The 57,671-nt window shown below is 71.7% G+C and carries 49 protein-coding genes and 1 pseudogene (2 of these 50 only partly in view); 29 read left to right on the top strand and 21 right to left on the bottom strand.

Annotated elements, in window-relative coordinates; genetic code table 11:
* The 3 genes in view from OG294_RS13505 to OG294_RS13495 are tightly spaced (at most 14 nt apart) and all read right to left on the bottom strand, a layout consistent with a single transcriptional unit that may run on beyond the window.
* Positions 1–325 carry the 5' portion of an FAD:protein FMN transferase gene (locus tag OG294_RS13505; protein WP_327066730.1) on the bottom strand. The gene continues 458 nt to the left of window position 1, outside the view, so only the first 325 of its 783 coding nucleotides appear in the window; it begins with the start codon at positions 323–325; the stop codon falls past the left edge of the window.
* A complete protein-coding gene (locus tag OG294_RS13500; protein WP_327066729.1) occupies positions 325–876 on the bottom strand; it encodes an FMN-binding protein in 552 nt (183 codons plus the stop codon). The genes OG294_RS13505 and OG294_RS13500 overlap by 1 nt, the downstream gene beginning before the upstream one ends.
* A 14-nt stretch (positions 877–890) precedes the next feature.
* Positions 891–2,273 (bottom strand): ferredoxin reductase family protein, encoded by a 1,383-nt coding sequence (locus tag OG294_RS13495; protein ID WP_442789154.1) that lies wholly within the window; start codon positions 2,271–2,273, stop codon positions 891–893.
* Positions 2,274–2,455: 182 nt separating this feature from the next.
* On the opposite strand from OG294_RS13495, the gene OG294_RS13490 reads away from it, so the two are divergent.
* The gene (locus OG294_RS13490) at positions 2,456–3,217 is read left to right on the top strand and encodes a response regulator transcription factor (RefSeq protein ID WP_442789153.1); all 762 of its coding nucleotides are present in this window, start codon (positions 2,456–2,458) and stop codon (positions 3,215–3,217) included.
* On the top strand, positions 3,214–4,707 hold the full coding sequence (locus tag OG294_RS13485; RefSeq protein ID WP_327066727.1) for a sensor histidine kinase: 1,494 nt from the start codon (positions 3,214–3,216) through the stop codon (positions 4,705–4,707). Before OG294_RS13490 ends, OG294_RS13485 begins: the two co-directional genes overlap by 4 nt.
* Positions 4,708–4,786: 79 nt before the next feature.
* Here the strand turns inward: OG294_RS13485 and pepN are convergent, their stop codons facing one another.
* Positions 4,787–7,360, bottom strand: a complete 2,574-nt coding sequence (pepN, locus tag OG294_RS13480; RefSeq protein ID WP_327066726.1) for an aminopeptidase N — start codon at positions 7,358–7,360, stop codon at positions 4,787–4,789.
* Between the two features lie 138 nt (positions 7,361–7,498).
* The gene (locus OG294_RS13475; protein WP_327066725.1) at positions 7,499–9,292 is read right to left on the bottom strand and encodes an outer membrane protein assembly factor BamB family protein; all 1,794 of its coding nucleotides are present in this window, start codon (positions 9,290–9,292) and stop codon (positions 7,499–7,501) included.
* Positions 9,293–9,731: 439 nt separating this feature from the next.
* Between OG294_RS13475 and OG294_RS13470 the strand changes: the two genes are divergently transcribed.
* From OG294_RS13470 to OG294_RS13445, 6 genes and pseudogenes are all read left to right on the top strand, one after another.
* Positions 9,732–10,928 (top strand): ROK family transcriptional regulator, encoded by a 1,197-nt coding sequence (locus tag OG294_RS13470; protein ID WP_327071538.1) that lies wholly within the window; start codon positions 9,732–9,734, stop codon positions 10,926–10,928.
* Positions 10,929–11,137: 209 nt separating this feature from the next.
* Entirely contained in the window at positions 11,138–12,232 is a 1,095-nt protein-coding gene (locus OG294_RS13465; protein WP_327066724.1) for a sugar ABC transporter substrate-binding protein, read from the top strand.
* Positions 12,233–12,349: 117 nt separating this feature from the next.
* Positions 12,350–13,126, top strand: a pseudogene (locus OG294_RS13460) (ATP-binding cassette domain-containing protein); the annotation flags it as partial.
* A 113-nt stretch (positions 13,127–13,239) separates the two neighbouring features.
* Positions 13,240–14,490, top strand: coding sequence for a sugar ABC transporter permease (locus OG294_RS13455; RefSeq protein ID WP_327066723.1), 1,251 nt, complete (start codon positions 13,240–13,242; stop codon positions 14,488–14,490).
* 219 nt (positions 14,491–14,709) lie between these two features.
* Positions 14,710–16,641: a 1-deoxy-D-xylulose-5-phosphate synthase gene (gene dxs, locus OG294_RS13450; protein WP_327066722.1), complete on the top strand. Its 1,932-nt coding sequence runs from the start codon at positions 14,710–14,712 to the stop codon at positions 16,639–16,641.
* A 115-nt stretch (positions 16,642–16,756) separates the two neighbouring features.
* Positions 16,757–18,268, top strand: coding sequence for an ArnT family glycosyltransferase (locus OG294_RS13445; protein ID WP_327066721.1), 1,512 nt, complete (start codon positions 16,757–16,759; stop codon positions 18,266–18,268).
* A gap of 24 nt (positions 18,269–18,292) precedes the next feature.
* Here OG294_RS13445 and OG294_RS13440 read toward each other — a convergent pair whose 3' ends face one another.
* The 6 genes from OG294_RS13440 to OG294_RS13415 form a co-directional block, all read right to left on the bottom strand.
* Positions 18,293–18,742, bottom strand: a complete 450-nt coding sequence (locus tag OG294_RS13440; protein WP_327066720.1) for an SPW repeat protein — start codon at positions 18,740–18,742, stop codon at positions 18,293–18,295.
* Positions 18,743–18,926: 184 nt separating this feature from the next.
* The gene (locus OG294_RS13435) at positions 18,927–21,074 is read right to left on the bottom strand and encodes a 3-hydroxyacyl-CoA dehydrogenase NAD-binding domain-containing protein (RefSeq protein ID WP_327066719.1); all 2,148 of its coding nucleotides are present in this window, start codon (positions 21,072–21,074) and stop codon (positions 18,927–18,929) included.
* Positions 21,075–21,076: 2 nt separating this feature from the next.
* The gene (locus OG294_RS13430) at positions 21,077–22,294 is read right to left on the bottom strand and encodes a thiolase family protein (protein WP_327066718.1); all 1,218 of its coding nucleotides are present in this window, start codon (positions 22,292–22,294) and stop codon (positions 21,077–21,079) included.
* Between the two features lie 190 nt (positions 22,295–22,484).
* Entirely contained in the window at positions 22,485–23,729 is a 1,245-nt protein-coding gene (locus OG294_RS13425) for an HRDC domain-containing protein (RefSeq protein ID WP_327066717.1), read from the bottom strand.
* Between the two features lie 115 nt (positions 23,730–23,844).
* Complete coding sequence (locus OG294_RS13420) at positions 23,845–24,561, bottom strand: response regulator transcription factor (protein WP_327066716.1); 717 nt, start codon at positions 24,559–24,561, stop codon at positions 23,845–23,847.
* 344 nt (positions 24,562–24,905) lie between these two features.
* Positions 24,906–25,556: a DUF3000 domain-containing protein gene (locus OG294_RS13415; RefSeq protein WP_327066715.1), complete on the bottom strand. Its 651-nt coding sequence runs from the start codon at positions 25,554–25,556 to the stop codon at positions 24,906–24,908.
* Between the two features lie 180 nt (positions 25,557–25,736).
* On the opposite strand from OG294_RS13415, the gene hemE reads away from it, so the two are divergent.
* The 3 genes from hemE to hemQ are packed head-to-tail and all read left to right on the top strand — an operon-like array spanning position 25,737 to position 29,002.
* On the top strand, positions 25,737–26,807 hold the full coding sequence (gene hemE / locus OG294_RS13410) for a uroporphyrinogen decarboxylase (protein ID WP_327071537.1): 1,071 nt from the start codon (positions 25,737–25,739) through the stop codon (positions 26,805–26,807).
* Positions 26,808–26,861: 54 nt separating this feature from the next.
* On the top strand, positions 26,862–28,292 hold the full coding sequence (gene hemG, locus OG294_RS13405) for a protoporphyrinogen oxidase (protein ID WP_327066714.1): 1,431 nt from the start codon (positions 26,862–26,864) through the stop codon (positions 28,290–28,292).
* Entirely contained in the window at positions 28,289–29,002 is a 714-nt protein-coding gene (hemQ, locus tag OG294_RS13400; RefSeq protein ID WP_327066713.1) for a hydrogen peroxide-dependent heme synthase, read from the top strand. Before hemG ends, hemQ begins: the two co-directional genes overlap by 4 nt.
* 2 nt (positions 29,003–29,004) lie before the next feature.
* Here the strand turns inward: hemQ and OG294_RS13395 are convergent, their stop codons facing one another.
* The 7 genes from OG294_RS13395 to OG294_RS13365 form a co-directional block, all read right to left on the bottom strand.
* Positions 29,005–29,784 carry a TIGR04222 domain-containing membrane protein gene (locus OG294_RS13395; RefSeq protein WP_327066712.1) on the bottom strand — a complete coding sequence of 260 codons (780 nt, stop codon included), beginning with the start codon at positions 29,782–29,784 and terminating at the stop codon, positions 29,005–29,007.
* A gap of 81 nt (positions 29,785–29,865) precedes the next feature.
* Positions 29,866–30,363 carry a SigE family RNA polymerase sigma factor gene (locus OG294_RS13390; RefSeq protein ID WP_327066711.1) on the bottom strand — a complete coding sequence of 166 codons (498 nt, stop codon included), beginning with the start codon at positions 30,361–30,363 and terminating at the stop codon, positions 29,866–29,868.
* 91 nt (positions 30,364–30,454) lie between these two features.
* Positions 30,455–31,240: a hypothetical protein gene (locus tag OG294_RS13385; RefSeq protein WP_327066710.1), complete on the bottom strand. Its 786-nt coding sequence runs from the start codon at positions 31,238–31,240 to the stop codon at positions 30,455–30,457.
* 132 nt (positions 31,241–31,372) lie between these two features.
* A complete protein-coding gene (gene msrB, locus OG294_RS13380) occupies positions 31,373–31,780 on the bottom strand; it encodes a peptide-methionine (R)-S-oxide reductase MsrB (protein ID WP_327066709.1) in 408 nt (135 codons plus the stop codon).
* Positions 31,781–31,831: 51 nt separating this feature from the next.
* Positions 31,832–33,229 carry a UDP-N-acetylmuramate--L-alanine ligase gene (gene murC, locus OG294_RS13375; protein WP_327066708.1) on the bottom strand — a complete coding sequence of 466 codons (1,398 nt, stop codon included), beginning with the start codon at positions 33,227–33,229 and terminating at the stop codon, positions 31,832–31,834.
* 127 nt (positions 33,230–33,356) lie between these two features.
* Positions 33,357–33,815, bottom strand: coding sequence for an indole-3-glycerol phosphate synthase (locus OG294_RS13370; protein WP_327066707.1), 459 nt, complete (start codon positions 33,813–33,815; stop codon positions 33,357–33,359).
* A gap of 173 nt (positions 33,816–33,988) precedes the next feature.
* Positions 33,989–34,783, bottom strand: a complete 795-nt coding sequence (locus OG294_RS13365; protein WP_327066706.1) for a pyrimidine reductase family protein — start codon at positions 34,781–34,783, stop codon at positions 33,989–33,991.
* Between the two features lie 37 nt (positions 34,784–34,820).
* Between OG294_RS13365 and zapE the strand changes: the two genes are divergently transcribed.
* The 4 genes from zapE (at position 34,821) to OG294_RS13345 (ending at position 39,947) form a co-directional block, all read left to right on the top strand.
* A complete protein-coding gene (gene zapE, locus OG294_RS13360) occupies positions 34,821–35,891 on the top strand; it encodes a cell division protein ZapE (protein ID WP_327066705.1) in 1,071 nt (356 codons plus the stop codon).
* Between the two features lie 61 nt (positions 35,892–35,952).
* Positions 35,953–38,043, top strand: coding sequence for an excinuclease ABC subunit UvrB (gene uvrB / locus OG294_RS13355; RefSeq protein WP_327066704.1), 2,091 nt, complete (start codon positions 35,953–35,955; stop codon positions 38,041–38,043).
* Between the two features lie 204 nt (positions 38,044–38,247).
* Positions 38,248–38,829, top strand: coding sequence for a TerD family protein (locus OG294_RS13350; RefSeq protein ID WP_327066703.1), 582 nt, complete (start codon positions 38,248–38,250; stop codon positions 38,827–38,829).
* A gap of 218 nt (positions 38,830–39,047) precedes the next feature.
* On the top strand, positions 39,048–39,947 hold the full coding sequence (locus OG294_RS13345) for a TerC family protein (protein ID WP_327066702.1): 900 nt from the start codon (positions 39,048–39,050) through the stop codon (positions 39,945–39,947).
* A gap of 48 nt (positions 39,948–39,995) precedes the next feature.
* Here OG294_RS13345 and OG294_RS13340 read toward each other — a convergent pair whose 3' ends face one another.
* The 3 genes from OG294_RS13340 to OG294_RS13330 all read right to left on the bottom strand — a co-directional run bounded on the left by OG294_RS13340 (position 39,996) and on the right by OG294_RS13330 (position 42,723).
* Positions 39,996–40,898: a GDSL-type esterase/lipase family protein gene (locus OG294_RS13340; RefSeq protein WP_327066701.1), complete on the bottom strand. Its 903-nt coding sequence runs from the start codon at positions 40,896–40,898 to the stop codon at positions 39,996–39,998.
* A gap of 355 nt (positions 40,899–41,253) precedes the next feature.
* A complete protein-coding gene (locus tag OG294_RS13335) occupies positions 41,254–41,907 on the bottom strand; it encodes an MBL fold metallo-hydrolase (RefSeq protein ID WP_327066700.1) in 654 nt (217 codons plus the stop codon).
* 54 nt (positions 41,908–41,961) lie between these two features.
* On the bottom strand, positions 41,962–42,723 hold the full coding sequence (locus OG294_RS13330) for a maleylpyruvate isomerase family mycothiol-dependent enzyme (protein WP_327066699.1): 762 nt from the start codon (positions 42,721–42,723) through the stop codon (positions 41,962–41,964).
* A 247-nt stretch (positions 42,724–42,970) separates the two neighbouring features.
* Between OG294_RS13330 and uvrA the strand changes: the two genes are divergently transcribed.
* The 14 genes from uvrA to OG294_RS13260 all read left to right on the top strand — a co-directional run.
* On the top strand, positions 42,971–45,874 hold the full coding sequence (uvrA, locus tag OG294_RS13325; protein WP_327066698.1) for an excinuclease ABC subunit UvrA: 2,904 nt from the start codon (positions 42,971–42,973) through the stop codon (positions 45,872–45,874).
* A 118-nt stretch (positions 45,875–45,992) separates the two neighbouring features.
* Complete coding sequence (locus OG294_RS13320) at positions 45,993–46,433, top strand: Rieske (2Fe-2S) protein (RefSeq protein WP_327066697.1); 441 nt, start codon at positions 45,993–45,995, stop codon at positions 46,431–46,433.
* Positions 46,434–46,511: 78 nt separating this feature from the next.
* On the top strand, positions 46,512–48,566 hold the full coding sequence (uvrC, locus tag OG294_RS13315) for an excinuclease ABC subunit UvrC (protein ID WP_327066696.1): 2,055 nt from the start codon (positions 46,512–46,514) through the stop codon (positions 48,564–48,566).
* Positions 48,567–48,623: 57 nt separating this feature from the next.
* Entirely contained in the window at positions 48,624–49,508 is an 885-nt protein-coding gene (rapZ, locus tag OG294_RS13310; RefSeq protein WP_442789152.1) for an RNase adapter RapZ, read from the top strand.
* Between the two features lie 46 nt (positions 49,509–49,554).
* Positions 49,555–50,634, top strand: a complete 1,080-nt coding sequence (locus OG294_RS13305) for a gluconeogenesis factor YvcK family protein (protein ID WP_442789151.1) — start codon at positions 49,555–49,557, stop codon at positions 50,632–50,634.
* Positions 50,625–51,605: a DNA-binding protein WhiA gene (gene whiA, locus OG294_RS13300; protein WP_035841998.1), complete on the top strand. Its 981-nt coding sequence runs from the start codon at positions 50,625–50,627 to the stop codon at positions 51,603–51,605. The genes OG294_RS13305 and whiA overlap by 10 nt, the downstream gene beginning before the upstream one ends.
* A gap of 203 nt (positions 51,606–51,808) precedes the next feature.
* The gene (gap, locus tag OG294_RS13295) at positions 51,809–52,813 is read left to right on the top strand and encodes a type I glyceraldehyde-3-phosphate dehydrogenase (RefSeq protein WP_327066695.1); all 1,005 of its coding nucleotides are present in this window, start codon (positions 51,809–51,811) and stop codon (positions 52,811–52,813) included.
* 177 nt (positions 52,814–52,990) lie between these two features.
* Positions 52,991–54,202 carry a phosphoglycerate kinase gene (locus OG294_RS13290; RefSeq protein ID WP_327066694.1) on the top strand — a complete coding sequence of 404 codons (1,212 nt, stop codon included), beginning with the start codon at positions 52,991–52,993 and terminating at the stop codon, positions 54,200–54,202.
* Positions 54,203–54,205: 3 nt separating this feature from the next.
* A complete protein-coding gene (tpiA, locus tag OG294_RS13285; RefSeq protein ID WP_327066693.1) occupies positions 54,206–54,991 on the top strand; it encodes a triose-phosphate isomerase in 786 nt (261 codons plus the stop codon).
* Between the two features lie 93 nt (positions 54,992–55,084).
* Positions 55,085–55,321 carry a preprotein translocase subunit SecG gene (gene secG, locus OG294_RS13280; RefSeq protein ID WP_327066692.1) on the top strand — a complete coding sequence of 79 codons (237 nt, stop codon included), beginning with the start codon at positions 55,085–55,087 and terminating at the stop codon, positions 55,319–55,321.
* A 141-nt stretch (positions 55,322–55,462) separates the two neighbouring features.
* Positions 55,463–55,798, top strand: coding sequence for an RNA polymerase-binding protein RbpA (locus OG294_RS13275; protein ID WP_184938344.1), 336 nt, complete (start codon positions 55,463–55,465; stop codon positions 55,796–55,798).
* Between the two features lie 85 nt (positions 55,799–55,883).
* Positions 55,884–56,399 carry a GNAT family N-acetyltransferase gene (locus OG294_RS13270; protein ID WP_327066691.1) on the top strand — a complete coding sequence of 172 codons (516 nt, stop codon included), beginning with the start codon at positions 55,884–55,886 and terminating at the stop codon, positions 56,397–56,399.
* A gap of 124 nt (positions 56,400–56,523) precedes the next feature.
* Entirely contained in the window at positions 56,524–56,946 is a 423-nt protein-coding gene (locus tag OG294_RS13265; RefSeq protein WP_327071534.1) for a GntR family transcriptional regulator, read from the top strand.
* Positions 56,943–57,671: the 5' portion of an ABC transporter ATP-binding protein gene (locus tag OG294_RS13260; RefSeq protein WP_327066690.1), read on the top strand. Its footprint extends 204 nt past the window's final position; only the first 729 of its 933 coding nucleotides appear in the window; it begins with the start codon at positions 56,943–56,945; its stop codon lies beyond the right edge, outside the window. The genes OG294_RS13265 and OG294_RS13260 overlap by 4 nt, the downstream gene beginning before the upstream one ends.

The raw sequence follows: 57,671 nt of genomic DNA, 5'->3' as shown, positions 1-57,671 counted from the left end.
AGGCCCGTTCGACGGCCCAGCCCTTCACCCAGCCGGAGGGGTCGAGCCGCCCGCCGGGTCGTGCGGTGAACCAGCCGCCGGTCTCGGCCGCGACCGCCGCGCAGTGCTCCAGCGCCTCGCCGACCAGCGGGTCGCACTGGGCGAGGGTCAGCTCGCCGCGGGCCAGCCGGCTGAGCTGGCTGTGCGGCAGGTAGGGGGAGAAGAGCGCGTCCAGGCGGTGCAGCTCGGCGAGCGCGGGGCCCAGGATGCCGGGCCGCCCCGGTTCCGCGTCGCGCACCGCGAAGGAGAAGACCGTGCCCATCGCCGCCTCGGCGTGCCGCAGCATCAGTGCGTGCCGGCCTGGTCGAGTGCGCTCTGCAGGGAGCGGGTGTAGCCCTGGCTGGTGTAGGTGGCGCCGGAGACCGCGTCGATCCGGGCGCTGCCGGCGGCGATCGCCTCCTGGTTCAGCTGGGGCAGCGCGTAGCTGTTGATCTCCTCGTCGCGGTTGGTGTCCGAGGGGTACTGCAGGACGTCGACCTTGCTGAGCTTGCCGCCGGTGAGGGTGATCCTGACCTGGACCGGGCCGTAGCGGGTGTCGATGGCGCTGCCGGTGACGGTCCTGGTGGCGGCGCCCGCGCTCGCGTTGGGGGCCGCGCTTGCACTGGAAGTCGGTCCGGTCGACGTTCCGTTCGACGGCTGGTCGGGGGCGACCGTCGCTCCGGTGTCGGAGGAGATCACCGGCGTGCTCTGCGCCGACGTACTCCCGTGCGGCTTGAGGGAGAGCAGCAGCACGACCCCGGCCGCCGTGGCCGCGGTGGTGACGATGGTTCGGCGCATCAGCCGGTGCTCCTTCAGCAGACTCAGGTTCAGCAGGTTCAGCAGGTTCAGCAGGCTCAATGGGTTCAGCAGACTCAGAAGACGAAGGACTCGTGGTGGATCCGGTGGCGCGGCACCCCCGCCGCCCGCAGCTCCCGGATCGTCGCCGCGGTGAACCCGTCCGGCCCGCACACGTAGACCTCGTGCCCGGTCAGCCGCGGTACCGTCCGGGTCAGCCGGGCCGCCGTGAACGGATCGTCCAGCTCCGCCCGGCTGCCGACCAGGAAGGCCAGCCGGGCCCGTCGCCGCGCCGCCACCTCCTCCAGCTCCTCGCGGAAGATCAGGTCCTCGGCCCGTCGGGCCCGGTAGAGCAGGGTCAGCTCGCCGGGGCGGGCCGGGACCGTCTCGAAGAGCGCCCGGATCGGGGTGATCCCGACGCCCGCCGCGATCAGCAGCACCGGCCGCGCGCCGCCCCGGCGCGCCGTGAACGCGCCGTACGGGCCCTCGGTGCGCACCCGTACGCCCGGTTGCAGCGCGGCCACCGCCGCACTGTGCCCGCCGAGGTCCTTCACCGTGAACCGCAGGAAGCGCGGGTGCGGCGGCGCGGAGAGCGAGTACGGGTTGGCCGCCCAGCGCAGGCCCGGCGCCAGGAACTGGAGCCGGAAGAACTGGCCGGGGCGGCACCGCAGTTCGTCCAGCCGCTCGCCGGTCAGGAAGACCGACACCACGCCGGGCGCCTCCGGCCGCACCTCGGCGACCCGCAGCCGGTGCCGCCGGTCGCGCAGGAACGGCACCGCCAGCCGGTACCAGCCGAGCAGGGCGAAGGACCCCAGGTAGAGCCCCCACCAGCCGAGCAGCCCCACGCCCTCGGCCAGGTCGGCGCCGTTGGCCAACTGGTGGGCGAAGGCCAGCGCGATCGCCAGGTAGGTCGCCAGGTGCAGGTAGTACCAGGCCTCGTAACTCAGCCGGCGGCGCGCCGCCCGCGCCGAGACGGCGCCGGTGCCCAGCATCAGCAGGGTGCCGATGGTCGCCTTGAGCATCTCCGGGTAGTGGAAGACCAGTTGGACGCCCTCCGGGAGCACCCCGCGGTGCGCCGTCAGCGCGTAGCCCCAGGTCACCGTCAGCACGTGCGCGGTGACCAGGCCCACCAGGTAGCGGCCGCCCAGCGCGTGCCAGCGGGCCAGCCGGTCGGCGCCCACCTCGCGCTCCAGCACCGGGATCCGGGCCATCAGCAGGAGCAGCACCGGCGCCGCGTACCCCGCCAGCAGTCCGGTGATCCGTGCCGCGCCGGTCAGCCACTGGTCGGCCCCGGTCACGGCGTAGGTGTCCCGCCACCAGAGCGCCAGGATGCCCAGCGCGCCCGCCGCGATCAGGGCCGGCACCAGGGCTGCCAGGATCAGGCCCACTCCCGGCAGCTCGCGGGGCTGGTCCTCCGTGGGCGCGGCCTGCCGGGTGCGGCGGTGGGTGGCGGTGCTCACAAGCTGTTCTCCTCGTGCTACGGGCTTGGCCACAGTGCCAGGAAAAGCTCTCAATTCCCTCTGATCCCGAACCGTCCACACCCGGGCTCCAGGGCATTTGTGCAGGTCAGGGCGGTTCACCTGACTGAGACATCTCACCGTCTTCTCATCGGGACCCCGCAGACTGGACCCGTTCCCCGACAATGGGGAGGCCCGTCCCCCCGTCGCCCCCGAACGGACCCCACGACCTCATGACCCCACGCCGCATCCTGGTTGTCGACGACGAACCCGATCTGATCGAGGTCCTGTGCGGCGCGCTGCGTTACGAGGGCTGGCAGGCACGCGGCGCCGCGACCGGCGAGCAGGCCGTCGCCGCCGCGCTCGACTGGGCCCCCGACGCGGTCGTGCTCGACATGATGCTGCCCGACCTGGACGGCCTGGCGGTGCTCGCCCGGATCCACGCCGAGCGCCCCGAGGTCCGGGTGCTCTTCCTCACCGCCCGGGATGCCGTCGAGGACCGGATCGCCGGCATCACGGCCGGCGGCGACGACTACGTGACCAAGCCGTTCAGCCTGGCCGAGGTGGTGGTCCGGCTGCGCGGCCTGCTGCGCCGGGCCGAGCCCGCCCCCGTCGCGCCGCCGCCGGACGCGCTGGTGGTGGGGGACCTGGTGCTGGTCGAGTCGGCCCGCGAGGTGACCCGGGCCGGCGACCCGGTCGAGCTCAGCCCCACCGAGTACGCGCTGCTGCGCTACCTGATGAGCCACCCGCGCCAGGTGCTGAGCAAGGCCCAGCTGCTGGAGGCCGTCTGGTCCTACGACTTCGGCGGCCGGGCGCACGTGGTGGAGCTGTACATCAGCTACCTGCGCAAGAAGATCGACGCCGGGCGGCCGCCGATGATCCACACCGTCCGCGGGGTCGGTTACCTGCTCAAGCCCGCCGCCACCGCCGCCACCGCCGCGCCGTGAGCCGCCCCGCCCAGCGGCTGCGCCCGTCCGCGCTGCGCCCGCGCACCCTGCGGGCGCGGCTGATCACGGGCCTGGTCGCGCTGCTGCTGGTGATCTTCGCCGGGGTCGGCCTGGCGGTCACCACCGCGCTCCAGCACTACCTGCTGGTCCGCCTCGACCAGCAGCTCTCCGACACCGGCGGCCGCTACGCAGCCAGCCTCGAACACGGCGCCGTCGTCCCCGGCCAGCTCATGGACCCGCGCGACACCCGCGCCCAGGCCCCCGGCACCTTCGGCGCCCGGCTGCTGCACGGCAGCGTCACCGCCGCCGGCGTGGTGGACGGCGACGCGGACGACGCGGGTGTGGAGGCCGGCACCATCCCCGCCGACACCGACGACCTGGTCAAGCTCGGCCCCGCCGGCCAGCGCACCCTGGCCGCCCTGCCGGTCGCCGGGCCCGCCCGCACCGTCGAGCTGGCCAACCTCGGTTCCTACCGGGTCCGCGCGGTGGCCGGCCAGGACGGCGACGTGCTCGTCACCGGCCTGCCGCTGCGCCCGCTGACCGACACCGTGCACCAGGCGATCCTGGTCGAGGCCACCGTCTTCGCCGCCGCGCTCGGCGTCGCCGGCCTGGCCGGCGTGCTCTGGCTGCGCCTGGCGCTGCGCCCGCTGGACCGGATCGCGGTGACCGCCGAGCGGGTGAGCGCGCTCCCGCTGGCCCGCGGCGAGGTGGTGCTCTCCGAACGCGTGCCGGGCACCGCCGCCGATCCGGCCACCGAGACCGGCCGGGTGGGCCTGGCCCTCAACCGGATGCTCGGCCACGTCGAGGACGCCCTCGCCCAGCGCCACGCCGTCGAGGACCGCCTGCGCTCCTTCGCCGCCGACGCCGGCCACGAACTGCGCACCCCCGTCGCCACCGTGCGCGGCCACGCCGAACTGGCCCTGCGCCACCCCGAGCCGATCGCCCCGCCCGTGCGGCACGCCCTCGAACGCGTCGAGGCCGAGGCCCGCCGGATGGGCGCCATCGTCGACGACCTGCTCCTGCTCGCCCGCCTGGACGCCGGCCGCCCGCTCGCCGCCGCCGAGGTCGACCTCACCCGCCTCGCCCTGGACTGCACCGACGACGCCCGCGCCGCCGCCACCACCCACCACTGGCGCCTGGACCTGCCCGCCGAACCCGTCCTGGTCACCGGCGACGAGGACCGCCTGCGCCAGGTCCTCGCCAACCTCCTCGCCAACGCCCACCGCCACACCCCGCCCGGCACCACCGTCACCCTCCAACTCGCCGGCCACCGCCTCACCGTCACCGACGACGGCCCCGGCATCCCCCCGGACCTGGCCCCCCACGTCTTCGACCGCTTCGTCCGCGGCGACCACACCCGCTCCCGCACCACCGGCACCACCGGCCTCGGCCTCGCCATCGCCCACGCCATCGCCGCCGCCCACGGCGGCTCGCTGACGCTACGTCAGATCGACGGTCCGGGAGCGGTGTTCGTGCTGGAGCTGCCGTAGCGGCCCGGGAAAGACCGAGGGGCTGCCCTTCCGGAAGGAAGGGCAGCCCCTCGGCTGTGGCAAGGCCGGGCGTCAGGCGTCAGCCCGCCGCGCGGTCCGCCTCGCGGGCCTTGAGGGCGCGCTCCACGCCGGCGCGGGACTCGATGACCAGGCGGGCCAGGGCCGGGGCCGGGTCGGCGGTGGCGAGCCAGGTGTCGGTGGCTTCCAGGGTGGCGGGAGAGACCTGGTAGCTGGGGTAGAGGCCCACGATGATCTGCTGCGCGATCTCGTGGCTGCGGGTCTCCCAGACGCCGATGAGCGCGTCGAAGTACCGTGCCGTGTACGGCGCCAGCAGCTCGCGGTGGTCGGCGATGTTGAAGCCGGTGATGACCGCGTCCTGGACGTAGTTGGTCAGGGTGTCGGAGTCGACGACCGAGGCCCAGGCGGCTGCCTTGGCGTCCGCGGTGGGGCGGGCGGCGCGGCAGGTGGCGGCCTTCTCCTGGCCCGCGGCGGTGTTGTCGCGGGCGAGTTCCGCCTCGATGGCGGCCTCGTCGGCGCGGCCGACCGCGACCAGGCGGATGAGCAGCTCCCAGCGCAGGTCGGTGTCGACGGCCAGGCCCTGCAGCTCGACCGAACCGTCCAGCAGGCCCGCCAGCAGGTCGAGTTGACCGTCGGTGCGGGCGACGGCGGCCAGCGCCCTGGCCCAGGCGAGCTGGTGGTCGCTGCCGGGGGCGGCGGCACGCAGCTGCTCCTCGGTGGCGGCGGCCCAGACGAGCAGGCCCTCCTCGCGCCAGGCGGGGTCGGCGTAGAGCTCGAGGGCGAGCTTGGCCTGGCGGTGCACCGACTGGACCACGCCGATGTCGGACTCCTCCGGCAGGCCGGCGACGGCGAGCGCGAGGTAGTCGCGGGTGGGCAGTTCGCCGTCCCGGGTCATGTCCCAGGCGGCGGCCCAGACCAGCGCGCGCGGCAGCGGCTCGGCGAAGGCACCCAGGTGCTCGGTGACCACGGCGAGCGAGTCGGCGTCCAGGCGCAGCTTGGCGTAGGACAGGTCGTCGTCGTTGAGCAGGACGACGGACGGACGCGCGCGCCCGGTCAGCTGCGGCACCGCGGTCAGCTCGCCGTCCACGTCGAGTTCGACGCGGTCGGTGCGGACCAGCTTGCCCTCGGTGAGCTCGTAGCAGCCGATGGCGATCCGGTGCGGGCGCAGGGCGGCCGAGCCCTTGGCGCCGGCCGGCAGCGCGGGCGCCTCCTGGCGGACCGCGAAGGAGGTGATGACGCCGTCGGCGTCGGTCTCGATCTCGGGGCGCAGGATGTTGATCCCGGCGGTCTCCAGCCAGGCCTTGGACCAGGCCCGCAGGTCGCGCCCGCTGGCCTTCTCCAGTGCGCCGAGCAGGTCGGCGAGGGTGGTGTTGCCCCAGGCGTGCTGCTTGAAGTAGGCGCGCACGCCCTCGAAGAAGGCGTCCTGGCCGACGTAGGCCACCAGCTGCTTGAGGACGGAGGCGCCCTTGGCGTAGGTGATGCCGTCGAAGTTGACCTGGACGTCCTCCAGGTCGTTGATCTCGGCCATGATCGGATGGGTGGAGGGCAGCTGGTCCTGCCGGTAGGCCCAGGTCTTCATCTGGTTGGCGAAGGTGGTCCAGCCGTTGGGCCACTTGGTGCCGGTCGGCTCGACCAGCGAGACCATCTCCGCGTAGGTGGCGAACGACTCGTTGAGCCAGAGGTCGTTCCACCACTCCATGGTGACCAGGTTGCCGAACCACATGTGGGCCAGCTCGTGCAGGATCGTGGTGGCACGGGCCTCGTAGGAGGCGTCCGTGACCTTCGAGCGGAAGACGTACTGGTCGCGGAAGGTGACCGCGCCCGCGTTCTCCATCGCGCCGGCGTTGAACTCCGGGACGAAGAGCTGGTCGTACTTCTCGAACGGGTAGGCGAAGTCGAACTTCTCCTGGAAGTACGTGAAGCCCTGCCGGGTGACGTCGAAGATCGCCTCGGCGTCCAGGAACTCCCGCAGCGAGGGGCGGCAGTAGATGCCCAGCGGGACGACCTGGTCGCCGTCGGTGAACGAGTCGAAGACGCCGACGTAGGGGCCCGCGATGATGGCGGTGATGTAGCTGGAGATCCGGCCGGTCGGGGAGAACGACCAGACCTGGGTGTCGCCGTCGCCACTCGGCCGGGGGGTGGGCGAGTTGGAGACGACCACCCAGCCGCGCGGAGCGGTCACGGTGAAGGTGAAGCTCGCCTTGAGGTCGGGCTGCTCGAAGGAGGCGAACACCCGCCGGGCGTCCGGCACCTCGAACTGGCTGTACAGGTAGGTCTCGCCGTCCACCGGGTCGACGAACCGGTGCAGGCCCTCACCGGTGTTGGTGTACGCGCAGTCGGCGACCACCCGCAGCTCGTTCTCGGCGGCCAGGCCGGTCAGCGCGATCCGGCTGTCGGCGAAGGCGGACAGTGCCACCTGCTCGCCGTTCAGCACGATCTCGCGCACCTCGGGGGCGACCAGGTCGATGAAGGTGGTGGCGCCGGGCTCCTCGGCCGTGAACCGGACCACGGTGGTGGACCGGAACGTAGCACTGTCACGGGCCGAGCTCAGGTCGAGCTCGATGTCGTACGCATCCACATGGAGGAGAGCCGCTCGGGTGCGGGCCTCCTCACGGGTCAAGTTGGTGCCAGGCACTCGCAGGACTCCTTCGTCAGGCTTCTTGGGCGCATCCTCCCACGCCGCCCGAGCGGAGCCCGAGTGCTTTGTCCGGGAGGGCAATCCGGTTGCCCTCCCGGAACGGACCGACCGTGATGTCCGGTCAGCTCTTCGTGCTCAGCCCTTGCTGTACATGGTGGCGGTGTTCTCCATCGGCAGCTGCGGGATGTTGAGCACCCGGCCGTCGCTGAGGTAGAAGACCTCCGCGCCCTGGAACGGCATGAAGCTGCTGGCGTTCGCCTTGCTGCTGAAGGCGGCGAGCTGGGTCACGCTGCCGTCGACCGGGCTCAGCGAGACCACCCGGCCGCTCTTGCCGAAGCCGTCCATGGTGACCGCGGTCGGCGTGGACGGGTTGTCCACCAGGCGCAGGCCGTTCTCGGCGCCGCCGTCGACGGTCCACAGGGTCTTGCCGCCGACCAGGTCGATGGCCCGGATCGCGGTCTTGCCGCTCTGGTCGACCTCGACGTAGAGGTTGTTGCCGATCACCAGGCTCTTGGTCATCGGGTCCGAGGCGGCGGAGAGCTGCAGCCGGTCCTGCCCGGTGACCTTCAGCGGGATCTTGGCCTCCGGGTTGCCCGAGGAGTCCACGCCGACGAAGTAGTCGTTGTCGTAGCCCGAGGAGATCTGCACCACCAGCGGCGAGGCCGAGACGATGTTGGTGAGCCGCTCGCCGCTGCCGAGGTTGAAGGTTTCGGTGGTCTTGCCGGTGTTGGCGTCCAGGAGCGTCAGCTGCTGCTCCGGGGAGGCCTCGGCGCAGTCGTCGCTGACCGCGATCACGGCGCCGGCCGCGTCGGCGTTGTCCGAGCAGTACTTGGCGCGGTCGTTGTAGTGCCAGACGGAGCTGCCGTCGGTCAGGTTGAAGCCGGCCAGCAGCGAGCCGCTGGCGGCGGCGAGCGTGGTGTCGGTGACGGTGACCTGGGTCTGGAAGCTCTTGCTGCTGAGCGGCGAGCCGACCTTGTAGATCAGCCGCCCGGTGGTGGCGTCGATGGCGCCGACCGCCGCGCAGTCGTCGTCGCCGAGGTTGAAGCTGACGCCGCCGATGTTGTTCTTGTTGACGCTCTTGGACATGCTGCAGAACGACTTGGTGCCGTCCGGCACCTTCAGCGTCCAGGCGACCTTGCCGTCGCTCAGGTTGTAGCCGGTCAGGCCGGTGGCGTCGCCGCGGACCAGCAGCTTGTCGGTGGTCCACAGGCCGATGGTGCGCTGGTCGCTGGCGCTGCCGTCGACCTTGGGGACGGTCCAGGAGACGGCGAGCTTGCCGGCGTCACCCCCACCGCCCCCGCCGCCGGTGGTCCCGCCGCTGGTGTTGTGCGTCGGCTTGTTGCCGCCGAACAGCACCACCAGGCCGATCACGATGGCGATCGACAGCACGGTGCCGGCGATCGCGCCGAAGACCATCACGGGGTTGCGCTGCTTGGTCGGCGCGGGGCCGACCTGGACGGCGGGCCCGGGGAAGCCGTAGCCCGTGGCGCCCTGCTGGCCGTAGCCGCCCTGCTGCGCGCCGAAGACGGGCTGGACGGGCGGCGCGGGCTGGGCGTAACCGCCCTGCTGCGCACCGAAGACGGGCGGCGCGGGCGGCTGCTGCGGAGCGGTCTGCGGGTAGCCGTAGGACGAACCGCCCCGCGGGTCGTACGGGCCCACCGGCGCACCCGGGGGCGGCGTGGCGCCCGGCTGCGCGGGGAAGGCGGCGGCGGTCGGCTGGTAGCTGAGGTTGGCCGCCGCACCAGGCGCACCGCCCGGAGCACCGCCGGGCGCCGCCCCCGGCGCACCACCCGGAGCGCCCGCCGGCTGCGGCGGTACGGCAGGCGCGCCCGGTGGCGCCTGGGCCGGTACCGGCGCTCCGCCGAGCTGCGTCATCTGGTCCGCGACCGCCGCCGGGTCGACTCCCGCGCCGCGCTGATCCCCTGCCATGTGATGCCCCGTCATTATGCGTCTGGAAGGCCGTCCGCCCCGCCCGCTGTGGCTCGGGGGGCTGGATGGACGGTCGAGAATTACAGGACATCGTAAGGGCGCGGGGTTTTCGGACACTCCCAGGTCCTGCCCGGCACGCCCGCTTCCCGGGCCGGTGCGTCCCGCGGGCCCGTCCCGCCTCCCGGCCCGGCGGGCCGCGCCGCCGTCGGCACTGACCGCGCGGTTGAGCCGCCGCTGAGCTTTCCCGCCCACCGGGTGGCAGCCTTGACGAAGCCGTGCGCGGGTCACTCGGCATAGAGTTCAGAAGTTGAAGGTGACCTTGTCGGGCACCGGTGCCGACGGCAGCGGCGGCCGACGGCGGCGCGGAACCGACCGCAACGGCGCGGTGAGGGGCGGGAACCGTCGGGTTCCCGCGCCCGAAGGAGGGTATTTCATGTCCATGGACACGCCGGGTTCGCAGTCCTCGCTGCACCGCGCCAACCTCGAACGGGTGCTGCGCGCGGTGCGGATGGCGGGTTCGCTGACCCAGGCCGAGATCGCCCGGGCCACCGGACTCTCGGCGGCGACGGTCTCCAACATCGTCCGCGAGCTCAAGGAGGGCGGCACGGTGGTGGTGGCCGACACCTCCTCCGGCGGCCGCCGGGCCCGCAGCGTCTCGCTCAGCGGGGATGCCGGGATCGTGGTCGGGGTCGACTTCGGCCACTCGCACCTGCGGGTGGCGGTGGGCAACCTGGCGCACCGGGTGCTCGCCGAGGAGAGCGAGCCGATGAACGTGGACGTCTCCGCCGAGCAGGGCTTCGCCCGGGCCGAGGCGCTGGTGGAGCGGTTGCTGGCGCAGGCCGGTTTCCGCCCGGACAAGGTGATCGGGGTGGGCCTGGGCGTGCCGGGCCCGATCGACGTGGAGACCGGGGCGCTGGGCTCGACGGCGATCCTGCCCGGCTGGACGGGCATCGCGCCGGGCCGGGAGCTGTCCAAGCGCCTGGGCATGGAGGTCTACGTCGACAACGACGCCAACCTCGGCGCGCTCGGCGAGCTGGTCTGGGGCGCGGGCCGGGGGGTGAGCGACCTGGCCTACATCAAGGTGGCCAGCGGCGTCGGCTCCGGCCTGGTGATCAACGGCCAGATCTACCGGGGCCAGGGCGGCACGGCCGGCGAGATCGGGCACATCACGCTGGACGAGTCGGGCCCGGTCTGCCGCTGCGGCAATCGCGGCTGCCTGGAGACCTTCGTCGGCTCGCGCTACCTGCTCAACCTCTTGAACGCGAGCCATGAGCGCGAGTTGACGCTCTCCTCGATGGTGCAGCTGGCGCAGCAGGGCGATCTGGGCTGCCGACGGGTGATCGCGGACGCGGGCCGGCAGATCGGCACCGGTGTCGCGACGCTGTGCAACCTGCTGAACCCGCGTCGGGTGATCCTGGGCGGGGACCTGGCCGAGGCCGGTGAGCTGGTGCTTTCCCCGATCCGGGACTCCGTGGCGCGGTATGCGATCCCGTCCGCGGCACGGCAGTTGTCGATCGTCCCGGGCACGCTGGGTGGCCGGGCCGAGGTGCTCGGCTCGCTCGCGCTGGTGATGAGCGAGATGGGCGAAACCGGTGCAATCGGGCACAACTCGCAGGCGGTCGGCGCGCGCGGCTGAGTCGCGAAGTCCCATGACACAAAGGGGCGAAAAGGACATTCGCTGAGTGGGGGCCGAGTATTTGGTCTCGGCTTAGGATTCACGAAGATAACGAAAGGGTCTGAATCCGCAGAGGGCTGGGTTTACTTGTTGACGGCAAGCGGGGTGGCGGGTTTGACTCCCTCCACCTCGCCGCGACGTTGCGGCTCTGTCAGGGAGGCACCCCCACCATGAACGCAATGATGCGTCGCGTCGTCATCGGCACTGCCGCGGTCTCGATGGCCCTCACCATGGCCGCCTGTGGCAAGGCCGGTGGCAGCAGCTCGAACTCCGCGAGCTCGGGTGGCAACAAGACCATCGGCCTGCTCCTGCCGGAGAACTCCTCGTCCATCCGCTACGAGTCCTTCGACAAGCCGCTCATCGAGGCCAAGGTCAAGGCCCTGTGCAGCGAGTGCTCCGTTCAGTACAACAACGCCAACAACGACGCGTCGACGCAGAAGCAGCAGTTCGACACGATGGTCTCGCAGGGCATCAAGGTGATCCTGCTGGACGCGGTGAACGCCCCCGGCACCGCCTCCTGGATCACCGACGCGGCGAAGAAGGGCGTCAAGGTCATCGCGTACGACCGGCTGGCCACCGGCCCGGTCTCCGCCTACGTCTCGTTCGACAACGAGAAGGTCGGCGAGCTGCAGGGCCAGGCGCTGGTGGACGCGCTGGGCGCGAACGCCAAGTCCGCCAACGTCGTCATGATCAACGGCTCCGAGACCGACCCGAACGCGGGTCAGTTCAAGGCCGGTGCGCACAAGGTGCTGGACACCGGCGTGGGCAAGATCGTCTACGAGCAGTCCGGTGAGTGGCAGCCCACCGTGGCCAGCCAGAAGATCGGTGCCGCGATCACCGCGCTGGGCAAGAACGGCTTCCAGGCCGTCTACTCCGCCAACGACGGCATGGCCGCCGCCATCATCACCGCCCTCAAGGCGAACGGCATCAACAACATCCCGGTCGGCGGCCAGGACGCCGCCCCCGACGCGATCCAGCGGATCCTGACGGGCGACCAGGCCTACACCATCTACAAGGCCTACAAGCCGGAGGCCGAGGGCGCCGCCACCATCGCGGTCGACCTGATCAACAACGTGAGCGTCACCGGCACCGCGACCGCCACCACCAACAGCGGCGGCACCAGCGTCCCCTCGCTGCTGCTGACCCCGGTCGTGGTGACCAAGAACAACATCAAGGACACCGTGATCGCCGACGGCCTGTACAAGGTCTCGGACATCTGCACCGCCCAGTACGCCGACGCCTGCAAGGCCGCGGGTATCCAGTAACAGACGCGCCTTCAGCAAGAGGCGGGCCGGCCGGGCCAGTTGGCCCGGCCGCCCCGCCGGCATCTCGGCGTGCGGGCTAGAGCCACGTGCGCCCCTTGACTCCCGAAGGAGCCATCGATGGTTCAGTCAGACATACCCGTCCTCGCCCTGCGGGGCGTCTCCAAGCGCTTCGGTGCGGTCCAGGTGCTCACCGGGGTGGACCTGGAGGTGCACGCGGGTCAGGTGGTCGCGCTGGTCGGCGACAACGGCGCCGGCAAGTCCACCCTGGTCAAGACGATCGCCGGGGTGCACCCGATCGACGAGGGCACCATCGAGTGGGCCGGCAAGCAGGTCCACCTGACGCGCCCGCAGGACGCCCAGGCGCTCGGCGTCGCGACGGTCTACCAGGACCTCGCGCTCTGCGACAACCTCGACGTGGTCGCCAACCTCTTCCTGGGCCGGGAGCTGATCCGCGGCGGCCGGCTGGACGAGGTGGCGATGGAGAAGCGCGCCAAGGAGCTGCTCGACACCCTCTCCATCCGGATCCCCAGCGTGCGGATCCCGGTGGCCGCGCTCTCCGGCGGCCAGCGCCAGGTGGTGGCCATCGCCCGCGCGCTGATCGGCGAGCCGAAGATCGTGATCCTGGACGAGCCGACCGCGGCGCTGGGCGTCGAGCAGACCGCCCAGGTGCTCGACCTGGTCGAGCGGCTCCGTGACCGGGGCCTGGGCGTGATCCTGATCAGCCACAACATGGCGGACGTGCGCGCGGTGGCCGACCAGGTCGCCGTGCTGCGGCTGGGCCGCAACAACGGCGTCTTCCCGGTGGCCGACACCAGCCACGAGACGATCATCTCGGCCATCACCGGCGCCACCGACAACGCGGTGACCCGGCGCCAGGCCCGCGTCGCGGACGCGACCAATCAGGCGAGCGCGGACGCGACCCATCAGGCGAGCGCGGACGCACCCGCCCAGGCGAGCGCGGAGGCGACCAAGTGAGCAAGAACGCCACGACCCCGAAGGCTGAGACGGTGACCGAGATATCCGACAGTGCGGCGCCCATCCCCGCCGTCGACCCCCGGCTGCTGGTGCGCGAGCAGGGCCTGGCCGGCTACCTGGAGGAGTTCAAGCGCAAGCTGCGCTCCGGCGACCTCGGCTCGGTGCCGGTGGTGCTCGGACTGATCCTGATCGCGGCCGTCTTCCAGGGGATCACCGGCAAGTTCCTCACCGCCGGCAACCTGTCCAACATCACCCTCTACATCGCGGGGCCCGGCCTGATCTCGGTCGGCATCGTCTTCGTGCTGCTGCTCGGTGAGATCGACCTCTCGCTCGGCTCGGTGGCCGGTGTCTCGGCCGCCGTCTCCGCGGTGCTCTCGATCCAGCACGGCCTCAACGAGTACCTGGCCGCGGGCATCGCGGTGCTCTGCGCGCTGGCGATCGGCGCGCTGCACGGCTTCTTCTTCGCCAAGATCGGCGTGCCCGCCTTCGTCGTGACGCTGGCCGGCCTGCTCGGCTGGAGCGGCCTGCAGGGCTACGTGATGGGCAACACCGGCACGCTCAACAACCTCCCCAACGGCTTCATCGCCAACCTGGACAACTACTTCTTCGACGATGTCGCCGCCGCCTACGGCCTGGCCGCCGTCGGCGTGGCCGGCTACCTGGTGGCCGCGCTGCTCGGCGCCCGCAGCCGCCGCGAGGCCGGGCTGCCGGCCCGCCCGGTGAGCGAGATCGCGCTGCGCACCGTGCTGCTCGCGGTCCTCGCCTTCGGTGCCGCCTACACCCTCAACCAGGACCGCGGCCTGCCGCTGGCGCTGGTGGTCTTCCTCGGTGTGGTCATCGTCACGGACTTCGTGCTGCGCCGCACCTCCTACGGCCGCAAGGTGTTCGCGGTCGGCGGCGGCGTGGAGGCGGCCCGCCGGGCCGGCATCAACGTGGCCTGGGTGCGGATCTCGGTCTTCATGATCTCGGCCGGGCTGGCCGCGGTCGGCGGTCTGTTCATCGCCTCGCAGTCCGGCTTCGCGGACAAGTCGCTGGGCGGCGGCAACGTGCTGATGAACTCGATCGCGGCGGCCGTGATCGGCGGCACCAGCCTGTTCGGCGGCCGTGGCAAGACCTGGTCGGCGCTGCTGGGCATGCTGGTGATCCAGTCCATCGTCACCGGTCTCGACCTGCAGGGCATCAGCCAGTCGATCCAGTACATGATCACCGGCGCGGTGCTGCTGGGCGCGGTGGTGCTGGACTCGGTCTCCCGCCGGACCCAGAAGTCCGCCGGCCGCGGCTGAACCGGCGGGGACGTCGGCCGCTGTGGTGAGCCGAGCCCGGGACGCGCCCGACCCAAGGGGCGCGTCCCGGGCCTTCGCACGCCTGGTCAAAGCCCACCGAATGCCCCGCGCCGCGAACCGTCGCACGGGCGGAGATTAGACTCGACCGCCGGGTACGGGCACAGATGCGCCCGCGAACGTCCCGACGAGCCGGACACGTAACTGACTGAGGAGGACCGGGTGCCGTTGCTGACCCGCATTCGGGGACCGCGCGATCTCGACCGGCTCACCCCGGGGCAGCTGACTGCCCTGGCCGAGGAGATCCGCGGCTTCCTGATCGAAGAGGTCGCCAAGACCGGCGGACACCTGGGCCCGAACCTCGGTGTGGTGGAGCTGACCATCGCGCTGCACCGGGTCTTCGACTCGCCTCGCGAGCGGATCCTCTTCGACACCGGGCACCAGTCCTACGTGCACAAGATGCTGACGGGGCGTCAGGACTTCAGCCGGCTCAAGATGAAGGGCGGCCTGTCCGGCTACCCCTCGCGCGCCGAGTCCGAGCACGACGTGATCGAGAACTCGCACGCCTCCACCGTGCTCGGCTACGCCGACGGCATCGCCAAGGCCAACCAGCTGCTCGGTCACACCGACCGCCCGGTGGTCGCGGTCACCGGTGACGGCGCGCTCACCGGCGGCATGGCCTGGGAGGCGCTGAACAACATCGCCGACGGCAAGGACCGCCCGGTGGTGATCGTGGTCAACGACAACGAGCGCTCCTACTCGCCGACCATCGGCGGCCTGGCCAACCACCTCTCCACGCTGCGCACCACCCAGGGCTACGAGCGCTTCCTCAGCTGGGGCCGCGACACCCTGCAGCGCACCCCGGTGGTCGGCCAGCCGCTGGCCGACGCGCTGCACGGCGCGAAGAAGGGCCTGAAGGACTTCATCGCCCCGCAGGGCATGTTCGAGGACCTGGGCCTGAAGTACCTCGGCCCGATCGACGGCCACGACATCGCCGCGGTGGAGTCCGCGCTGCGCAAGGCGCGCGGCTTCGGCGGCCCGGTGATCGTGCACGTCATCACCGAGAAGGGCCGCGGCTACCACGCGGCGCTGCAGAACGAGGAGGACCGCTTCCACGCGGTCGGCGTCATCCACCCCGACACCGGCCTGCCGGTGAAGACCTCCGGCAAGGACTGGACCTCGGTCTTCAGCGAGGAGATGGTCCAGCTCGGCCGCGAGCGCGAGGACCTGGTGGCGATCACCGCCGCGATGCTGCACCCGGTGGGCCTGGCCGACTTCGCCAAGGCCTTCCCGGAGCGCACCTTCGACGTCGGCATCGCCGAGCAGCACGCGGCCGTCTCGGCGGCGGGCCTGGCCACCGCGGGCCTGCACCCGGTGGTCGCGGTCTACGCGACCTTCCTCAACCGGGCCTTCGACCAGGTCCTGATGGACGTCGCGCTGCACAAGCTGGGTGTCACCTTCGTGCTGGACCGGGCCGGGGTCACCGGTACCGACGGCGCCTCGCACAACGGCATGTGGGACATGTCGATCCTCCAGGTGGTGCCCGGGCTGCGGCTGGCCGCCCCGCGCGACGCCGAGCAGGTCAAGGCCCAGCTGCGCGAGGCGCTGGAGGTCAAGGACGCGCCGACGGTACTGCGCTACTCCAAGGGCTCGGTGGGCCCGGCGGTCGCCGCCGTCGGCCGGATCGGCGGCATGGACGTGCTGCACGGCAGCGCCGAGCCGCTGGACCGGGCTCAGGTCGCCGCGGGCGAGCGCCGGGCGGACGTGCTGATCGTCTCGGTCGGCGCGCTGGCCCCGATCTGCCTGGAGACGGCCGCGCTGCTGGACGCCCAGGGGATCAGCGCCACCGTGGTCGACCCGCGCTGGGTCAAGCCGGTGGACGCCGCGCTGCCGGGTCTGGCCGCCGAGCACCGCGTGGTGGTCACGGTCGAGGACAACGGACGGGCCGGCGGCGTCGGCTCGGCGATCGCCCAGGCGCTGCGCGACGCGGAGGTCGACCTGCCGCTGCGCGACTTCGGGATCCCGCAGGAGTTCCTGGACCACGCCAAGCGCGAGGAGATCATGGCCGAGATCGGCCTGACCGCCCCGGACATCGCCCGCCAGGTGACCGCACTGGTCTCCCGGCTGGACGGCGCAGCGGTGGTCCAGGCCTGAGCATCCGCGTGATGCAACCAGGCGGGACTTTCCGACGTTCGAGTCAATATGACATTCATATCTGAATCCGGGGCCGGCACCTCTTCTGCCGGTCCCGCCCGGTAGGTTGTCCCTCGTGCCCACCTCGACCTCGACCCCCAAGCGCCTTGCCATGCTCGCTGCCCGGCTCCGCTCGGGGTACTGGACCCGGCTGGTCCCGGTGCTGGCCGTGGTGGCCACGCTGACCCACATCCCCTCGTTCATGCGCCCGGTGTGGAGCCCGGACGAGGGTTACCTGGCGACCCAGGCCCGGATGCTGGCCAGCGGCGGGGTGCTCTACGACACCGTCGTGGACCGCAAGCCGCCGCTGCTGCCGTGGCTCTACGAGGCCTGCTTCTCGGTCTTCGGCTCCCTCTCGCTCTGGCCGCTGCGCACCCTGGCGATCGTGGCGCACGTGGTCACCGCCGTGCTGCTGGTCTCCATCGCGCGCGGTCGCTGGGGCAACCGGGCGGGCGGCGCGGCCGGGGTGCTCTACCTGCTGCTCTCGATCGGCCTCTCCCCGGAGGACACCCAGGCGGCGACCTTCGAGGTCTTCATGCTGCCCGCGATGGTGGCCGCCTTCCGCTACGCCGAGCGCCGCCGCTGGCTGGCCGCCGGGATCGCGGTGGCGGTCAGCTCGCTGACCAAGCAGACCGGCGGCGCGGTGCTGCTGCCGGTGCTCTGGATGCTCTTCCAGGACGCCCGCCTGCGCGGCGTGCGGTGGCGCAGCGCGCTGCTCAAGGTGGGCTTCGGCTTCGCGCTGCCGATAGCCGTGGTCGCGGTGATCCTCACCAAGCCCAAGGGCTTCCTGTTCTGGGTGGTGACCGGCAGCGGCGACTACGCCTCGCTGGGCGGGGACTGGCTGCAGATGATCGGCCGGGCGCTGGGCAACTCGGCGATCCTGCTGGCGGCCGGCCTCGGCTTCCTCTTCCCGCTCGGCCACCGGCTCTGGGTACGGCTGCGCACCGGCCGCTCGCTGCCGACCCGCGGCGAGTCGCACGGCGCGCCCAGCGACCTGTGGGTCTGGCTGGTCTCCTCGGTGGTCGGGGTCGCCACCGGCTTCCACTTCTTCGGCCACTACTACCTGCAGCTGATGCCGCCACTGGTGCTGCTCGGCGTCGGCGCCGTCTCGGTCTCGGCGGTGCGCTGGAAGCCGGTGCTGGTCTACAGCACGGTGGCCGCCAGCGCCTTCTGGGTGCTCGCCATGGCCTGGCCGGGCGAGCAGCTCAACCAGACCACCCAGGTGGCCACCGCGGTCGCCGAGCGCAGCACGGCGCAGGACACCGTGCTGGTCTGGGGCATGCACCCCGAGCTCTACTGGCTCTCCGACCGCAAGCCCGCCACCCGCTACCTGACGGCCGGCTTCCTGACGAACTTCAGTGGCGGCAAGGGCACCCAGGACGTCGGCGAGCAGTACAGCGTGCCGGACGCCTGGCAGACCTTCGACAAGGAGTTGGCCACCAACGGCCTGCCGGAGATCGTGGTGGACGACTCCGGGCGCGCGCCCTACCAGCCGCTGCTGGTGCCCAAGATCGAGAACCTGCTGGACGACCACTACGAGGTGGTCGGCGCCTACGGCGACACGGTGGTCTACCGGCTCAAGAAGTGAGCCGGTAGACCACCGGGCGAGGCGTCAGATCCGGCGTCGGCTCGCGCCCAGCACCATCCCTGCCGCGGTGAAGGCGAGCAGGCAGGTCAGTCCGCCCACGATCACCTGGTTCCAGATCATGCCCCGGGTCGCGGTGTGGCCCACGGTCACCACCCAGGGGGAGATGATCAGGAACACGCCGGTGGCCGCCATGGCCCAGGTCAGCCCGAACATCCGGGCCGGAGCGATGGTCAGGCCCAGCCCGAGGGCGGCGATTCCGATCCCGAGGATCAGGTTGCAGATCACCAACTCGTGGCTGGCCGCACTGAAGTGCACCACGTAGGGCGAGATGGCCAGGTAGAGGCCGGTCAGCACGACCAGCCCGTCCACGGCGACTCCCTGGGGTCCGTCCATCATGCGCGCGTACCGGGTCCGCATCTCCGAGATGTCCGGATGGGTGGAGATGTCACCGGTTCGATGTGAGACGTCGGCCATACGACTCGCCTCCTCAGGTCTGCAAGTTCGTCTGCTTGGCCTAACGGTATTATGCGCTTTGTCCTGATTTGGTGTATACCGCAGCGGCTGCTGAACCTGCGGCCGGCGCAGGGCGGAGCCGGACATGCCGAAGGGCGGCCCGCTCCCTGGGGGAGCGGGCCGCCCTCGTGGGCTCAGCCGTCTATCAGGCCGGGACGCTGGCCAGGCCGGGGGCCAGGAACTTCTTCCCGTTCACCCGCTCGGAGACGCCCTCGCGGTCCAGGTACGGGGTGATCCCGCCCAGGTGGAAGGGCCAGCCCGCGCCGGTGATCATGCACAGGTCGATGTCCTGCGCCTCGCCGACCACGCCCTCGTCGAGCATCAGGCCGATCTCCTGCGCGACCGCGTTCAGCGCCCGCTCGCGGACCTGCTCCTCGGTCAGCGCGCTGTCGCCGAAGGTGAGGAGCGCCAGCACCTCGGGGTCCAGGACCTGCTGGCCGTCCTGCCAGATGTAGAAGCCGCGCTTGCCGGCCTTGACCACCTCGGCGAGGTTCTCGGAGACGGTGAACCGCTCCGGGAAGGCGCCGTGCAGCGTCTCCGAGACGTGCAGCGCGATGGCCGGACCGACCAGCTCGAGCAGCGCGATCGGGGACATCGGCAGGCCGAGCGGCTGCACGGCCTTCTCGACGGTCTCGAACGAGGTGCCCTCGTCGATGATGTTCTGGATCTCGCCCATGAAGCGGGTCAGGATCCGGTTCACCACGAACGCCGGGGCGTCCTTGGTGAGGACGGCCGTCTTCTTCAGCTTCTTGGCCACACCGAAGGCGGTCGCCAGCGAGGCGTCGTCGGTCTTCTCGGCCCGGACGATCTCCAGCAGCGGCAGGATCGCGACCGGGTTGAAGAAGTGGAAGCCGACCACGCGCTCCGGGTGCTGGAGCTTGGAGGCCATCTCGGTGACCGACAGCGAGGAGGTGTTGGTCGCCAGGATGGTGGTCGGCGAGACCACCGCCTCCAGCTCGGCGAGGACGTTCTGCTTGACGCCCATCTCCTCGAAGACGGCCTCGATCACGAAGTCCGCGTCGCCGAACGCCGCCGCCTTGTCCAGGTGGCCGCTGACCAGGCCCTTGAGCTTGTTGGCCTTGTCGTTGCCGATCCGGCCCTTGGCGAGCAGCTTGTCGACCTCGGCGTGCACGTAGCCGACGCCCTTGTCGATCCGCGCCTGGTCGATGTCGGTGAGGACCACCGGCACCTCCAGGCGGCGCGCGAAGAGCAGCGCCAGCTGGGAGGCCATCAGACCGGCGCCGACCACGCCGACCTTGCTGACCGGGCGGGCCAGCGACTTGTCCGGGGCACCGAAGGGCTTCTTGGCCCGACGCTGCACCAGGTTGAAGGAGTAGATGCCGGCCCGCAGCTCGCCGCCCATGATCAGGTCGGCCAGCGCGGCGTCCTCGGCGTCGAAGCCCTGCTGCAGACCGGCTGCATCCCCGAGGCTGGCGTTCTTGGCGGCCGCCATGATGTCCAGCGCCCGGTAGGCGGCCGGAGCCGCGCCGTGCACCTTGGCGTCGGCGACCGCGCGGCCCCAGGCGATGCACTGGTCCCAGTTGTCGCCGCGGTCGATCTCGGGACGCTCGACCGTGATCTCGCCCTTGAGGACCTTGGCGGCCCACAGGATCGACTGCTCCAGGAAGTCGGCCGGCTCGAAGATCGCGTCCGCGATGCCGAGCTCGAACACCTCCTTGCCCTTGAGCTGCTTGTTCTGGCTCATCGAGTTCTCGATGATGACCTTGACCGCGTTGGCCGGGCCGACCAGGTTCGGCAGGATGGTGCAGCCGCCCCAGCCGGGGACCAGGCCGAGGAAGACCTCGGGCAGCGAGAAGGCCGGCACACCGGAGCTGACGGTGCGGTAGCTGCAGTGCAGACCGATCTCCACGCCGCCGCCCATCGCGGCGCCGTTGTAGAAGGTGAAGGTCGGCACCGGCAGCGCGGCGATCCGCTTGAAGACCTCGTGGCCGCCCTTGCCGATGGCCAGCGCGTCGCCGTGCTCCTTGAGCAGCTCGACGCCCTTGAGGTCGGCGCCCACCGCGAAGATGAACGGCTTGCCGGTGATCGCGACCGCGACCACCTTGCCGTCCGCGGCCTCCGCCTCGACCTGGTCCAGCGCCTCTTCGAGCTTGAGCAGCGAGCCCGGGCCGAAGGTGGTCGGCTTGGTGTGGTCGAAGCCGTTGTCCAGGGTGATCAGCGCCAGCTTGCCGGCCTGCAGCGGCAGGTCCAGGTGGCGGACGTGCGCAGTGGTGACGACCTCGCCCGGGAACAGCTCGGCGCCGCGCTTGAGGAGCTCAGTGGTGTTGCTCATGATCACTTACCACCCTCGAAGTGCGGGTTCTCCCAGATGATGGTCCCGCCCATGCCGAACCCGATGCACATCGTGGTCAGGCCGTAGCGGACGTCCGGGCGCTGCTCGAAGCGGCGGGCCAGCTGGTTCATCAGGCGCACGCCGGAGGAGGCCAGCGGGTGGCCGAAGGCGATCGCGCCGCCGAACGGGTTGACCCGCTCGTCGTCGTCCGCGATGCCGTAGTGGTCCAGGAAGGAGAGGACCTGCACGGCGAACGCCTCGTTGACCTCGAACGCGCCGATGTCATCGATCGTCAGACCGGCCTTGGCCAGCGCCTTCTCGGTGGCCGGCACCGGACCGATGCCCATCACCTCGGGCTCGACGCCGGCGAAGGCGAACGAGACCAGGCGCATCTTGATCGGCAGGCCGAGCTCCTCGGCCACGTCCTCGGCGGCCAGCAGCGAGGCGGTCGCGCCGTCGTTGAGACCGGCCGAGTTGCCCGCGGTGATGTTGCCGTGCGGGCGGAAGGGGGTCTTGAGGTTCGCCAGCGACTCCATCGTGGTGCCCGGGCGCAGCGGCTCGTCCACGGTGGCCAGGCCCCAGCCGGTCTCGCCGACCTCGGGGTTGGTGTTGCGGACGGTGATCGGCACCAGGTCGGGCTGGATGTCGCCGTTGGCGTAGGCCTTGGCCGCCTTCTCCTGGGAGCGCACGGCGTAGGCGTCGCACCGCTCCTTGGTCAGGTGCGGGAAGCGGTCGTGCAGGTTCTCCGCGGTCATGCCCATGAACAGGGCGGACTCGTCGACCAGCTTCTCGGAGACGAAGCGCGGGTTCGGGTCCACGCCCTCGCCCATCGGGTGGCGGCCCATGTGCTCGACACCGCCGGCCACCACGACGTCGTAGGCGCCGAAGGCGATGCCGCCGGCGGTGGTGGTGACGGCGGTCAGCGCGCCGGCACACATCCGGTCGATCGCGTAGCCGGGGACCGACTTCGGCAGGCCGGCGAGGAGGGCGGCGGTGCGGCCGATGGTCAGCCCCTGGTCGCCGATCTGCGTGGTGGCGGCCACGGCCACCTCGTCGATGCGCTCGACGGGCAGGTTCGGGTTGCGGCGCACGAGCTCCCGGATGCACTTGACGACCATGTCGTCGGCACGGGTCTCGTGGTAGATGCCCTTCGGGCCGGCCTTGCCGAACGGGGTGCGGACGCCGTCGACAAAGACGACGTCCCTCGCGGTACGAGGCACGGGGGCTCTCCTCCCAGGGGACATGGCATGGTGCGCAGACGCGCGCTCTCACGAGGCAGCGCTGCTTCACCGCCATGCTACTGGTCGGTAACCAACTTGCCCAGGGCCGGGTCCGGTGGGGCGGGTGTGTCCCGCGCCACGTGGGCGGATGTCTCTCCGCGCACCTTGCGCGGCCGGCCCGGGCGGCTGCCTACTGCGCGCCCTCGGTCGCCGCCCGGAAGGCCTCGGCCATCACCGGTGCGACGAGTTCGACCTGCCAGTGCCGGGCGCCCAGCGCGGTCAGCGCCCGGGCCACGGCCGGGGCGCCGGCCTCGGCGGGCGGCTCCCAGGAGACCCGGCGGACCAGGTCGGGGGTGATCAGGTTCTCGGTGGGCAGGTTGCGCTGCTCGGCCAGCTCGGCGACGGCGGCCTTGGCCCCGGCGAGCCGGGCGGCGGCCACCGGGTCCTTGTCGGCCCAGGCACGCGGCGGCGGCGGGCCCTCGTGCGGCGCGGCGGCGGGCGGCAGCTGGGCCTCGGGGATCGCCCGGGCCCGGTCGAGTGCGGCCAGCCACAGCTCCAGCTGGCGGCGGTGCACCCGGGGGCCGAAGCCCTGGACGCTCTGCAGCACCGGCACGCTGGTCGGCATGGCCAGCGCGGCGGCCACGATCGCGGCGTCCGAGAGCACCCGGCCCGGCGAGACGTCGCGCTCCTGGGCCTGCTTGTCCCGGGCCTGCCACAGCTCCCGCACGGCCGCGAGCTGGCGGCGCCGGCGCACCTTGTGCAGCCCGGAGGTCCGCCGCCAGGGGTCGACCCGGGGGGTGGGACGCGGGGCGGCGGCGATCGCGGCGAACTCCTCCAGCGCCCAGTCGAGCTTGTCCTGGCCGGTCAGCTCCTGCTCCAGCGCGTCACGCAGCTCGACCAGCACCTCGACGTCCAGTGCCGCGTAGCGCAGCCAGGGCTCGGGCAGCGGGCGGGTGGACCAGTCCACCGCCGAGTGCTCCTTGGCCAGCGTGTAGCCGAGCACGCTCTCGGTCATCGGCCCGAGGCCGACCCGGGCGAAACCGGCGATCCGGCCCGCGAGTTCGGTGTCGAAGAGCCGGGCCGGGCGCATGCCGACCTCGGCCAGACAGGGCAGGTCCTGGGTGGCGGCGTGCACCACCCACTCCGCGTCCGCCAGGGCCGCGCCGAGGGCGCTCAGGTCGGGGCAGGCGATCGGGTCGATCAGGGCGGTGCCGGCGCCGGCCCGGCGCAGCTGGATCAGGTAGGCGCGCTGGCCGTAGCGGTAGCCGGAGGCCCGCTCGGCGTCGACGGCGACGGGGCCGGTGCCCGCCGCGAAGGCCTCGACCACCGCGGCCAGCGCCGTCTCGTCCGCCACCACTGGTGGCAGGCCCTCCCGCGGTTCGAGCAGCGGCACCGGGGTGGTCTCTAGGGCGATGGCTTCTGCGGCGTCGGTCACCCACCAAGGGTACGACGAGCCCCGCCGGCGGGACCCTGGTCGGCGGTGGTTGGGACCTGGCCGAATGCCAGTGGCGGCCCGGATGAAACGTTCCTCCGGACCGCCACGCGGTCACTCAGTGGATGATGCCGGTCCGCAACGCGACGGCGACCATGCCGGCCCGGTCGCCGGTGCCCAGCTTCCGGGCGATCCGGGCCAGGTGGCTCTTCACGGTGAGCGCGGACAGGCCCATGGCCACGCCGATCGCCTTGTTCGACTGGCCCTCGGCCACCAGCCGCAGCACCTCGACCTCGCGCCCCGACAGCTCGCGGTAGGCGGCGGGCTGGGTGCCGGGGGCACCGGGCGCACCGCCGGCCCCGGGAGCGCCCAGGTGGCCGGGGGTGCCCGGCATGCCGGGGCGGCGCATCCGGCCGGCCAGGCCCGCCGCGCCCAGCGGCAGACCGGGGCGGCCCGGCATCGCGACGTTGGTCCTGGTCCCGGTGACCACGTAGCCCTTGACGCCGCCGGCCAGCGCGCTGCGCACCGCGCCGATGTCGTCGGCGGCCGACAGGGCCAGGCCGTTGGGCCAGCCCGCGGCGCGGGTCTCGGCCAGGATGGTGAGCCCCGAGCCGTCCGGCAGGTGGACATCGGCCACGCAGATGTCGCGGGGTGTGGAGACCCGGGGGCGGGCCTCGGCGATCGAGGAGACCTCGATGACGTCACGCACGCCGAGCGCCCACAGATGGCGGGTGACGGTGTTGCGGACCCGGGGGTCGGCGATCACCACCATCGCCGTGGGCTTGGTCGGGCGGTAGGCGACCACGTTAGCGGGGTGCTCTAGCAGGACCGACACCGTGCCTCCTGAGGGGAGTGGCGGACGGAACCCCGATGGGCGAAGGAGTCGGAGTGTTCCGCGTGTGGAAAGGGTCACAGACTGCTTCGGCATCATCCGTGCCCGGCTTTAGCGAATGATCACGATCTAGTGAGTCACAATACGGACAAATCGCTCGGGCGAATGATCCGACATGCCATCAGGACGGTATAAATCGATCGCAAACCGGAGGAAAAGGTCACTCGACGGTGATCGGTTGACGGCCTGTGCGGCGGCGTGGTGCCGCCCGCGAGGCTCTGAGCAGGCCAATGGCCCGCCGTGGGGATCGGCGGGTCGGCGACGGGGCGGTGAGGCCCCGTCAGCCTTCAGTGTGAGCGGGGCCGCCGTCGGGCCGGCATCGGGACCACTCCGCCGAGTGACGGCGCGTCGGACGTCGACAGGGGCGCGGGCGGGCTCGGCGGCAGCCCCGCGCAGACGCAGAGCAGATCGGCCCAGGCCGTCAGGTGCCGTTCGAACCGGCCGCCGGTGGGCGTCCAGGAGGCACGCAGCTCGATCTCGGTGGAGGAGGGCCGCTCGGCCAGCGCGCCGAAGTACTGCGAAGCGCACCTGGTCACCGTGCCGCCGGGGGCGGTGAAGCCCGCGCCGTGCGTCTGCAGCGCGTCCATCAGCCAGGCCCAGCCCACCTCGCCGACCATCGGGTCGCCGGCGATCTCCGGCTCCAGCTCGGCCCTGGTCATGGTGACCACCCGGAACTCGCCCTGCCAGGCCTCCTGCCCGGCCGGGTCGTGCAGCAGGACGAACCGGCCGTCCGCCAGCTCCTCGCCCTCCACCTCCACCTCGGCCGTGACCGCCCAGCTGAACGGGGCCAGCCGCCGCGGCGCCGGGGTGGCGGACAGGCGCACCTCGGGGCGCGGCCGAACGGCCGTCAGCGCCTCGACGGCGCTGCGGAACCCGACCGGCGCCGACTCCTTGCTCGTTCCGCCCTGCTGTGCGTGGTTCCCGCCGACCGCTGCCATGAGCTGAAGACTAGGCCCTGTCCGACAGTTCCCGGCGGAGCGGCACGCAGACCCGGCACCGGTGGCCGTGCCCTGCCGGGCCGAAGCCCCTGGAGGATCGCACCAGTGGGCCGCGGCGGTGATCAAAGGTGCGCGTGGGAGTATGGCGGCGTGACTGAGAAGACCGCAGCCCAGCCTGCCGTGCCGACCCCCGCAGCCCCGTCCGCCGAGCACGGCCCGGCCCACGACTCCGTCTTCCTGCGAGCCTGCCGGCACGAGCCGGTGGAGCACACCCCGGTCTGGTTCATGCGCCAGGCGGGCCGCTCGCTGCCCGAGTACCTGAAGGTCCGCGAGGGTATCGCGATGCTCGACTCCTGCATGCGGCCCGAGCTGGTCAAGGAGATCACCCTGCAGCCGGTGCGCCGGCACAAGGTGGACGCGGCGATCTTCTTCAGCGACATCGTGGTGCCGCTCAAGGCGGTCGGCATCGATGTGGACATCAAGCCCGGCGTCGGCCCGGTCATCGCCGACCCGATCCGCACCGCGGCCGACCTGCAGCGGCTGCGCCCGCTGGAGCCGGACGACGTCCCCTACGTCACCGAGGCGGTCGGCCTGCTCGTCGCCGAGCTGGGCGCCACCCCGCTGATCGGCTTCGCCGGTGCGCCGTACACGCTGGCCAGCTACCTGGTCGAGGGCGGCCCCTCGAAGAACCACGAGCGCACCAAGGCGATGATGTACGGCGCCCCCGAGCTGTGGGCCGAGCTGGTGGACCGGCTCGCCGTGATCACCGCGGGCTTCCTCAAGGTGCAGATCGCGGCGGGCGTCTCGGCGGTCCAGCTCTTCGACTCCTGGGTCGGCTCGCTCGCCCCGGACGACTACCGGCGCTCGGTCATGCCGGCCAGCACCAAGGTCTTCGACGCGGTCGCCGACCTCGGTGTGCCGCGGATCCACTTCGGGGTCGGCACCGGCGAGCTGCTCGGCCTGATGGGCGAGGCGGGCGCCGACGTGGTCGGGGTGGACTGGCGGGTCCCGCTGAACGTGGCCTCCGAGCGGGTGGGCCCGGGCAAGGCGCTGCAGGGCAACCTCGACCCGGCGGTGCTCTTCGCGCCGACCAAGGTGGTGGAGACCAAGGCCCGCGAGGTGCTGCACGCGGCCAACGCGCTCGGCACCAGCGGCCACATCTTCAACCTCGGCCACGGCGTGCTGCCGAGCATGGACCCGGACGCGCTGACCCGGCTGGTCGCCTTCGTGCACGAGGCCAGCGCGCGCTGACCTGTGGTGGGGCGGCCGGTCGGCGGCCGCCCGCCCTCTGCGAGACTGCGGGACATGGCAGAAGCACTACCGAAGGTCGTTGTGATCGGCGGCGGCATCGCGGGCCTGGCCGCGGCCGCCCACCTCGGCGGCGCGGCCGGCGGGCCGGCCCGGGCGGCGGTCACGCTGCTGGAGGCCGGCGAGCGGGTCGGCGGCAAGCTGCTCACCGGTGAGGTCGGCGGGGTCCAGGTGGACCTCGGCGCCGAGTCGGTGCTGGCCCGCCGCCCCGAGGCCGTCGAACTCGCGCGGGAAGTCGGCCTGGCCGACTTCCTGGAACCGCCCAGCACCGCCAAGGCCGCCGTCTGGACCCGCGGTGCACTGCACCCGCTGCCCGGCGGCCAGCTGATGGGCGTCCCCGGTGACCTCGCGGCGCTGGCCGCCTCCGGGGTGCTCACCCCCGAGGGCCTGGCCCGGGCCGCGGCCGAACCCGCGACGGCGCACGGTGTCGGCGAGGACGTGGCGATCGGCGCGTACGTGGCCGAGCGGCTCGGCCAGGAGGTGGTGGACCGGCTGGTCGAGCCGCTGCTCGGCGGCGTCTACGCGGGCCGGGCCGAGGAGATCTCGCTGCGCGCCGCGGTGCCGCAACTGCTCGCCATCGCCCAGGGCGGCGGTTCGCTGGTGGCCGGCGTGCACGCGCTGCTGGACCGCCCGCAGGCCGGCGGCCCGGTCTTCCAGGGCCTGCGCGGCGGGATCGGCACGCTGCCCACCGCGGTCGCCGCCGCCTGCGAGCGGGCCGGGGTGGAGCTGCGGCTGCGCACGCCCGTCAGCGCGCTGCGGCGCACCGCCACCGGCTGGCAGGTGGTCACCGCCGACGGCGTCATCGAGGCCGACGCGGTGCTGCTGGCCGTGCCCGCCCCCGCGGCCGCCGCGCTGCTGGCCGCCGAGGCCCCGGCCGCCGCGGCCGAGCTGGCCGGGGTGGAGTACGCCGGGATGGCGCTGGTCACCCTCGCCTTCCGGCGCGCCGAGCTGCCCGGCCCGCCGCCCGGCAGCGGCTTCCTGGTCCCCCCGGTGGACGGCCGCTCGATCAAGGCCGCCACCTTCTCCAGCCAGAAGTGGGGCTGGCTGGAGCGCTCGGCGCCGGAGGCCTTCGTGCTGCGCACCTCACTGGGCCGCTACCGGGACGAGGCCGCGCTGGACCTCGACGACGCCGAACTCGTCGAGCGCTCGCTCACCGACCTGCGCGCGGCCGTGGGCCTGACCGCCCGCCCGTACGCGAGCGCCGTGACCCGCTGGCGCGCCGGGCTGCCGCAGTACCCGGTGGGCCATCAGGACCGGGTCGCCCGGATCCGGGCCGCCGCCCGCCGCCTGGGCGGCCTGGCACTGGCCGGCGCGGCCTACGACGGGGTGGGCATCCCGGCCTGCGTGGCCAGTGCCCGGCGGGCCGCCGACGAGCTGACGACCCCGCAATCAGGAGTTCCAGGCATGGAAGGGACAATGAGGGCATGACCGATACCGCAGAGCAGACGCCGCAGAAGAAGAAGGCCCGGGACCTCAACCAGGTCATCCGCTACACCATGTGGTCGGTGTTCCGCCTCAAGGACGCGCTCCCCGAGGACCGCGCCGCGCTGGCCGCCGAGGTCGAGGAGCTGTTCGAGCAGCTCGCCGCCAAGGACGTCACCGTGCGCGGCAGTTACGACGTCTCGGGCCTGCGGGCCGACGCCGATCTGATGATCTGGTGGCACGCCGCCTCCTCCGACGACCTGCAGGAGGCGTACAACCGCTTCCGCCGCACGGGCCTTGGCCGCCTGCTGGCGCCGGTCTGGTCGAACATGGCGCTGCACCGCCCCGCGGAGTTCAACAAGTCGCACATCCCGGCCTTCCTGGCCGACGAGCACGCCCGCGAGTACGTCTGCGTCTACCCGTTCGTCCGCTCCTACGAGTGGTACCTGCTCCCCGACGAGGAGCGCCGGGCGATGCTGGCCGAGCACGGCCAGATGGCCCGCGGCTACCCCGACGTGCGGGCCAACACGGTCGCCTCGTTCGCGCTGGGCGACTACGAGTGGCTGCTCGCCTTCGAGGCGGACGAGCTGCACCGGATCGTGGACCTGATGCGCGACCTGCGCCCGTCCCGCGCGCGGCTGCACGTGCGCGAGGAGGTCCCGTTCTACACCGGGCGCCGCAAGCCGATCAGCGAGCTGCTGGGCGGCCTCGCCTGAGCTCAGCCGCGCAGCGCCGCCCGTAGCCGGGCGTCCGGCACCGCGTCGGTGCCGTCGATCGCCACGGCGGTCAGCAACCGGCGCTCGGCGTCGCCTTCGCCGCCCCCGCCGCCCGAGCGGCGCGGGCGGCGCAGCTGTGCCAGCACCTCGGCGCCGGCCGGCGCCGCCCAGCGGGTGTAGGGGTGCACGTCCACCCGGGCCATCAGCAGGGTCCCGGTGGTGAGGATCAGCGGCAGCGAGAACCAGGCCAGGGTGGCGCCGGTGTCCTGGGCGCCCGGCCCGGTCAGGGTCAGCGCCGCCAGCAGCAGCACCAGCGAGAGCAGCAGCGCCTGGCGGACCTGGCGCACCGCCAGCTGGGTGCTCTCCCGGACCGCCACCGGCGTGGCCAGGCCGGCCAGCGAGAGCCGCGACCCTATCTCGGCGACCGTCGGATGCTCGGTCAGCGCCTCGCGCAGCTCGGCGGTGCGGCACTGCCCCTCGGGCCCGATCTCCTCGATCAGCGCGCGCTCCAGGCGGTTGCGGCCCTGCGGGTCGACCACCGTGGTCCAGCCGGTGTGCGCCAGGTGCAGCCGGCCGCGTCCGCTCATCAGCACCAGCGCGAGGTCCACCACCCGGTCCGGGCCGCCGGCCAGGTAGGCCGTCTCGTACAGCCCGATCGCCGTCCGGTCCATCTCGTCCTCCGACAGCTCCGCCAGGGTGTCGGCGACCGCGGCGGCGCGGATCAGGCGCAGACAGGCGAGCACCGCGACGACGCAGCACGGGACCAGGAAGAGCAACCACATGGGCCTTGTTCTAGACCCCCTGGGCACGAGCTGGGAACAGACTGTGGGCACGATATCGAATCGTGACCGGATCCGGCCGGTTCAGGAGCCCAGCAGGGTCCGGTCGCCGAGGTGGCGGCGGAGCACGGCCAGCGCGCGCATGCTCTGCGACTTCACCACCGAGGTGCTCAGGCCGAGGATCTCGGCGGTCGACTCCACGCTCTGGTCCTCCCAGTAGCGCAGCAGCACGATCGCGCGGTCCCGGCGGGGGAGCAGCTCCAGGGCGTCGAGCAGGGTCAGCCGCTCGGCCGTGGGCTCGCCGCCGTACTCCGCGCGGTCCGGCAGCTGGTCCACGGTCAGCTCGCTGCTGCTGCGCAGCCGCTTGTGGTCGAGCAGCGAGTTGAGCAGCACCTTGCGCGCGTACCCGAAGGGGTCGTTGCTCTGGCGGGCCAGCCGGTTCCAGGCGAGGTACATCTTGGTCAGGGTGGTCTGGGTCAGGTCCTGGGCCAGGTGCCAGTCCCGGCACATCAGAAAGGCGATCTGCCGCAGGCGGATCGCGTTGGCCTCGGCGAAGGCGGTGAATTCGGCTTCGTTGCGCACCGTCGGGCTCCTGGTCGGGATGAGGGCTGGGGCGGGAGCGTGGAAGCCGCGGCCCCACCTGGCTGGCGGGGGCGCGGCGACTGACGGCGGGTCAGGAAAGGGCGGGCAGGTTCGGATACTTGGCGTCGGCGGCTTGGACGAAGCCGACGGGCATCTCGGTTGCGAACCCTGGTGCCTGGGCCATGGCGATTGCCTGCTCCACGGTCAGGACCTCGATGCCGGGCGGATTGACCTGCTTCTGCGGGTCCCAGGACAGGCAGGTGCCGAGCTGGATGGAGACCAGGAGGTTGTTCGGGCGCTGCACCGTGACGAGGGTCGACTCGATGCAGTTGCCGGTCGTCTTGACGACCTGGTAGCGATCGCCGTCGGGCGAGGTCCCGCAGGCGGTGTCAGCGGTGCTCCCGCACGTGAGCGAACCCGAACTGAGTGTCACCTGGACCAGGCCGGTGCCCTGCGTGGTGGTCAGGTCGAGCCGGGTCATCAGGGCGTTGGGTCCGCTGTAGGTGGTGTAGTTGCCGCTCTGCCCGCCGATTGGCAGCGCGTTCAGCGCGGCGGCCAGCAGTGCGGGGCCGTCGGCCGGCACCAGCCCGGAGGTGCTGGGCTCCGGTGAGCTCGGTGCCGCGGCCGCCGGCTGCTGGACCGTCCGGCCCGGGCCACCGCCCGCCAGTGGCCAGAAGGCCAGCAGCGAGGCGATGGCGGCCACCGCGGTCACCGAACCGGCGACCGCGGTGAAGGTGCGTCGTCGCCGCTGCCGGCGGCCGAGATGGGTGGCCTGGGCGACCAGGTCGCCCAGCGGCGGCGGGGTGAGCGCGGCCAGCTCGGTACTGAGGGTGAAGCGGAACTCGTCGTCGGGGAGTTCTTCGAACTCGTCGTTCATCTCGGATGGTTCCTCTGGTGATCACCCGCACGCCGGCCATGCGGACCCGCTCTTGCGCGGGGCTCTGCTCAGCTAGACGTGTCGGAGTACCGGTTCGGTCGCACTGTGCTGCCGAACCGGTCCACCACCGGCTCAGCCCTCGGCCGGCCGCAGGGTCAGCGAGATGCTGTTGATGCAGTACCGCTGATCGGTCGGCGTCGCGTAGCCCTCGCCCTCGAAGACGTGGCCCAGGTGGCCGCCACAGCGCGCGCAGCGGACCTCGACCCGGCGCATGCCGAGGGTGGTGTCCTCGATGTACTCGACCCGGTCCTCGGCCAGCGGCGCGTAGTAGGAGGGCCAGCCGCAGTGGCTCTCGAACTTGGTCTCGGAGCTGAACAGCTCGCTGCCGCACGCCCGGCAGCTGTAGACGCCCACCGTCTTGGTGTCGGTGTACTCGCCGACGAACGGGCGCTCGGTGCCGGCCTCGCGCAGCACGTGGTACTCCGCGGGGCTGAGCTGGGCGCGCCAGTCGGCCTCGGACTTCTCGATCTCGTAGCTCATGTCATTCCTCCCGGGTCCTGGACCGCCTTGGGACCGCAAGCACCGTGCTGCTCAGACAGCAACAGCGGCGAGCCGGGAAAGAATTTCCGGGCCCAGGTTGGTGACGTCGCCCGCGCCCATGGTGAGCACCAGGTCGCCGGGCCGGGCCAGGGCGGCCACCGCCGCGGGGGCGGCGGCGAACTCGTGCTCGGCGGTGACCTCGGCGCCCGCGCGCAGGGCCGCGTCGATGATCAGCCCGCTGGTCACGCCCGGGATCGGGTCCTCGCGGGCCGGGTAGATGTCCAGCACCACCGAGGCGTCGGCCAGCGCCAGCGCCTGGCCCATCTCCTCGGCCAGCTGCTGGGTGCGGCTGAACAGGTGCGGCTGGAAGACCACCAGGACCCGCCCTGCGGTCGCCTCCCGGATCGCCTCCAGGTCGGCGGTCATCTCGGTGGGGTGGTGCGCGTAGGAGTCGATCACCTGCACGCCGCGGGCCTCGCCCTTGAGCTGCAGCCGCCGGCGCACGCCGGTGTACGAGCCGAGCGCCTTGGCCAGCTGCTCCGCCGGGACGCCGAGCGCGACGCCGGCCGCCAGCGCGGCGACCGCGTTGTGCGCGTAGTGCCGCCCGGGCACCGAGACCGTGAAGGTCAGCGGGGCGCCGTCCAGCTCGACGGTGACCTCGCTGGTCATGCCGCGCGGCACCACCGAGAGCACCCGGACGGTGGCGTCCTCGGCGGCGCCGACGGTGACCACGTGCAGGCCCTCGCGCCCCGCCAGCCGCGCGGTCAGCTCGCGGGCACCGGCGTGGTCGGCGGAGACGACCAGGGTGCCGCCGGGCTGGACGCGGTGCACGAAGGTCTCGAAGGAGTCGTAGATCTCGTCCATCGACGCGTAGTTGGCGTGGTGGTCGAGCTCCACGTTGAGGATGATCGCCACCTCGGGGGCGTACTTGTGGAAGCTGCGGTCGCTCTCGTCCGCCTCGGCCACGAAGATCTCGCCCGCACCGTGGTGCGCGTTGCTGCCCGGCGCGTCCAGGTCGCCGCCGATCGCGTAGGAGGGGTCCAGGCCCAGGGTGTCCAGGGCGACGGCCAGCATGCTGGTGGTGGTGGTCTTGCCGTGCGTGCCGGCCACCGCCAGCGCGCGCCGGCCGCCCATCAGCGCGGCGAGCGCGTCGGAGCGGTGCACCACCGGGATGCCGCGCTCGCGGGCGGCGACCAGCTCCGGGTTGTCGGCGCGGATCGCGCTGGAGACCACGATGCTGCTGGCGCCGGACGGCACGTTCTCGGCGGCGTGGCCGACCCGGACGGCCGCGCCCAGCTCGCGCAGCGCCAGCACGGTCTCGGACTCCTTGGCGTCACTGCCGGAGACCTTGGCACCGCGGACCGCGAGGATCTTCGCCAGACCGGACATGCCGGCCCCGCCGATGCCGATGAAGTGCGGGGCGTGCAGGTCGTGGGCGGCGTCGTTCAAGGGAGTTCTCCGTAGCTGGGAAGGCGAATCGTCCTCGCGGAGCCCGGGGCCGACCCGGGTGTGCCCGGGTGGTTGCCCGGGACCGCAAGGACGATTCTGCACCACGCGGGCGCGGGGGCGGTGCGGCTCAGGCCTCGCTGGCGAAGAGCTTCAGCACCGGGACGCCGACCTTGTGCCGGGCCTTGGAGGCCCAGTCGCGGTGGAAGAACTCCTCCACGAAGTGCGGCGCGGTGAGCACCAGCACCTCGTCCGCCGAGGTCTCCTCGACCACCGAGCGCAGGCTGTCCAGCGGATCCGTCTCCACCACCCGGCCCACCGCCTCGGCACCGGCCCGGCGCAGGTGCCGCAGGCTGTGCTCCAGCGACTCGGCCGCCACGGCCGCACCGTTCGGCTCCTCGTGCTCGTGCACCACCTTGTCCAGGTGTCCGAGGGCGACGTCGTCAAGGGCGCGCAGCAGCTCGTCCTGCTTGCCGCGGGGTTGCATCAGGACGACGAAGGAGACCTTCTCCTCGCCGTGGAGGGTGGTGACCAGCTCCACGTCCGCGTCGGAGAGCGCCTTTTCGATCATCAGTACGGTCTTGAACACAAGAGTCCCTTCCGTGTTGCAGGCCCCCGGGGTCCGGTGTCCCCTCCCATAGTGCCCGGAGGAAGCTTTCCTCACGCGGCACACGCGGCACTCGGGCCACGGGGGAGTGATCGCCGACCGGGCCGCTGACGCCGGTGCGTTCAGGGGTGGTTCAGCGGCGATTCAAGGGACGGTTACCCGGGGGTACGGCAGTAGCGGGTGAAGAGGAAACCTTTCTGCTCGATCAATGAGACCAGCCGCATCCGTTGCGCGTCTGCCATTTCCGCACCGTGCATGATCCGTGGCGCCGCGCCCGCGGTCAGCAGCGGTGCCAGCGACAGGCAGAGCTCGTCGAGCAGGCCCGCGGCGGCCAGCTGACCCAGCAGGCGCGGGCCGCCCTCGGTGAGCTGGCGGGTCCAGCCGCGAGCGGTCAGCGCGGCCTGGGCCGCCACCAGGTCGACCGCGCCGCGGCCCACCGTGATCAGGTCGGCCACCTCGGCGACGGCGGCGCGGGCCTCGGCCGGCGCGTCCGCCGGCGCGATCACCACGGTGCGCACCAGCGGCTCGGTGAACAGCGGGGCGCCCAGGTCGAGCGAGAGGCTCCGGCTGACCACCGCGATGACCGGGGCCGGGGTCTGCCCCGCCGCCGCCCGGGCGGCGGCGAAGTCGGCCCGCGCGCGGGCCGGGCGGTAGCCCTCGGCGCGGACCGTTTCGGCGCCCACGATCACCACGTCGCACAGGGCCCGCAGCACGCCGAAGATCCGTTTGTCGGCCTCGCTGGACAGCCCCTCGGAGAGGCCGGCCAGCCGGGCCGCCCCGTCCAGCGAGCCGACCATGTTGGCGCGCAGCCAGGGCCGTCCCGACCGCACCGACTCGGGGTAGGCGTAGACCTCGGCCAGCTCGGCGAGCGAGCTGAGCGCCGCCCCTTCGGTGTCGGCGGGGTCGGCGTGTTCGACCGGGGAGTGTGACGGACGGATCAGCTGGCGCATGCCAGGCAGTCTTCCACGGCCAGTAGGCTTTATTACCGTGTCCGCAGCCTCCCACCCCGAAGCCATAGCGACCGGAGCGACCGCTACGGTCACCGGTGCCCCCATCGCGCTGACCGAGCGCCGCCCGGTGGTCCCGGCGCAGCGGCTGGTCGCGGAGATGGTCCCGCCGCCGCGGTTCGCCGGGGTCAGCTTCGGCTCCTACCTGCCGGACGCCACCCAGCCCAGCCAGCTGGAGGCGGTGCGGGTGCTGGAGGAGTTCGCGGCCGGTCTGAACGCGACGGCGGCCCCCAAGCGCGGCTGGTTCCGCAAGGCGGCGGCGCCCACCGGCCCGGCCGGGGTCTACCTGGACGGCGGCTACGGCGTGGGCAAGACCCATCTGCTGGCCTCGCTCTGGCACGCGGTGCCCGGTCCCAAGGCGTTCGGCACCTTCGTGGAGCTGACCAACCTGGTGGGCGCGCTCGGCTTCCAGCAGGCGGTGCAGACGCTCTCCGAGCACAAGCTGCTCTGCATCGACGAGTTCGAGCTGGACGACCCGGGCGACACCGTGCTGGTCTCCACCCTGCTCTCGCGCCTGGTGGAGGCCGGGGTCAAGCTGGCCGCCACCTCCAACACGCTGCCCGAGAAGCTCGGCGAGGGCCGGTTCGCGGCTGCCGACTTCCTGCGCGAGATCCAGGGGCTCTCCGCGCACTTCCGCCCGGTGCGGATCGACGGGCAGGACTACCGCCACCGCGGGCTGCCGGCCGCCCCGCCGCCGTACACCGACGAGCAGGTGGCCGAGCGCGCCGCCGGCACCCCGGGCGCGGCGCTGGACGACTTCGGCGCGCTGCTCGGCCACCTCTCGGTGGTGCACCCCAGCCGGTACGGCGCGCTGCTCGACGACGTGCACGCCGTCTTCCTGCGCGGGGTCTGCCCGGTGACCGACCAGTCCACGGCGCTGCGCCTGGTGGTGCTGGCCGACCGGATGTACGACCGGGAACTGCCGATCACGGCCTCCGGCATCCCCTTCGACCAGGTCTTCTCCGAGGAGATGCTGGCCGGCGGCTACCGCAAGAAGTACCTGCGGGCGATCTCCCGCCTGGTGGCGCTGGCCCGGGACTCCGCCCGCTAGCGCCTTCTGCGGATCCTGCCGGGCGTCTCCGCTTGTCGGTGCCGGGTCGTACGGTGGTCTCGTGCGACCCATCACGAACATTGAGCGGACCACGGCGCCCTTCGAGGTCGTCAGCCCCTACCAGCCCAACGGCGACCAGCCGGCGGCCATCGCCGAGCTGGAGCGCCGCATCCGCGCGGGCGAGAAGGACGTCGTCCTGCTCGGCGCCACCGGCACCGGCAAGTCGGCCACCACCGCGTGGATGATCGAGAAGCTCCAGCGGCCCACGCTGGTGATGGCGCCGAACAAGACGCTGGCCGCCCAGCTCGCCAACGAGTTCCGCGAGCTGCTGCCCAACAACGCCGTCGAGTACTTCGTCTCGTACTACGACTACTACCAGCCCGAGGCGTACGTCCCGCAGACGGACACCTACATCGAGAAGGACTCCTCGATCAACGAGGAGGTCGAACGGTTGCGCCACTCGGCCACCAACTCGCTGCTCACCCGGCGCGACGTGGTCGTGGTCGCCTCGGTCTCCTGCATCTACGGCCTCGGCACCCCGCAGGAGTACGTGGACCGGATGGTGCGGCTGAACGTCGGCGAGGAGATCGACCGGGACGCCCTGCTGCGGCGCTTCGTCGACATCCAGTACACCCGCAACGACCTGGCCTTCACCCGCGGTACCTTCCGGGTGCGCGGCGACACCGTGGAGATCTTCCCGGTCTACGAGGAACTGGCGCTGCGGATCGAGATGTTCGGCGACGAGATCGAGTCGCTCTACACGCTGCACCCGCTCACCGGTGAGATCATCAGCCAGCACGAGGCGATCCACGTCTTCCCCGCCACCCACTACGTCGCGGGCCCGGAGCGGATGGAGCGCGCGGTCGCCGGCATCGAGCAGGAGCTGGCGCAGCGGCTGGCCGTGCTGGAGAAGCAGGGCAAGCTGCTGGAGGCCCAGCGGCTGCGGATGCGCACCACCTACGACATCGAGATGCTCCGTCAGATCGGCAGCTGCTCGGGCGTGGAGAACTACTCGATGCACTTCGACGGCCGCGAGCCGGGCACCGCGCCCAACACGCTGCTGGACTACTTCCCGGAGGACTTCCTCCTGGTGATCGACGAGTCGCACGTGACCGTCCCGCAGATCGGCGCGATGTACGAGGGCGACGCCTCGCGCAAGCGCACCCTGGTGGAGCACGGCTTCCGGCTGCCCTCGGCGCTCGACAACCGCCCGCTCAAGTGGGAGGAGTTCCTGGAGCGGGTCGGCCAGACCGTCTACCTGTCGGCCACCCCCGGCCCCTACGAGCTGTCCCGCGGCGACGGCCAGGTCGAGCAGATCATCCGCCCCACCGGCCTGATCGACCCGGAGGTGATCGTCAAGCCGACCGAGGGCCAGATCGACGACCTGGTGCACGAGATCCGGCTGCGGGTCGAGCGGGACGAGCGGGTGCTGGTCACCACGCTCACCAAGAAGATGTCCGAGGACCTCACCGACTACCTGGTCGGCCTGGACATCCGGGTCCGCTACCTGCACAGCGACATCGACACGCTGCGCCGGGTGGAGCTGCTGCGCGAGCTGCGGGCCGGCAAGTACGACGTGCTGGTCGGCATCAACCTGCTGCGCGAGGGCCTGGACCTGCCCGAGGTCTCGCTGGTGGCGATCCTGGACGCCGACAAGGAGGGCTTCCTGCGCTCGGGCACCTCGCTGATCCAGACCATCGGCCGTGCCGCCCGCAACGTCTCCGGCCAGGTCCACATGTACGCGGACAAGATCACCGCGGCGATGGAGAGGGCGATCGAGGAGACCAACCGCCGCCGGGTCGTCCAGCAGGCCTACAACGAGAAGCACGGCATCGACCCGCAGCCGCTGCGCAAGAAGATCGGCGACATCCTGGACACCCTGGCCCGTGAGGAGGTGGACACCGAGGAGCTGCTGAACACCGGCTACCGGGACGGCGCGAAGGCCAAGGCCCCGGTCCCCGCGCTCGGTGCGGCCCGGGCCAAGGGCGGCAGCCGGCCGGCCACCGAGCTGGCCGACACGATCCAGGAGATGACCGAGCGGATGCACGCCGCCGCCGCCTCGCTCCAGTTCGAGGTGGCCGCCAGGTTGCGGGACGAGGTCAAGGACCTGAAGAAGGAGTTGCGCCGGTTGAAGGAGACGGGCATCGCCTGAGACCAGGCGTGATCCTCTTCCAACACGCCTCTTGACGCGCGGGGGGCGCCCCTGGTGGGGGCGACCCCCAGGCCCTAGGGTTGGCAGGCGACGTATCCAGGCGGACAGCAGCCCGGGGGGCCTCAGCCGGGGGACGGCAGCGGGGTGATCCGACGCTGGTCCGTGCGCGAATCGCGTACGGGCCGAGATGAAGGGGAGAACACCGTGTCGGTGAATCTGACCAAGGGTCAGCAGGTGAGCCTGCGGAAGGTCAGCGGCGAGTCGCTGAGCGTGGTCCGGATGGGCCTGGGATGGCGCGCGGCGCCCAAGCGGGGCCTGTTCGGCAGCCGGAGCCGACAGATCGACCTGGACGCCTCGGCCCTGCTGTACGCCGAGCACACCCCCGCCGACGTGGTCTTCTTCCAGCAGCTGGTGAGCAAGGACGGCTCGGTGCGGCACACCGGGGACAACCTGGTGGGCGGCGCGGGCGCCGGTGGCGACGACGAGTCGATCGTGGTGGACCTGGCCCGCATCCCGGCCCAGATCACCCAGGTGGTCTTCACCGTCAGCTCCTACACCGGCCAGACCTTCGCCGAGGTGCGGCACGCGCACTGCCGGCTGATCGACGAGACCAGCGGCCAGGAGCTGGCCCGCTACGAGCTGAGCGGCGGTGGCGGGCACACCGGCCAGATCATGGCCAAGGTGTACCGCGACCCGGCCGGCGGCTGGGGGATGCAGGCGATCGGTGCCCCGGCGAAGGCACGGACCTTCCAGGACCTGCTGCCGGCCATCGAGCCGTTCCTGTAGCCGGTGCCGGGGCCGTCTTTACCTTCTCTTGGTACTAGCTGTTACTCTTCTTGGAACGGAGGGGAGTATTCCCCCTACGGTGTTCCCGTCATCACGGCGACCGCGTATCGGTCGGCCCGGGGCACCGGTCCTCGGCGGCGCCGGCCCTTGCGGCCCTTGCGCGGCCCGCAGGACGGAAGAGACCTCCGGCAGACGATGGATGCCGGAGGACCAGCTTCATGGACGTTTCCCTCGCCCTGTGGGCGACCACCATCGGGGTGCTGATCGCCCTGATCGCCGCCGACTTCTTCATCGGTGGCCGCAAGCCGCACGAGGTCTCCATCAAGGAGGCCGGCATCTGGACCGTGGTCTGGGTGGTGCTGGCGCTGCTCTTCGGCGGCTTCCTGTGGTGGTACGGCGGCGGGCAGCCGGCCGGTGAGTTCTTCGCCGGCTACGTCACCGAGAAGTCGCTGAGCGTCGACAACCTCTTCGTCTTCGTGCTGATCATGGCCAAGTTCGCGGTGCCCAGGATCCACCAGCAGCGGGTGCTGATGGTCGGGGTGCTGATAGCGCTGGTGCTGCGGGCGGTCTTCATCGCCGGCGGCGCGGCGCTGATCGCGAGCTTCTCCTGGGTCTTCTACTTCTTCGGCGCGTTCCTGATCTGGACGGCCTGGAAGCTGATCAAGGAGGCCCGGGGTGGCCATCAGGACGACGAGTTCGAGGAGAGCAAGCTGCTGACGGCGGTCCGCCGGCGCTTCCCGGCGATCTCCGCGATGACCGTGGTGATACTGGCCATCGGCACCACCGACGTGCTCTTCGCGCTGGACTCGATCCCGGCCATCTTCGGTCTGACCCAGGACCCGTACATCGTCTTCACCGCCAACGCCTTCGCGCTGATGGGCCTGCGCCAGCTGTACTTCCTGATCGGCGGCCTGCTGAAGCGCCTGGTCCACTTGTCCTACGGGCTCTCGCTGATCCTCGGCTTCATCGGCGTGAAGCTGGTGCTGCACGCGCTGCACGAGAGCGGGCTGCACGTGCCGCAGATCGGGATCCCGGTCTCCCTCGGCTTCATCGTGCTGGTCCTGGGCGTCACCACGGTCACCAGCCTGCGCGCCTCCAGGCGCCAGGCGATCGGCTGAGGCGGGACGGTGCCGCCGGGTCCGGCGGCACCGTCCTCGTGCCGCGCGTCAGTGGCGGTGGCGCCTGCGGCGGTGGAGGAGGCCCAGGGCGCCGAGAGCCAGGCCCAGGGCGAGCACGCCGGCTGCGGCCCAGCGGTAGGGGTGGCCGTGGCCGTTCCCGTGCGAGGGGTTGAAGAGGGCGAGGTCGATGCTCTGGGTCATCGCGCTGTGCCCGGCGCCGTTGGGGTGGAGGTGGTCGTCGGAGTCGTAGGCGGGGCGCAGGCGGGTGGGGTCGGCCGGGTCCTTGAGGGCGGCGTCGAAGTCTATGTAGCCGTCGATGGCGTGGCTGTGCCGGATGAACTGGTTGACCTTCTCGCGGGTCTGTTCGCCGGCGTCCTCGTACCGCATGTACCCGCCGTAGGGCGAGATGGTGGTGACGACGACCCTGACGTGGCGGGCGTGGGCCCGGGCCGCGAACTCCTTTATCCCCGTGGTGATCGCATCGGCGTTGTACTGGTGCGGGGTCTGCTGGATGTCGTTGATGAGGTCGGTGAGCACGATCGTGCTCACGCCCGGCACGTCGAGCGCGTCCTTGTCCTCGCGGCCCAGCGAGTTGGGCACGCTCGGGCCGTTGTCGGCGAGCAGCCGGGTGGATCCGATGCTGGCGTTGACGACGGTGACCGGATCGTTGGCCTTCTCCAGGCGGGCGGCAAGTGCGGTGGGCCAGGCCGGAGTCGGGTAGGCGCGGTAGCCGCCCGAGACCGAGGCCCCGATGACGACGACGGTGTCCGAGGAGGGGGCGGTGGCGGACGCGCTGGTCGGGGTGGACACCGCAGAGGCCTGCGCGGGCGCCGCGTTGGCGAGTGCCGCCGAGGTGTGCGTGCCAGTGGTCGCGCAGCCGGCGAGGACAGTCGTCGCCAGCAGGACGGCGGGCAGGAGACGGCCGGCAGAGGGCCTGGTACGGGGAGGCATGGCTTCGCTTCCAGTCGGGCGCTGTTGTGAGGGGCCCGTGGTGGGCAGAAGAAGATACTATGCGGTCGGAACCGGTCGGGATTGGACGAGGGTGTGCACCCGTCCCTTTCGCGCAGCGGCGATCGCCGCCAACCAGGCTGCCGGGCGCGGAGGTTGGGCCCGGGGCGGTGCCGCCGCCGGCTCCGCCGGCTTCCTTCGCGTGGACGACGAGGCCGCCGTCGCCCGGTCATGACGGCCTTTCAACCTGGGGTGCCCTCAGGGCGCCGGGGACGCGGCCGCTTCGCGCGGGATGCCCCGCCGGAACCGATTCCGGCGGGGCATCCCGGTGGTGTGACGGCGAGGATCGGCGGCGGTGTCACCAGCCGCGGTCGCGCCACTCGGTGAGGTGGGGGCGCTCGGTGCCGAGGGTGGTGTCCTTGCCGTGGCCGGGGTAGACCCAGGACTCGTCGGGCAGGGCGTCGAAGAGCTTGGTGGTGACGTCCCGGTAGAGGCTCTCGAAGGCGGCCTTGTCCTGGTGGGTGTTGCCGATGCCGCCGGGGAAGAGGCAGTCGCCGGTGAAGACGTGGGGGTGGCCCTCGGGGTCGTCGTAGACCAGCACGATGGCGCCGGGGGTGTGGCCGACCAGGTGGCGCACGGTGAGGGTCGCCTCGCCGACCCGCAGGGTGTCGCCGTCGTCCAGCAGCAGGTCGGTGGGGACGGGGATGCCCTCGGCGTCGTGGCGGCCCGCCGCCGTGCGGGCGCCGGTGGCCGCGACCACCTCGGCCAGCGCGGCCCAGTGGTCCTGGTGGCGGTGGGTGGTGACCACGGTGGCCAGCTGGTCGCCGACGGTCTCCAGCAGCGTCGGGGCGTCGGCGGCCGCGTCGATCAGCAGCTGCTCGTCGGTGGCCCGGCAGCGCAGCAGGTAGGCGTTGTTGTCGAACGGGCCGACCGCCACCTTGGTGATGATCAGATGGGCGAGTTCGCGGACGTCCGGCGGACCGCCGACCTTGACGGCTCCGTGGTAGCTCAAGGGGTGCTCCTTCTGGCTGTTCCGGCCAATGGGTACGGGGCCTATGATCGCGCGTCAGCCCATCGGGGGGAGCGCGGGCAGGGCCGAGCGCGGGTCGGCCAGCGCGCCGCCGTCGCGGTGCACCTGCAGGCCGTCGCCGTCCGAGCGGCCGGAGAGCCAGGCGGTCAGGGCGCGCACCGGGCCCTCGGCCCGCTGCTCGGGCACCGCGCCCTCGCGGGTGCCGAGACTGGCCTTGGCACCGGTGTCCTCGGCGAGCAGTTCGAGCGGCGGCAGGCCGTCCAGCTGGGCGAACCGGGCCGCCAGCTTGCCGAACTCGACCGCGGCGAACTCCTCGGGCCAGTGCGCGGGGCTGTAGCCGACGGCCAGGTCGACGTGGTGGTACTCCAGTTCGGCCAGCCGCTTCCAGGGCAGGTCGCGCGCGGGGAAGACGTAGCCGAGCCGGTGCTTGAGCTGGGCGCCCCAGGCCGCCTCGGGCAGTGTGGCGACGGCCTCGGCCAGCCGCACGGCGCTGGCCCGCAGGTCGGCCAGCTGCTCGACGAGCGGACGCCCGGCGCCCTTCTCGATGTCCTCGTCGCGGGCCTGGCTGCTGGCGTACTGCGGGATGTCCCGGCCGGTGCGGGCCGACTCGACCAGGTTGACCAGCGAGTCGGCGTTGCGGGCGAGGTGGGTGAGCACGTGGCCGCGGGTCCAGCCGGGCAGCGCGGACGGCTCGGCGAGCGCGGCCGGATCGAGGGCGGCGACGGTGTGCAGCAGGCGCTCGGTGCTCTCCGCGACCTTGGCCAGGTCGGCGTGCGGGTCGGGCTGGGTGGTGGTCATCGAGGGCCCCCTCTTGGCGTGCGTGACGTGGCAGGCCCGGGCTCGTTGGGCCGTGCAGGGCGAAGGCTATCGCTGGGCCGGGCGCCGAGCAGGGGGGTTTCCCGGGATCCGGACGGTTGTCAGTGGGGTGCGCTTCACTCGTACGGGTGGACCCGACTGGACGCGATCGTTGTTCGAACGCATGAGCGATACGCTGATCGGTGACACTGGAAGCAATGCCCGTTCCCGGAGAAAGGCGCCAGAAGCAGTGGCCGACCGCCTCATCGTCCGCGGTGCTCGCGAGCACAACCTCAAGAACGTCTCGCTCGACCTGCCCCGGGACTCCCTGATCGTCTTCACGGGTCTCTCCGGGTCGGGCAAGTCGTCATTGGCCTTCGACACGATCTTCGCCGAGGGGCAGCGGCGTTACGTCGAGTCGCTGTCCTCCTACGCCCGGCAGTTCCTCGGCCAGATGGACAAGCCGGACGTCGACTTCATCGAGGGCCTCTCGCCGGCCGTCTCGATCGACCAGAAGTCCACCAACCGCAACCCCCGGTCCACGGTCGGCACCATCACCGAGGTCTACGACTACCTGCGGCTGCTCTTCGCCCGGGTGGGCAAGCCGCACTGCCCGCACTGCGGGCGCCCGATCGCCAAGCAGTCCCCGCAGGCGATCGTGGACAAGGTGCTGGAGCTCGCCGAGGGCACCAGGTTCCAGGTGCTCAGCCCGGTGGTGCGCGAGCGCAAGGGCGAGTTCGTCGACCTCTTCGCCGACCTGCAGTCCAAGGGCTACGCCCGGGCCCGGGTGGACGGCGAGACGGTCCAGCTGGCCGAGCCGCCCAAGCTCAAGAAGCAGGAGAAGCACACCATCGAGGTGGTCATCGACCGCCTCACCGTCAAGGAGAGCGCCAAGCGCCGCCTGACCGACTCGGTGGAGACGGCGCTCAAGCTCTCCGGCGGCATGGTGGTGCTGGACTTCGTCGACCTCGACGCGGACGACCCCGAGCGTGAGCGGATGTACTCCGAGCACCTCTACTGCCCGTACGACGACGTCTCCTTCGAGGAGCTGGAGCCGCGCTCGTTCTCCTTCAACTCCCCGTTCGGCGCCTGCCCCGAGTGCACCGGCCTCGGCAGCCGGATGGAGGTGGACCCCGAGCTGGTGGTCCCCGACGACCAGAAGTCGCTGGACGAGGGCGCCATCCACCCGTGGACCGGCGGCCACCTGCGCGAGTACTTCGGCCACCTGATCGACGCGCTCGCCACCGAGGTCGGCTTCCGGACCGACATCCCGTGGGCCGGGCTGCCGGCCCGGGCCAAGAAGGCGCTGCTCTACGGCCACAAGGCCAAGGTCGAGGTCCGCTACAACAACCGCTACGGCAAGGCCCGGTCCTGGGTCACCGGGTTCGAGGGCGTGATCCCGTTCGTCCAGCGCAAGCACAACGAGGCGGAGACCGACAGCGGTCGCGAGCGCTTCGAGGGCTACATGCGCGAGGTGCCGTGCCCCACCTGCGAGGGCACCCGGCTCAAGCCGGTGGTGCTCGCGGTCACCGTGCAGGGCAAGTCGATCGCCGAGGTCTCGGCGATGTCGATCAGCGACTGCGCCGACTTCCTGAGCGCGATGAAGCTCACCGCCCGGGACAAGAAGATCGCCGAGCGGGTGCTGAAGGAGGTCAACGAGCGGCTGCGGTTCCTGGTCGACGTCGGCCTCGACTACCTCTCGCTCAACCGCGCGGCCGGCACCCTGTCCGGCGGTGAGGCGCAGCGGATCCGGCTCGCCACCCAGATCGGCTCCGGCCTGGTCGGCGTGCTCTACGTGCTGGACGAGCCGTCCATCGGCCTGCACCAGCGCGACAACCACCGGCTGATCGAGACCCTGGTCCGGCTGCGCGACATCGGCAACACGCTGATCGTGGTCGAGCACGACGAGGACACCATCAAGACCGCCGACTGGGTGGTCGACATCGGCCCCGGCGCCGGCGAGCACGGCGGCAAGGTGGTGCACTCCGGCGGGCTGAAGGAGCTGCTGGCCAACGAGCAGTCGCTGACCGGCCAGTACCTCTCCGGCAAGCGCTCGATCCCGATCCCCACCGTGCGCCGCCCGCGCGACAAGAAGCGCCAGATCGTGGTGCACGGCGCCCGCGAGCACAACCTCAAGGACGTCACGGTCGGCTTCCCGCTGGGGATGTTCACCGCGATCACCGGCGTCTCGGGCTCGGGCAAGTCCACCCTGGTCAACGACATCCTCTACACCCACCTGGCGCGCGAGCTGAACGGCGCGCGCAGCGTGCCGGGCCGGCACACCCGGGTCACCGGCACCGATCTGGTGGACAAGGTGGTGCACGTCGACCAGTCGCCGATCGGCCGCACCCCGCGGTCCAACCCGGCCACCTACACCGGCGTCTTCGACCACGTCCGCAAGCTCTTCGCGGAGACCGCCGAGGCGAAGGTGCGCGGTTACCTGCAGGGCCGGTTCTCCTTCAACGTCAAGGGCGGCCGCTGCGAGAACTGCTCGGGCGACGGCACCATCAAGATCGAGATGAACTTCCTGCCGGACGTCTACGTCCCGTGCGAGGTCTGCCACGGCGCCCGCTACAACCGCGAGACGCTGGAGGTGCACTACAAGGGCAAGTCCATCGCCGAGGTGCTGGACATGCCGATCGAGGAGGCGCTGCACTTCTTCGAGGCGGTCCCGGCGATCGCCCGCCACCTGCGCACCCTCAACGACGTCGGCCTCGGCTACGTCCGGCTCGGCCAGAGCGCGCCGACCCTCTCCGGCGGTGAGGCGCAGCGCGTCAAGCTCGCCGCCGAGCTGCAGAAGCGCTCCACCGGGCGGACCGTCTACGTGCTGGACGAGCCGACCACCGGCCTGCACTTCGAGGACATCAGCAAGCTGATCAAGGTGCTCTCCGGTCTGGTCGAAAAGGGCAACACGGTGATCGTCATCGAGCACAACCTCGATGTGATCAAGACCGCCGACTGGATCGTGGACATGGGTCCCGAGGGCGGCAACGGCGGTGGCACGGTGATCGCCGAGGGCACCCCCGAGGAGATCGCCGCCACCACGGACAGCCACACCGGCAAGTTCCTGCGCGACATCCTGGGCGACCGGGTGAGCGACGCGCCGGTCCCGGCCCCGCGGGCCGCCCGCAAGCGCGCGGCGGCCAAGAAGTAACGGCCACCCTCCCGGGGCCGTCCCTCGGCGGGCGGCCCCGGGGGCGGGGTCCGGCCCATGGGAGAGGGCCTAGACTGCCGCCCGTCCACCCGCCCCACCCCCGCAGGGAGCCAGCACCATGTCCGAGGCCGACCAGACGCCCACCACCACCCGCCGCACCCTGCTCTGCTGCGGCGCGGCAGCGCTGGCCGGCGGCTCCGCCCTCGTCCTGAGCGGCTGCGAGAGCTCGGGCGGCAGCAAGAGCCAGGCGAAGGCCGCGCCCACGCCGGTGGACCTGGGCGACGCCTCGGCCGTGCCGGTGGGCGGCGGCAAGGTCTACGCCGACCAGCGGATCGTGGTCACCCAGCCCAGCGCCGGCGAGTACAAGGCGTTCAGCGCCCGCTGCACGCACGCCGGCTGCCTGGTCGACCAGGTCAAGAACAACCAGATCCAGTGCCCGTGCCACGGCAGCCGTTTCAACATCGCCGACGGCTCGGTCGCCGACGGCCCGGCGCCGAGCCCGCTGCCCAGCTACCAGGTCGCGGTGGCCGGCGGCAAGCTCACCGTGACGCCGAGCTGATCTCGGCCGGCCGGCCCCGGCCGTCGGCCCCGGGAGCTAGGGTTTTAGCAGTCACAGCGCAGCACGAGGGGGACCACGATGGCCGACCCGTCCACCTACCGCCCGGCGCCGGGAGCGATCCCACCCTCGCCCGGGGTCTACCGGTTCCGGGACGAGCACGGCCGGGTGATCTACGTGGGCAAGGCCAAGAGCCTGCGCCCGCGCCTGTCCTCGTACTTCCAGGACCTGGCGAACCTGCACCCGCGCACCGCCACCATGGTCACCACCGCCGCCTCGGTGGAGTGGACCGTGGTCGGCACCGAGGTCGAGGCGCTCCAGCTGGAGTACTCCTGGATCAAGGAGTTCGACCCCCGGTTCAACGTCAAGTACCGCGACGACAAGAGCTATCCCGAGCTCGCGGTGACGCTGAACGAGGAGTTCCCCCGGGTGCAGGTGATGCGCGGGGCACACAAGAAGGGCGTGCGCTACTTCGGCCCGTACGGGCACGCCTGGGCGATCCGCGAGACCGTCGACCTGCTGCTGCGCGTCTTCCCGGTGCGCACCTGCTCCACCGGGGTCTTCAAGCGCGCCAAGCAGGTCGGCCGCCCCTGCCTGCTGGGCTACATCGGCAAGTGCGCCGCGCCCTGCGTCGGCAAGGTCAGCGCCGACGAACACCGGGAGCTGGCCGAGGAGTTCTGCGACTTCATGGCCGGGCGCACCGGCAACCACCTGCGCCGCCTGGAGGAGCAGATGGCCGAGGCCGCCGCCGAGATGGAGTACGAGAAGGCGGCCCGGCTGCGCGACGACATCGGGGCGCTCAAGCGGGCCATGGAGAAGAACGCCGTGGTGCTCGCGGACGGCACCGACGCCGACCTGCTCGCGCTGGCCGAGGACGAACTCGAGGCCGCGGTACAGATCTTCCACGTCCGCGGCGGCCGGGTGCGCGGCCAGCGCGGCTGGGTCACCGACAAGGTCGAGGACGTGGACACCGCCGCGCTGGTCGAGCACGCCCTGCAGCAGCTCTACGGCGGCGGCAGCGAGGCGGTGCCGCGCGAGGTGCTGGTGCCCGCGCTGCCCGAGCCGGCCGAGCCGGTGCGCGAGTGGCTGACCGGCCTGCGCGGCAGCCAGGTCGACCTGCGGGTGCCGCAACGCGGCGACAAGAAGGACCTGATGGCCACCGTCGGGCGCAACGCCCAGCAGGCGCTGGCGCTGCACAAGACCAAGCGGGCCTCGGACCTGACCACCCGCAGCCGGGCGCTGCAGGAGATCGCCGACGCGCTGGAGCTGGACTCGGTGCCGCTGCGGATCGAGTGCTTCGACATCTCGCACCTGCAGGGCGAGGACGTGGTCGCCTCGATGGTGGTCTTCGAGGACGGCCTGGCCCGCAAGAGCGAGTACCGGCGCTTCCAGATCAAGGGCTTCGAGGGCCAGGACGACGTCCGCTCGATGCACGAGGTGATCAGCCGCCGGTTCCGCCGCTACCTCCAGGAGCGCGAGCGGACCGGCGAGTGGGCGGTGCCCGAGCAGAGCCTGCCCGGCGACGGCGACGGCGGTGTGGACGACGACGCGCTGCCCGGCGGCCCGGTCGATCCGGAGACCGGGCGCCCGCGCCGCTTCGCCTACCCGCCGCAGCTGCTGGTGGTCGACGGCGGCCAGCCCCAGGTGGCCGCCGCCAGGCGCGCGCTGGACGAACTCGGCATCGACGACGTCGCGCTGTGCGGGCTGGCCAAGCGCCTGGAGGAGGTCTGGCTGCCCGACCAGGACGACCCGGTGGTGCTGCCGCGCAGCAGCGAGGGCCTCTACCTGCTGCAGCGGGTGCGCGACGAGGCGCACCGGTTCGCCATCTCCTACCAGCGCAGCAAGCGCGCCAAGCGGCTGACCGGATCCGGCGGCCTGGACGCCGTGCCCGGCCTGGGGGAGACCCGACGCACCGCGCTGCTCAAGCACTTCGGCTCGGTGAAGAAGCTGCGCGCCGCCAGCGTGGAGGAGATCTGCGCCGTCCCCGGCATCGGGCGCCGCACGGCGGAGACTGTTGTCCAGGCGTTGGCGTCCCGGCAACCCGCGGCATTCGCGGTGAACACCGCCACAGGCGAGATCATGGAGGATGGCCCTGCCGACCCGGTCCAGCCGACCGTGCGACCGGGCCAGGCGTGACGTCGAGCGCGGCGCACACGTTTTTACAGCAGATGCACGCGAGAGCGGGGAACCGAAGTGACAGTGTCTGATGTGGGCGAGACCCCACCGGAGCTGGTGATCATCTCCGGCATGTCCGGAGCCGGCCGCAGCACGGCCGCCAAGTGCCTGGAGGACCTCGGCTGGTTCGTGGTCGACAACCTGCCGCCGGCCCTCATCCCCACCATGGTCGACCTCGGCGCCCGCTCGCAGGGCGCGGTGGCCCGGATCGGCGTGGTGGTCGACGTCCGGGGGCGGCAGTTCTTCGACGACCTGCGGGCCTCGCTGGAGGAGCTGGACAAGCGCGGCATCCGGATGCGCGTGGTCTACCTGGAGTCCGGTGACGACGCCCTGGTGCGCCGCTTCGAGAGCGTGCGCCGCCCGCACCCGCTGCAGGGTGAGGGCCGGATCGTCGACGGCATCGCGCAGGAGCGCGACCTGCTGCGCGAGTTGCGCGGCGAGGCCGACCTGGTGATCGACACCTCGGACCTCAACGTCCACCAGCTGCGGGCCAAGCTGGACGCCCAGTTTGCCGACCACGACGAGCCCGAGCTGCGCTGCACCGTGATGTCCTTCGGTTTCAAGTACGGCCTGCCGGTCGACGCGGACCTCGTGGTGGACTGCCGGTTCCTGCCCAATCCGCACTGGGTGCCGGAACTACGGGCACGAACCGGTACGGATACGGACGTCGCGGACTACGTGTTCCAGCAGCCCGGTGCCAAGGAGTTCCTGGACGGTTACGCCGAGCTTCTGCGCATTGTCACCGAGGGTTATCGCCGAGAGGGTAAGCGCTACATGACGCTTGCCGTAGGCTGCACCGGTGGCAAGCATCGCAGCGTGGCCATGTCGGAGCGGCTGACGAAGCGTCTGATCGCCGACGGCGTGGAAACGGTGCTGGTGCACCGCGACATGGGACGGGAGTAGCGGCGGTCCCCCAGCACCGCCGACAGCACAGGAACGTGGGGTAGGTGTGACGGGATACTCGCCAGGGCGGCAATACCAGCACAAGGCCGCCGAGCGGGGTTCCCCGGGCGCACAGAAGAGGTCGGTCTCCGCGACGAAGGGGGCGGCGCCGCGGATCACCGCGCTCGGCGGCGGCCAGGGCCTGTCCGCCTCGCTCTCCGCGCTGCGCCGCCTCACCTCCGACCTGACCGCCGTGGTCACGGTGGCCGACGACGGCGGCTCCAGCGGGCGGCTGCGCGCCGAGCTCGGCGTGCTGCCCCCCGGCGACCTGCGCAAGGCGCTGGCCGCGCTGTGCGGTGACGACGACTGGGGCCGCACCTGGTCCGAGGTGATCCAGCAGCGCTTCACCGGCTCCGGCGAGCTGGGCGGCCACGCGGTGGGCAACCTGCTGATCGTGGCGCTCTGGGAGAAGCTCGGCGATCCGGTCGCCGCCCTGGAGTGGGTGGGCCGGCTGCTCAACGTGCAGGGCCGGGTGCTGCCGATGTCCGCCGTCCCGCTGGACATCGAGGCCCAGGTGCGCGGCCACGACCCGGCCCACCCCGCGCGGGTGACCGCCGTGCGCGGCCAGGCCGACGTGGCCATCACCCCGGGCACCGTGCAGTCGGTCCGGCTGCTGCCCGAGGAGCCGCCGGCGGTGCCGGAGGCGGTGGCGGCGGTCCTGGAGGCGGACTGGGTGGTGCTCGGACCCGGCTCCTGGTTCACCAGCGTGCTGCCGCACCTGCTGGTCCCCGAGCTGGCCAAGGCGCTGATCGAGACCAAGGCCCGCCGCCTGCTGACCCTGAACCTGGCCCCGCAGCCCGGCGAGACCGAGGGCTTCACCCCGCAGCGCCACCTGGAGGTCATCGCCGACCACGCTCCGGAACTGGGTGTGGATGCGATCCTGGTGGACGAGCGCGCGGTGACCGGCGGCGCCTTCGGGGTGGCCGACCTGGCCGGCCTGGAGAAGGCGGCCGAGCGGATGGGGGCCGCGCTGGTGCTGGACAAGGTGGCCGGCGCCGACGGGACCCCGCGACACGACCCGGAGCTTCTGGCCGCCGCGTACGACCGGATTTTCCGGACACATGGAAGGATCGGCCCATGGCGATGACGGCAGCGGTGAAGGACGAAATCAGCCGGCTCCCCGTCACCCGGGCCTGCTGTCGCAAGGCTGAGGTGTCGGCGATCCTGCGATTCGCGGGCGGACTGCACATTGTGAGCGGTCGGATCGTGATCGAGGCGGAGCTCGACACCGGCATTGCGGCCCGGCGGCTGCGCAAGGACCTGCTGGAGATCTTCGGCCACGCCTCCGAACTGGTGGTGATGGCCCCCAGCGGCCTGCGGCGCGGCAGCCGGTACGTGGTCCGGGTGATCAAGGACGGTGAGTTGCTGGCCCGGCAGACCGGGCTGGTGGACGGCCGGGGTCGACCGATCCGGGGCCTGCCCCCGGCGGTGGTCTCCGGCGCGACCTGTGACGCCGAGGCGGCCTGGCGCGGCGCCTTCCTGGCGCACGGCTCGCTGACCGAGCCGGGCCGCTCCTCCTCGCTGGAGATCACCTGCCCCGGCTCCGAGGCGGCGCTCGCGCTGGTCGGCGCCGCCCGCCGGCTCGGCATCCCGGCCAAGGCCCGCGAGGTGCGCGGCGCGGACCGGGTGGTGATCCGCGACGGCGACGCGATCGGCGCGCTGCTCACCCGGCTCGGCGCGCACGAGTCGGTGCTGGCCTGGGAGGAGCGCCGGCTGCGCCGCGAGGTGCGGGCCACCGCGAACCGGCTGGCCAACTTCGACGACGCCAACCTGCGCCGCTCGGCCCGCGCGGCGGTGGCCGCCGGGGCTCGGGTGCAGCGGGCGCTGGAGATCCTCGGCGACGAGGTGCCCGAGCACCTCGCGGCGGCCGGCCAGTTGCGGATGCAGCACAAGCAGGCCTCGCTGGAGGAGCTCGGCGCGCTCGCCGATCCGCCGCTGACCAAGGACGCGGTGGCGGGCCGGATCCGGCGGCTGCTGGCGATGGCCGACAAGCGGGCGATGGAGCTGGGACTGCCCAGCACCGAGGCCAACCTGACGGAGGAGATGGCGCTCAACTAGCCCGTGGGGCGGCTCCCGGCGCGGATATCGGTGCACATCGGCGAACATGGCGTGGCGTATTCCGAAATACGCCACGCCAGGGTCTTGACGAAGGGCGGATGTGCCTAGGCGACCGCGTGCGGGGTAGGGTCAGTGGTGGTCGGGGACATCCCAATTTCCACCCCCGTCGGCATAGCCCGGCGTACCTTAGAGGAGATCGGTTCGTGACGATCCGGGTAGGCATCAACGGATTCGGCCGCATCGGCCGCAACTTCTTCCGCGCGGTCAAGTCCCAGGGCGCGGACATCGAGATCGTCGGCGTCAACGACCTCACCGACACCAAGACCCTCGCTCACCTGCTCAAGTACGACTCGATCCTGGGCACCCTCCAGGCCGAGGTGAGCCACACCGCCGACAGCATCACGGTGGACGGCCACACGTTCAAGGTGATCGCCGAGCGCGACCCGGCCAACCTCCCCTGGGGTGAGCTGGGCGTCGACATCGTGATCGAGTCCACCGGTATCTTCACCAAGGCCGACCAGGCAAAGAAGCACGTCGCCGCCGGTGCGAAGAAGGTCATCATCTCGGCCCCGGCCACCGACGAGGACGTCACCATCGTCATGGGCGTCAACGACGAGAAGTACGACGCCGCCAAGCACACCGTCATCTCCAACGCCTCCTGCACCACCAACTGCGTGGCGCCGCTGGCCAAGGTGCTGAACGAGAACTTCGGCATCGTCAAGGGTCTGATGACCACCGTCCACGCCTACACCAACGACCAGGTCACCCTTGACTTCCCGCACAAGGACCTGCGCCGTGCCCGTGCCGCCGCGCTGAACATCATCCCGACCTCCACCGGTGCCGCCAAGGCCACCGCGCTGGTGCTGCCGGAGCTCAAGGGCAAGCTGGACGGCACCTCGCTGCGCGTCCCGGTCCCGACCGGTTCGATCACCGACCTGGTCGTCACCCTGGAGCGCGAGGTCACCGTCGAGGAGGTCAACGCGGCCTTCCAGAAGGCCTCCGAGGGCTCCCTCAAGGGCATCCTGCAGTACACGGAGGACCCGATCGTCTCCTCCGACATCGTCAACTCGCCGTTCTCCACGATCTTCGACTCGCTGATGACCATGGTCCAGGGCAACCAGGTCAAGGTCTTCGGCTGGTACGACAACGAGTGGGGCTACTCGAACCGCCTCGTCAACCTGACCACCCTCGTCGGTGGCCAGCTCTGACGCAGCGGAAGCTGACGTGATGTGAGGAGCAGGGCCCGGAGCGCGGACACCGCGTCCGGGCCCTGCCCCTGCCCACGCACCCTCTTCCCTGCGGGTGTTCCCGAGTTGCCGGGCGCTGCGCCACTCCCAGCGCCACTGTTCCTGGGCCCCCTCTCTCCCCCCTGGAGAACGAAGACCGTGAAGACCATCGACGAACTCATTCAAGACGGTGTGGAAGGCAAGCGGGTTTTCGTCCGCGCCGACCTGAACGTGCCGCTGGAGGGCACCACCATCACCGACGACGGCCGGATCCGCGCCGTCGCCCCGACCATCGCCAAGCTGGCCGAGGCCGGCGCCAAGGTGATCGTCGCCTCCCACCTCGGCCGTCCCAAGGGCGCGCCGGACCCGCAGTTCTCGCTCGCGCCGGTTGCCGTGCGCCTGGGCGAGATCCTCGACAGGAACGTCTCCTTCGCGAGCGACACCGTGGGGGACAGCGCGAAGGCCACCGTTGCCGCTCTGGCCAACGGCGAGGTCACGCTGCTGGAGAACCTGCGCTTCAACGCCGGTGAGACGAGCAAGGACGACGCCGAGCGCGGCGCCTTCGCCGACCAACTCGCTGCTCTGTCCGACCTCTACGTCGGCGACGGCTTCGGCGCGGTGCACCGCAAGCACGCCTCGGTCTTCGACCTGCCGGCCCGGCTGCCGCACGCGGTCGGCGACCTGATCGCCACCGAGCTCGCCGTGCTGAAGAAGCTCACCGACGAGGTGGCCCGCCCGTACGTGGTGGTGCTCGGCGGCGCCAAGGTCTCCGACAAGCTCGGGGTGATCGACAACCTGCTGGAGAAGGCCGACCGGATCCTGATCGGCGGCGGCATGGCGTACACCTTCCTCGCGGCCAAGGGCCACGAGGTGGGCATCTCGCTGCTGCAGAAGGACCAGATCCCGGTCTGCCTGGAGTACCTGGCCCGGGCCGAGAAGCGGGGCGTGGAGTTCGTCCTGCCGGTGGACGTCCTGGTCTCCTCGGACTTCCCCGACCTCAAGACCAAGGCTCCGGCCAATCCGGAGCTGGTCGCGAGCGACGCGATTCCGGCCGACAAGGAGGGCCTGGACATCGGCCCGAAGACGCGGGAGCTGTTCGCCGAGAAGCTGGCGGACGCGGGCACCGTCTTCTGGAACGGCCCGATGGGTGTCTTCGAGCACCCGGACTACGCCAACGGCACCAAGGCCGTTGCCCAGGGGCTGCTCGGCAGCCCGGGGTTCACCGTGGTCGGTGGCGGCGACTCGGCAGCAGCCGTGCGCATCCTCGGCTTCGACGAGAACGCGTTCGGACACATCTCGACCGGCGGTGGCGCGAGCCTCGAGTACCTGGAGGGCAAGACGCTCCCCGGTATCGCCGCCCTGGAAGGCTGATCAATGAGTGAGCGCCTCCCGCTGATGGCGGGCAACTGGAAGATGAACCTCAACCACCTCGAGGCCATCCAGCACACCCAGAAGCTGGCGTTCGCGCTGGCCGACAAGGACTACGACGCGGTCGAGGTGGCGGTGCTCACGCCGTTCACCGACCTGCGCTCGGTGCAGACCCTGGTCGACGGCGACAAGCTGAAGATCAAGTACGGCTCGCAGGACATCTCGGCGCACGACTCCGGTGCCTACACCGGCGAGGTCTCGGGCCCGATGCTCGCGAAGCTGAAGTGCACCTTCGCGGTGATCGGCCACTCGGAGCGCCGCCAGTACCACGGCGAGACCGAGGAGATCGTCAACGCCAAGGTCAAGGCCGCCTACCGCAGCGGGATCACCCCGATCCTGTGCGTGGGCGAGCCGCTGGAGGTGCGCAAGGCCGGCACCCACGTCGAGCACACGCTGGCCCAGCTGGACGGCGCGCTGGACGGCGTCCCGGCCGCGCACGCCGAGAGCATCGTCGTCGCCTACGAGCCGGTCTGGGCGATCGGCACCGGCGAGGTGGCCACCCCCGAGGACGCGCAGGAGGTCTGCGCCGCGATCCGGGCCCGGCTGGCCGAGCTGTACGACGCCGAGCTGGCCGGAAAGGTCCGTATCCTGTACGGCGGTTCGGTGAAGTCCTCCAGTGCGGCCGGCCTGATGGCCAAGCCGGACGTGGACGGCGCCCTGGTCGGTGGGGCCTCGCTGGACGCCGACGAGTTCGTCAAGATCGTGCGGTACCGTGAGCAGGCGGTAGGCTAACGCCCCCGCAGCAACGTAGTCTTTGGGCCGGGCCTCCGAGGGGGGTCCGGCCCTTAGCCCATGACCCAATAGAACGAGAGAGTTGGTCCCGCCGTGGTTCTCGGGTTCTCGATTGCCCTGATCATCTTCAGCCTGATCATGGTCCTGCTGGTGCTGCTGCACAAGGGCAAGGGCGGCGGTCTGTCCGACATGTTCGGTGGCGGCGCGATGTCGGCCGGCGGCGGTTCCGCGGTGGCCGAGCGCAACCTGGACCGCATCACCGTCATCGTGGGCCTCTGCTGGTTCGCCTGCATCGTCGTACTGGGTCTGCTGATCAAGGTCAAGAGCTGATCAGGCCTCAGTTCTGAAGGCGGTGCGGACAGATCCTTATTCGCTCCGTACACTAGGACAACTTGCCACTGTCCGCAGCGGGCGGCCGGTCGGCAGCGCTTGGGTTAACCAGGCGGATAAGGGCACGCAGGGAGTCAGACCGTGGCAAGTGGCAACGCCATCCGTGGCAGCAGGGTCGGGGCCGGCCCGATGGGTGAGGCGGAGCGCGGCGAGTCCGCCCCGCGCAATCGGATCTCCTTCTGGTGCGCCAACAAGCACGAGACGCGCCCCAGCTTCGCCGCCGAGGCGGTCATCCCGGACACCTGGGACTGCCCGCGCTGCGGGTTCCCGGCCGGTCAGGACGAGGACAACCCGCCGGCTCCCTCGCGCAACGAGCCGTACAAGACGCACCTCGCCTACGTCCGTGAGCGGCGCACGGACGCCGACGGCGAGGCGATCCTGGCCGAGGCGCTCGCCAAGCTGCGGGGCGAGATCTGAGCTGGTGGCGCGCTGCTTTCAGCGCGGTGACGCGGGTGGTGGACCACGGGTCCGCCGCCCGCGTTCTTCATGTTCCGGGGGACGGATGAGAGACATCGAACCGATCGCCACCGAGCGGTTGGAGCTGCTGCCGCTGGGCGTCGAGCACGCTGCGGTGCTGCACGGGGTGCTGGACGATCCGGGGCTGCACGGCTTCATCGGGGGAGAGCCGGAGAGCCTGCGGGCACTGACCGAGCGCTACCGCCGGTGGTCGGCGGGTTCACCCGATCCGGCACAACGCTGGCTCAACTGGGTGATCCGCGTGGTCGCCGAGGACCGGCTGATCGGCACCCTGCAGGCCACCGTGGACGGCACCGGGGCCGAGGTGGCCTGGGTGGTCGGGACCGGCTGGCAGGGCCGCGGCTACGCCCGCGAGGCGGCCCGGGCGCTGGTCGGGTGGCTGGCGGGGGCGGGCGTGCGGCGGGTGGTCGCCCATGTGCACCCGGAGCACCACGCCTCCGCGGCGGTGGCCGCCGCCGCGGGGCTCACGGCGACCGAGCGGTTCCAGGACGGCGAGCGGTGCTGGGAGCTGCTGCTGCAGTCCGGGACGGGCTCCGGCTGACCCGGTCCGGGAGGGTGTTGACATCCGGGAGGGTGTGACACGCCCCGTCGTCGACGCAGCTTGACGGCGGGGCTCTTTTCCATCACCATTTCACTAATGCCTTAGTGAAATGGTGATGCTGACGATGGACTACCGCATCGACCGGCACAGCGGCGTGGCCACCTATCTCCAGATCGTCCAGCAGACCAAGCACGCCCTGCGGCTGGGGCTGCTGGAGCCGGGCGACCGGCTGCCGACCGCCAAGGAGGTGGTGGCGGCCACCGCGATCAACCCGAACACCGTGCTCAAGGCCTACCGCGAGCTGGAGCGCGAGGGACTGGTCGAACCGCGGCCGGGGCTCGGCACCTTCGTGCTGCGCTCGCTGGCCCGCGAGGAGGCGGGCAGCGACTCGCCGCTGCGGGCCGAGTTGGCCGACTGGGCCGCCCGGTCCCGCACGGCGGGGCTGGACCGGGAGGACGTCGAGGCGCTGATGGCGTCCGTGGTCGAGCAGGAGTTCGGCGGCCCGCGGGCCGACGGCCGCAAGGACACGAGCAAGGGGAACCGATGACCGAGCAACACCCCGCCTTGGCCGCCCACGGCCTCGGCAGGCACTACCGGCGCGGCTGGGCGCTGCGGAACTGCTCGTTCAGGCTGCCGGCCGGGCGGATCTGCGCCCTGGTCGGCCCGAACGGAGCGGGCAAGAGCACGCTGATGGGGCTGGCCGCCGGGCTGCTGAGCCCCAGCGAGGGGCGGATCGAGGTGGACGGGCGGGTGCCCCGCCCCGGCGGCAGCCCCGAGGTGGCCTTCGTCGCCCAGGACAAGCCGCTCTACCCGCGCTTCACGGTGGCCGAGACGCTGCGGATGGGCCGGGAGCTCAACCCGCGCTGGGAGCAGGGCGCGGCGGAGGAGGTGCTGGCCGGGGCCTTCCCGCTGACCGCCAAGGTCGGCTCGCTCTCCGGCGGCCAGCGCACCCGGGTCGCGATGGCGCTGGCCATCGGCAAGCGGCCCGACCTGCTGATCCTGGACGAGCCGATGGCCGACCTGGACCCGCTGGCCCGCCACGAGCTGATGGGCCGGCTGATGGCCGAGGCGGCCGAGCGCGGCCTGACCGTGCTGATGTCCTCGCACGTGGTGGCCGAGCTCCAGGAGTCGTGCGACTACCTGGTGCTGCTGGCGGGCGGGCGGGTGCGGCTGGCCGGTGACATCGAGGAACTGCTGGCCGCCCACCGGTTGGTGGTCGGCCCGCAGCGCGCCGCTGCCACCCTGGCCGGCCACCAGCTGGTGGAGAGCCGG

This window comes from Kitasatospora sp. NBC_01302 (assembly GCF_035976515.1).
In the GTDB taxonomy this organism is placed as follows: Bacteria; Actinomycetota; Actinomycetes; order Streptomycetales; family Streptomycetaceae; genus Kitasatospora.
This window is presented reverse-complemented; position numbering and strand designations above follow the sequence as displayed.

Excerpts from the sequence above, each read along its gene's own strand:
- OG294_RS13330 (WP_327066699.1), bottom strand. The coding sequence starts at position 42,723 with ATGACCACCACCCAGCCCGACCCGCACGCCGACCTGGCCAAGGTCGCG.
- OG294_RS13440 (WP_327066720.1), bottom strand. The coding sequence starts at position 18,742 with ATGGCCGACGTCTCACATCGAACCGGTGACATCTCCACCCATCCGGAC.
- OG294_RS13365 (WP_327066706.1), bottom strand. The coding sequence starts at position 34,783 with ATGCGCCAGCTGATCCGTCCGTCACACTCCCCGGTCGAACACGCCGAC.
- OG294_RS13465 (WP_327066724.1), top strand. The coding sequence starts at position 11,138 with ATGAACGCAATGATGCGTCGCGTCGTCATCGGCACTGCCGCGGTCTCG.
- whiA (WP_035841998.1), top strand. The coding sequence starts at position 50,625 with ATGGCGATGACGGCAGCGGTGAAGGACGAAATCAGCCGGCTCCCCGTC.
- OG294_RS13475 (WP_327066725.1), bottom strand. The coding sequence starts at position 9,292 with ATGGCAGGGGATCAGCGCGGCGCGGGAGTCGACCCGGCGGCGGTCGCG.
- OG294_RS13490 (WP_442789153.1), top strand. The coding sequence starts at position 2,456 with ATGGGGAGGCCCGTCCCCCCGTCGCCCCCGAACGGACCCCACGACCTC.
- OG294_RS13340 (WP_327066701.1), bottom strand. The coding sequence starts at position 40,898 with ATGCCTCCCCGTACCAGGCCCTCTGCCGGCCGTCTCCTGCCCGCCGTC.
- hemG (WP_327066714.1), top strand. The coding sequence starts at position 26,862 with ATGGCAGAAGCACTACCGAAGGTCGTTGTGATCGGCGGCGGCATCGCG.
- OG294_RS13345 (WP_327066702.1), top strand. The coding sequence starts at position 39,048 with ATGGACGTTTCCCTCGCCCTGTGGGCGACCACCATCGGGGTGCTGATC.
- OG294_RS13265 (WP_327071534.1), top strand. The coding sequence starts at position 56,524 with ATGGACTACCGCATCGACCGGCACAGCGGCGTGGCCACCTATCTCCAG.
- OG294_RS13270 (WP_327066691.1), top strand. The coding sequence starts at position 55,884 with ATGAGAGACATCGAACCGATCGCCACCGAGCGGTTGGAGCTGCTGCCG.
- OG294_RS13320 (WP_327066697.1), top strand. The coding sequence starts at position 45,993 with ATGTCCGAGGCCGACCAGACGCCCACCACCACCCGCCGCACCCTGCTC.
- OG294_RS13435 (WP_327066719.1), bottom strand. The coding sequence starts at position 21,074 with ATGAGCAACACCACTGAGCTCCTCAAGCGCGGCGCCGAGCTGTTCCCG.
- hemQ (WP_327066713.1), top strand. The coding sequence starts at position 28,289 with ATGACCGATACCGCAGAGCAGACGCCGCAGAAGAAGAAGGCCCGGGAC.
- OG294_RS13470 (WP_327071538.1), top strand. The coding sequence starts at position 9,732 with ATGGACACGCCGGGTTCGCAGTCCTCGCTGCACCGCGCCAACCTCGAA.
- msrB (WP_327066709.1), bottom strand. The coding sequence starts at position 31,780 with ATGAGCTACGAGATCGAGAAGTCCGAGGCCGACTGGCGCGCCCAGCTC.
- tpiA (WP_327066693.1), top strand. The coding sequence starts at position 54,206 with ATGAGTGAGCGCCTCCCGCTGATGGCGGGCAACTGGAAGATGAACCTC.
- OG294_RS13415 (WP_327066715.1), bottom strand. The coding sequence starts at position 25,556 with ATGGCAGCGGTCGGCGGGAACCACGCACAGCAGGGCGGAACGAGCAAG.
- uvrC (WP_327066696.1), top strand. The coding sequence starts at position 46,512 with ATGGCCGACCCGTCCACCTACCGCCCGGCGCCGGGAGCGATCCCACCC.
- OG294_RS13385 (WP_327066710.1), bottom strand. The coding sequence starts at position 31,240 with ATGAACGACGAGTTCGAAGAACTCCCCGACGACGAGTTCCGCTTCACC.
- OG294_RS13395 (WP_327066712.1), bottom strand. The coding sequence starts at position 29,784 with ATGTGGTTGCTCTTCCTGGTCCCGTGCTGCGTCGTCGCGGTGCTCGCC.